A 57,671-nucleotide genomic window follows, 5' to 3' on the forward strand; every position below is an offset into this window, starting at 1 on the left:
CCTAGCTATAACGACCAGTTTGTTTATTTGCAGCCTTTTTTTCTTCTAATACCCTACTTGTATGCTTTCCTATCGGCTCCTTAGGTACTTCTTTATCTCCTCTAAATTTAGATTTTCCTAAATTAATGATGCTTTCTGCAATTACTCCTAAAACTTTTGGATCTGTTGATAACTTTAATACCGATCCTATCATGGAAATATATTTGCCCTTACTAAATTTATCGGTAATGTTAATTAAATCAGGGGTATGGCTAGCTGCTATTTTAATGAGCTTTTCCCCATCTAATTTCAATTTTTGCCCTATTGCAGTTTTCTTTAGAAACTCGTCTACTACAGGCCCTAAAGCTTCTGCATGTTTTGTTAGGAGATCGGGTAGTTCCTGTTGAATAACCTGCTTTATTTCCGGGTTATCATTCTGTAGTTGTATTATTGAACTAACTAATCCTTTCACTTCTTTTGATTTTTCTTCTTTGGGAAGTGATTTAATTAGCTGAGCTTTTTGTATTATATCAGCGACTTTATCACTGTCAGCAAGGCTGGAGTGAGCAAGCTTGGTGAGAGAGGGCAAAGCATCTTTTATGAAAGGTATTGAGGCATCTACCGCTTTATGTAGCAGGGCTGGTTCCATACCGGATGTTTTTATTTTTTCTGTTACCATAGGATTATCTAATATACCTAATATATGCTGTTTATTAGTATCGAGGTATTTAGGTAACTCCTCTTTTAACATGGGAGACAAATTATCTACAATTTTTTTAGTATTATTTATTAACTTTACTACTTCAGGTTTCTTGTCTTCTAGCAACTTCTTTTTATCCGCAGTGCTTAAGCCATCCGTGCCTAGATTCGTATTAGCCCAAAGTTGATTTTCCTTAAATTTGTTAAAAGCTTCTATAGCAAGTGGAGCGCTTTCCACTAATTTATCACTGGAATTTGCAATTAGCTCTATGGTATTTGTGATTAGTTCAGGTGCAACAAATTTTTGTACTTTGTTGTTTAGAATATTTTCTGTAACCTGACCTAATTCTTTTTGATTTTCAGGATTTTTTAAAAATTTTACTAAATTTTCCTTAAGAAGAGGATTTACTTTGTCTGCAGTGATAATATCATATACATTCTGTAATATAATAGCTTGAGATCCCGGGCCTTTTTGTTTTAAATTTTTATATATTTCCTGTATTTTTGGATTTAAATCGCCTGCTAATCCATTAGAGGCCAAGTCGACTGCCAGGGTAGTAAGTTCCCTAATAAATCTGGGGCTTAATCCTTCTAGTATATTTATTTTTTCTTTCGCAGGAATTTGCAATTTTGCTTTTACTTTACTAGCAAGCTTTTTATCTAGAAGGGGTGTAAAAACATACGGAGTAAAAACATACTGTAAGATGGTATCTTTTGAGGCATCAGATATCACTCCAGAATGCAAAATAGAAGAGAGATTTTGTACTATAGGCTCCAAACCTTTTATTGTCTTGAGAGCAAATTCAGTCGAGCCTGGTTTATCATCGGCTTTTTTAGCGGCTTTAAAAGCTTTTACGTCCTCAACCAATTTTTTTACTTCTGTTATGGCAGTTATACTACCTCCAAACGTATTTGTAACCGCACTTGTAATGTTGTCTATTATACCTAAATTATTAGTAAGCGTTAAATATTCTTTATTTAACCTGTCATATGTTTCACTACCGGTATCAACGCCAACAGCGGTAAGACCAGCCTGCCAGTAACTAAGTTTTTGATATTCTTCTTTAAGTTGCTGTGCAAGTTCCTGTTTTCTCTTATCTTTATCAACAGGCTCGTTTGGGCCTGTTGCTGAATCTTGATTTTTAGACATTGCTGATACCTTTATAATTTAATAATAAGCGTCCTAGATTCTAATTTTGATATTTTAGTTTATTCCTCCCCTTACCGTAATTCAATTAATTTCACCATAGCACTGTTAACAAAGTTTTTAATTGAGGGATTTTTAGCTTATTAGGAGGGATATTAATAGATTCGTATTTATGAATTGTTTAGGGGGTAACACACGATACAAAAATCACTTATTTTGTAATAAAATTTCCTATAGACTTTATTATATTATTCTCAAAGGCTTTAAAAACTCGTTTGCCTATTACTATTACTATAAACGTAATAATAATCCCGTAAACTATATCAGCCGGATAATGCATAGCCAGGCTTATGCGTGCTAACGATACTAAGCCGATAATACAAATTGCTATTATTTTAAACGGTAAATTAAGATAAGCGCAGGCAAAGTAAGTAACTAATAACGCAAGACCTGCATGGCTACTAGGAAAGCTGGATAAACAACGCTCAGTTTCAGTATTTATAATTGTTGTAAAGCTACCTAAAGGCAAACTACAGAAAGGTCTTGGCAAGTTAACCGAAAATTTAAAGGCGGTAAATGTTAGACCGAAAATTGCATACACAATCCCAATCTCTATTAATTTATTATATTTCTCCCAAAACATATTTTTCTGCAATTCATTTAAATTTTTAATTTTCTTTAATTGAATATATAAATATATACAGTATAAAATATATATTACGGCAAAATTTGTAATATTAAAACAAAAGGAAATAAACTCCAAAAAATATGGTAATATGCCAATATTTGTAACCTTATTAAGGAATAAAAATATTTCTTGATTTAAGCCGCCAAAATTGTAAAAGATATTATAAAAAACTTCAAACATTTATTTTAAATATTTTATGTTGCAAGTAACGATATTAGGATGCGGAGCATCTACCGGCGTACCGATGATAGGATGCGATTGCAGCGTCTGCTCGTCCGATTCAAATTATAACAAAAGAACCAGATCGGCAATATATATTAATGATGAACATAGTCAAATCCTTGTTGATTTTGGTTATGATATAAAATATCAATTAGTGCGAGAAAAAATAAAAACCTTGGATGCTGCAGTATTAACGCATAATCATTCAGATCATGTAAACGGTATTGAAGATTTACGAATATTTTATTTTATTCAGAAGAAGCCTTTGGGAATTTATACTGATCGTGCTACTGCTACAATATTACATGAACGATTTGACTATTTATTTTCTAGTAATTTTTTAGCCACTAAACCGTTTGATTTTTTTGACAAAGTTAAAATCAAGACTATTGAAATACAATTTTTTAAGCAGAATCACGGAGCAATCGATAGCTTAGGTTTGCGCATAGGGGATTTTGTTTATTCTCCGGATGTAAATGATTTTCCACCTGAGTCGGAAAAATTTTTAAAAGATATAAACATATGGATTATTGATTGTATGGATTATACATCAAATGCAAATCATGCAGGACTTGATAAGGTTCTAGAATGGAATGCAATATATAAACCCAAACAAATATTATTAACTAATATGCGCCACACAATTGATTATCATAAAATTACAGAAATATTGCCCCCTAACATTAAGCCGCTTTATGACGGCTATAAATTTACGGTTTAGCTGATGATAGCTCTTGATAAAGTTTGTAAGCGTTACGGTAAGGCTTATGCTCTTAAGAACATTACCGTAGATTTTAGTGAAAAAGAAACAACTGTCATAATCGGTCCTTCCGGTAGTGGCAAGTCAACCTTACTGCGTGTTTTAAATAATTTGGAAGAACCGAGTAACGGTTACTTATTGGTTGATGATAAAAAATTACTACCGAAAGATAGAAGAAAATTGCGGCTAAAAGTTGGAATGGTTTTTCAAAACTTTAATCTTTTTCCGCATTTAAATGTTAGAGATAATTTAATTTATGCACCGGTAAATGTTTTAAAAATGCCGAAAGACGAGGCTATAATTAAAGCAGAGGAGTTACTCGGGAAATTTGGTTTAAAACAAAAAATTGCTTATTTCCCGACTAGTCTATCCGGAGGACAAAAACAAAGAGTAGCAATCATAAGGGCTTTAATGATGAATCCCGAAATTATTTTATTTGACGAGCCTACTTCGGCGTTAGACCCAGAAAATATTAAAGATGTTATAGAAAATATCTCTTTATTAAAAAAACAAATAAAGATGATAGTCGTAACCCATCATCTTAAATTTGCTAAATCTATAGCCGATCGGATAATTTTCATGGATCAAGGGCAAATTTTAGCTAACCAACCGGTTAAAGAGTTTTTTACTAAACCAGCATCGCATCGAGCTAGGTTATTTTTAGAAAATATTGGCGATTTAATGTGAGACTCGATGAACTTCAAAAATTGGCTACGTCGTCTTATAAGTTCTGCGGTGCTCACGTATAAGTATACGCTGCGCTCCTCGACTTATAGACCGATTCCTCTTCTTGAAGTTGATCTTCGTCTACCACTCCTTCATTTCATATGAGCAATATATTTAGGAAAATGAGTAGTTACTATTATTCTTGTGGAAAATTGTTACGTGGGGAGTATTTTTTATATCATTCCTAGCTAAAGGCAGGAATAGCATAGAAGATTAAAATAACACCAAAATAAAAATTATGATAAGTAAAAACCTTATAAAATCAATTCTTATTTTCTGTATTGGTATATTTGCTATTTCAATTCTATATAAGTTTATAGATGAAAAATTTCCGAAGTTTTTTGATGATTCTCAAAATTTTGTAGCATTTTTTTCATCAGTAATAATATTGATTAGTTTTATATATAGCTTTTTTAGTCAAAATAACCTGCGAAAATTTTTCCTGCAATTATCAGGCTGGGGAATTATTTTTTTAGTAATAATAATCGGTTATGCTTTTAGATTTGAATTAACTTATGCAAGTCAGCGAGTATTATCGGTATTAATCCCTTCGTATAGCTGGGTTAACCGGCAAGGTGAAATCGTTATAGCCCGTAGTAGTGACGGACATTTTTATATCGATGCTTTTGTAAATAATATCAAAATCAAATTTATGATCGATACCGGCGCAAGCGATGTGGCTTTAACAGTGCAGGATGCTAAAAAATTAGGATTTGATTTATCAAAATTAAATTACAATAGAGTCTATCTTACCGCCAACGGCGAAAGTAAAGCTGCTCCTATAACATTAGATAGTGTAACAATCGGTAGAGTATTTAAAAATGTTGAGGGACACATAGGAGCAGGGGGGTTAGATATTTCATTACTCGGTATGTCGGTACTTCAGCGTTTTAAAAGTTTTGAAATAAATAAGGATATGCTAATCCTGAGTTATTAGCTTATATATCCAACAAATTGATTAACATCCAGGCTTTCGTTGCTCGCTCACTTTTGATTCGGCCCAAAGTACCAATAAACTGTTATTTACTCGTCTCTTACTACCAAAACAGAAATAGCAGAATGACGAACGATTTTGGAAGCATTAGGTCCAAGCATATAATCCCTTAATTGCGGTCTTACTGCCGAGATAATTATTAAATCTGCTTCTACCTTGCTAGAATATTGAATTATTTCGTCATAAACCGCCCCGCGTCCGATATAATAATCAGCTTCAATTTCATCTGGCACATATTTTTTTATTAGTTCCTGTACCTGTTTTCGATGTTTTTCTTTCTGCTCCTTAACCCAGTTTTTTGGCAAATAATCTTCCACCATCTTCATACCAAAATCAGAAATCACATATATAAAATGTAATTTGGCCTGAAAAGTAGTAACGAAAGTTAATGCTTTCGGTAATATTGCCTTAATAGATTTTTCATCTACTAAATCTATCGGTATAATAATATTTTTATACATAAATATTTTTTTATAATTTATTTTCTATTTCTAACTGCTTCGTGCTTTGGTAAAACAAAATTATTAGTATCAGCAAAATATTTAATATCCAAATTTTGTAACAGATAATTTGAATGTTTAAAACTTGCAACATTTCGATGAAATGCACCGATAAATTTATCTAGCAATTCGAATTCTATGTCTTCTCTTGTAACTAAAATTGCCGGCACGATAACCGTATTTTGATTTTCGGTAATCCCGGGATATAACTCTTTATGCAATACTCCCTTACGGAAAGCTCTATTAGTTTTTATTAACTCGGTTATCCTAGCATTTTCAATGGCAACAAAATCAACTTCACAGCTATTAGCAATAAGACTTATCAAAGGATTAGGATGTCCTACCATCATCATTATAACATCAATTTCCTTATTGCAAAATTTCTTAATGGAATCTTCGTAATTAATATCAACATCTATCGGTTCTTTTGTAAAATTGTATAATTTACGTACTGCATCATAGGTAATATTGCTACTAGAAAATGAAGGCCCATTAGATATTCTTTTACCTTCAATATCAGCAAAGACTTTTATTTTATCATCATCTTTAGCAATAACAGTAAAATATTCATCATATAAATTTAACACTTGCCGGAAATTTTGCATTTTTTCCTGTTTGTCATAATATCCTATCCCTTCAAAAGCTTCTACCGCAATATTCGCCTGTACTAAGGCCAAATCTATTTTCCCTTCTTTTAGTAATTTTAAATTTTCTACTCCTCCGCTTGTCGGAACTACCTCGCATTTAATATCTTTATTAGTAAGTTTAATAGTTTTACATAAATCAAGTCCTATCGAGTAATAACCTTTTAAAATAGAACCGGAGCCGATTCGTACTAATTTTTGTTCAGCCAAAACATTGCTATGAACGAAAAATATACTAACAACTACAAACCACAATCTTATATTTTTCATAATATTATACATTTATTAAACTAAATATCTTCCTTATTAGAGTAGCTTTACTATTCTCAATAATCAAGATAATTGTGGTACTGACCATAACATTAATTGTCCTCCGTAAACTTACTTTAAATTCTCATTACCAGTGCAGTATAAGCAATCGCGACCGCATCGGCTTCATCGGCATTAGTAATTAAAGAAGTACCGGGCAAAAGGAGTTTAATCATATGTAAAATCTGATGTTTTTCTGCATGCCCATAACCTGTTACCGTTTTTTTCACCGTATTAGGTTTAAATTCATGAAAATCAATATTATGCTTACCAATAAGTGCCATAATAGCACCTCGTGCATAACCAAGCTTTAAAGACGTTTTTTTATTCATATTAACAAAAATTTCTTCCAAACTTACCAGTTCTGGTTTGTATTCTAATATTACTTTTTCTAAACAAGAAGTAATAAAAGCAAGTCTCATATCAATAGTATCCTTACTATTAGTTTTTATGACACCGCTATTTATATATATTAATTTTGTAGCTTCTTTGCTAATTATCCCCCACCCGAGATTAGTAAGCGCTGGATCAATGCCAAGTACAATCATAAATTTTAGTTTTTAAGTTAAAAGGGTGTTTTTCATGGTATTAAACATCGTTTGCGGAGTTATTGCTGCATGGATACCTAAATCGTCAGCGACCGAAGGAAGCGCAGCAATCTAAAATACTTCGCGCGTCATTGCGAGGAGCGTAGAGACGTGGCAATCTAGGCTCTGTGCACCTAATTAAAATAATTCAATTAGGTGCACAGAGCCTAGAAAATAATAACATTATATAATATTTTTATTAGATTACCGCGTTGTTGCTATCGCCACTCCTCGCAATGACGGTTAAAGTATCCACACAAAAATACGCTTAATCGTGACTACTAATTTGTAGTATTTTAAATAATGTTCCCATTTGATCTGGAGAAATTAATCTATTTACTTGCCGCTCTATTATTTTTGCCTGAGCTGGAGCAATTTTATCCTGTAATATCTTACTACGTAATAAAATACCGTTTTGGGTAAGAAACTCTCGCTGCGATATTGTTTCGATTATATGTAAACCGGTATTTTTTGCTACAGATTTTAAAGCATAAAAATCAACATGTGCCGAAAGATCGGCCTTACCTAAATTTTCAAGAAGGGGATGATATTTATGATTTTTTATAGCCTGAATAGTTGAGTTATATTGATTTCTGGTTCTGTAATTTGGATTTATGTCATAACCGTAATCTATAACCAGACAACTTCCGCTTAAATTTTTTAGATGATCGCTAATAAATTGCATAATTTTTATGGAATCGTAAGATTCTTCCATAACTGCGCCGTCATTTGCCTCTACATGAGTTTGTAATAGATAATCCTGTAAATTTTTATTAATGGCTATTTTATCAAATTTGATTTGATTATCTAGCGGCTCTACAGTACATACCCTCTCATACCATAATTCTTTAACCTTAATATACTGCTTTATAGGTATTGCATCAAAAAATTCGTTAGCGATTATTATAGCAGGAGTTTTTGCTATATTTTCTACAAATAAATGATGATTAATCGGCAAATTTATATCTTGCAAATTTGTTTGCTGATTTGTAATAAAATTGGGGTTAATTTCAATTAATTCTATTGTTATGGCTTGATAAAATTCCGGTACTAACTTTGCAACACGAAGTAAATCACGCATTAATAGCCCTCTACCCGGGCCAAGTTCTATAATACTAATTCGTGAAGGACAACCGATTTTTTGCCATTCCTTTATACACCACAAACCAATAATTTCACCGAATAACTGAGAAATTTCAGGAGCGGTTAGAAAATCTCCATCTGTACCTAACATATCAGTATGTTGATAATAAGAAGACGGGCCTGAAGAAAGTACTTCACGCATTAATTGATCGCAACTAATATAACCGTTTTCTTTAATAAACTGTCTTATTCTCCACTCGATCGACATTGTGTTTAACTTAACAATAATTTCAATTTAGACAGTATCTCGTTTATAAGCGTTTTATCTAATATCAGAAATTTATTCGCTTTGCGTGCTTTCCAATCCATAGATCGAACTTGATCGCATAATACTGCTCCGTTTATCTGCTCAAAGCCTATTTTTACTTCAAATGGATAACCTTTAACCTGGCTAGTAATAGGGGCAAATAAGGCAAGACCACTTTTAAGATTATATTTGTAGGGGCTGAGAACTACAGCTGGTCGTGTCTTTTGAATCTCTTTGCCTTTTTGTGGTTCAAAATCAAGCCATACTACATCTCCCCTTTCAGGTATATATGTCACCATAATTCATTACCTTTAATATCATCGTCATTTAATACTGCATGATGGCGATTAGAATCAGTAATATTATTTAGTAATGTATCTAATTCTGATATTTCAGCACTAATAATTAAATGATTGCCAGTTATTTTTAAATTAACAAAGGTACCTTGTTTTAAATGTAGTTTTCCAGTTAAATATTTAGGAATTCTAATTCCTAAGCTATTTCCCCATTTTTGAATTTGAGTCTGCATAATATTATTTAATAGTTTATCGTATAAACAAGTATATACAGCAAACTTAAGTTTTGCAAGTTATTTTCAGTGTAATTAAGTATATACCCAACAATAGCATAGGAAATGACAAAATTTGTCCCATTGTTAGCGTATCAAAAATAAAGCCGATTTGTATATCCGGCTCTCTGAATATCTCAATAATTATCCGAAAAAGAGAGTAAACTACTAAATATATACCAAAAGTTAAACCCTGTTTTTTAATAGTTTTATATTTAAATACCGAATAAGCTAAAATTAGAAATAATATAAAACCTTCAAAAAATGCTTCATATAACTGACTGGGATGGCGAGGTTGTAAATCACTGTTTGGGAAAATCACTCCTAAAGAAGAGTTAGTTACTCGACCGTATAATTCCCCGTTGATAAAATTGGCTATTCTACCGAAAAATAACCCAATCGGTGCAATAGTTGCTATAATATCCGCAAGGCTTAGCAGGCTAATATTATATTTTTTGCAGAAAAAATAAGCAGCAATAACTAGCCCGATAGTACCGCCGTGGAAAGACATTCCTCCTTCATAAGTTTTTAAAATCTCAATCGGGTTTGCTAAATATTTATGCGGGTTATATAACAAAACATAACCAAGACGCCCCCCTATTATTATGCCGATAATGGCAAAGGTAACAAAATCATCTAAATTTTTTTTAGTAATTATAAGGTCAAATTTTCTTATAATTTTACCCGCGTACCACCATCCAAGTAAAATACCCATAACGTAAGAAAGCGAATACCAGGAAACAGCAAGCGGACCTATAGAAAAAAGAATTGGGTTAATATTCGGAAAAATCATAAAAAAAGAAATTTTAGTTGAAAAATATAAAATTTTAGTCAAGATATATATTTTACAAATATATTATTTCTAACCAAAGGCGGAAATAACATATTAATACTTCTAGTTAACCAATTATACAACCATAATAATAACGGTAATAATATGCAATATTTTATAGATTTATACGATAAACTCGGTGCTGAAATTATAATGTTAATTATTATGTTTCTTTCTCTCCTTCCTTTAATTTTTATTATTAAAAAATTGGTTTTTGCGCCTATCAGAAATTATATGGCCAAGCATCATCACGACGATTATGAAAAAATATTAGGAAAATATGCTATATTTCGCTATTTACTCCATAGTTTACTTGGAATTTATTTTATATTCTGGGGTAATATTTTCAAGCCGACTTCCTTTGGCTCTCATATATTAACAGGCGCCAAGGATACCGTAGTAATATTATATACTAGCGTATCCATCACAATGTTACTATTAGCCGTTACTGATGCTGCCACCGATCTTTATCAACGTAAAATAAAAACTACTTCGAGGACTGCGCCTTTTACTTTATACTTCCAGATATTAAAGATATTAGTAATATCTATCGCAATCATCGTAACTATTTCCTATCTTTTAAATATTTCACTCGGTACATTTTTAACAAGCTTAGGTGCAGCGGCAGCTTTATTAACCTTTGTCTTTAAAGACACTGTTCTAGGTTTACTTGCCAGTGTACAGCTTACTGTTCAAGGCCTAATTAATATTGGTGATTGGATACGTGTCGGCGATGTTGAAGGAACTGTTGAAAAAATTACTATTTCGGTAGTAAGCGTTAGAAATTTTGACCAGTCTATCTCGACTATTCCAACTTATAACATCATTAATACTAATGTAACTAATTACCGTGGAATTAGCGAAGCGGGAGCCAGAAGGATTCAGCGAGTTCTTAATATTAATATGTCAACTATTAATTTTTGTGATACTACTATTTTACAGGAATTAAAAAAATCGCCTTATCTCTCAAAAAATGTAATTGATAATATTAATCTTAATAGTGAAAATAAAGATTTGACCAATCTTAAAGTATTTAAACTATACATACACGAATATTTGAAAGCCAACCCTGCCATATACCAGGAAGGCTTTACTTTTTTAGTAAGGCAGCTTGCACCGACAATTAACGGCTTACCGATTGAGATATATATTTTTGTTAAAGAGGTCGGTACAGTCGGTTATGAAAATATACAGGGCAATATTTTTGAGCATTTGATTTCTGTATTACCAGAATTTAACTTAACAATATTTCAAAATGTAGGGATAAATAGAGTGGTTAAGGTATAATTTTTTGTGCAAATAAGTTAAAGCACATTTTATGTCATTATCTTTTTTCTTGAGAGTGATATCAAATGCAATTAATGGTAAATCCCTTGATTATTTTATATAAATAATATAAAACTCAAACTATAAATATTGAACAACTAAAGACTTTAGAATGAATCATAACATAATTAATTTAGTAGCGGCAGTTGTATTGTCGTTAAGCATTATTTTCGGTTGGCAGTATTTTTATGAAAAACCAAGATTAAAAAAGCTTCAGCAACAGGCAACATATACTAAAAAAATAGAAAATTTAAAAAAACAGCAGATACAGTTAGTAGAACCTGAGCTTAAGACTGAAGATGCAGCTTCTTCGAAACGTATTAAGATAGAATCCGGTTTGCTTACCGGCTCTATTTCATTAAAAGGACTTCGGTTTGATGATTTAATTTTACGTAAATATAAGCAGGATTTGTCAAAAGATAGTCCTGATGTAGTATTGTTTGCGCCTGCTACTTCAGAAAATGCCTATTTTGTTGAAACCGGTTGGGTAAGCAACGTGGGCGACGTGGATTTGCCGAATAGCGAAACTGTCTGGCATAGCGACGGTAATCTACTCACTCCGACCAGCCAGGTTAATTTATTTTGGGTAAATAAGGACGGTATTAAATTTCTAGCCACTATTAGTTTGGACGATAACTATTTATTTAATATAGAACACACTATAGTTAATAACGGCAACAACGATATTCCTGTTCAGTCTTATGGTTTAATTAACCGTAAATATATTTCATCTGAAAAAGCCGTCAATATACTACATCAAGGTCCAATTGGTTGTATTAATGAAAATCTTGAAGAATATTCCTACGATACTATTAAAGATAAGAAGAGTGAAAAATTTGCGCCCGGTATTGTAGATTGGATAGGAATTACTGATAAATACTGGCTTGCTTCCTTGATTCCTGACAAAGTAAGTCAATATAGTTCCAACTTTAATTATGCTGCCAGCCAGGGAATGGAGAAATTTCAGGTAGATTTTATCTCTCCTATACAAATTATAAAAGCAGGTCAAAATTTTACTATTTCTCATAAGCTTTTTGCCGGAGCAAAAAAAGTTGATTTGCTTGATAAATATGAAAAACAATATAACATTAAGTTATTTGATAGAGCTATTGATTTCGGTTGGTTTTATATTATAACTAAACCTGTTTTTTATGCGATGAATTTTTTCTATCGTTATGTCGGTAATTTCGGCATTAGTATATTAATTGTTACCGTTATTATTAAGCTATTAATGTTTACCTTAGCTAATAAATCATATCGTTCAATGAAAAAAATGAAGAATTTACAACCGGAAGTTGATCGTATAAAAGCTTTATATAGCGAGGATAAAGTACGCTTGAATCAGGAAATTATGGGGTTATATAAAAAAGAAAAAGTAAATCCGGTAGCGGGGTGTCTACCGATACTTGTACAAATTCCGGTGTTTTTCTCGATATATAAAGTGTTATATGTAACTATAGAAATGCGGCAAGCACCGTTTTACGGCTGGATTAAGGATTTATCGGCGCCCGACCCTACTACAATTTTTAATTTATTCGGGTTAATACCCTTCTCACCGCCTAGCTTCTTAATGATTGGAGCCTGGCCTATTTTAATGGCTCTAACCATGTTTTTGCAACAAAGAATGAGCCCGCAACCTGCTGACCCGGTACAGGCTCAGGTAATGAAGTTTATGCCGTTAATTTTCTTGGTAATGTTTAGCAGCTTCCCGGCGGGGCTGTTAATTTACTGGTCCTGGAATAATATTTTATCTATAATTCAGCAATATTATATTAATAGGTTAGATAAGTAGTTAATTGCAAGAACGATTGGGGCCGTAGTAAAGCATATTCTATGTCATTCCCGTGAAGGTCTTGCCCGTGAAGGTCTTGGTTCGTGGATCGAATTTTAGTCGTCCATTGCGAGGAGATTCGATAGCCACGACGCGGCAATTTAGTTTTTGTCATGCTGAACTTGTTTTAGCCTCTCTGGTAAAAATATCCTGAAATAAATTCAGGATGACTATTGTCCAGATTGCCACATCGCTACGCTCCTCGTAATGACGTTGAAAAATCTATACAGCATCGCCAAAGCCTTGCAAAAACAACATATCTTTATGACAAATAGAAATTATTAATTGATGAAAATTGATAAAAATTTACCGAATTACCTAACGATAGCTAGAATTACGGTTATTCCGATTATCGTAATGACTTTTTATCTGGATAATCCCTTTGCTCATAAGCTTGGGGCAATTTTATTTATTTTAGCCAGTATTACTGATTTTTTTGATGGATATATAGCCAGGAAATTTAATTTAATTTCAAATTTTGGCAGAATGTTTGATCCTATAGCAGATAAAATATTAGTCGGCTGTGTTATTATAATGTTATTAAAAAAAGATATGGTTGGGGAAGTTCCGTGCTTATTAATTTTAGCTAGAGAATTTTTAGTTAGTGGTTTGCGGGAATTTTTAGCATTAGTTAAAGTAAGCGTGCCGGTATCACGGCTTGCAAAAGTCAAAACATTTTTGCAAATGTTTGCTTTATCGATATTAACATTAGGTTCAAAAGGCTCCGGGATTGCTTACATGGATTTATTCGGAGAAATACTTTTATGGATTGCTGCTTTCTTAACGATTATAACAGGTTACTCTTATTTTAAAGCATGTAGTAAATATTTTTAAATAAAAGCATTTTGTGCTATATATATATAAAATATTTAATTTTAAGGTTAATTATGTTAACGAGTTTCAATCTTTGTGCCGATAATAAAAATGCTCTTTCCGATCAAAAGGTTTTAAAAGTAAAAGTAAGTAACGAGCATCTTAAGGTGCTTAATCAGGCTTCTACGCTTCTTATTTCCTGTGTGGATTTTCGTTTACGAGATGAAACTGTAGAGTTTATGAATAAATTAAACTTGCTAGATGATTATGATGAGGTGTCACTTCCCGGTTCATCACTTGCTTTAGTTAATGATCAATACCCTTACTGGGGCAAAACAATTGAAGATGTTATTGAGCTTTTACAAAAACTACATAATATTAAACAGGTTATTTTTCTTGATCATCGTGAATGTGGAGCTTATAAGCTTTTAATTGGCGAGGAGTATCTAAAAACTGAGGAAGAAGAAACGGCTGCTCATGCAGAAATTCTAAATAAGGCGCGAAAAATAATTAATGAAAAATTTTCTAACCTTAAAGTTTATACATTTTTAATGGGGCTTGACGGGGTAGTAGAGCAAATTTACGAAGAGGATGAGAAATAAATCGTATATCATTTTCACGAAAGCGCGGCATTGTTGCGTGGCTTAAATTTTCTTTGTATTGCTGCGTCGAAACTGCGTTTCTCCTCGCAATGACGGGGTTTTTTGTAAGGATGCCAGTCCACGCAATGTCATTCCCGCGCAGGCGGGAATCCAGAAAAACACTTAAAATAAACAAAAATTATATAAAATTTACTATATAATTTGCTTAAATACTTTCTGGATTCCTGTTTTCACGGGAATGACATAAGGAGCAGCAGGAATGACATCAAAATCATAACACTATACTTAACTCGTTATTTTGTATTGTTACTTTAACATTCATACCGCTAGTTACTTCACCTGCTAAAATCATCTTAGCTAAGTTATTTTGTATTTCTCGCTGGATGAGGCGTTTTAAAGGTCTTGCTCCAAAACTCGGGTCGTAACCTTTTTCGGCTAAATAATTCAAAGCTGGCTCGTCGAATTCTAACGTTATATTTTGCTGTAATAAAATTTTCTTTAAATTTTCTAGCTGGATTTTAACTATATCGTGAATATTATCACGGTTTAAGCGATGGAATAATATAATCTCGTCTAACCTGTTTAAGAATTCTGGTTTAAATACGGTTCGCACATATTCCATAACTTGATCTTTTACTTTATATGTATCTTCGCCCTCTTTCTGATTTACTAATATCTCTGCACCGAGATTAGAAGTTAGAACAATAATAGTGTTTTTAAAATCAACCGTGATGCCTTGGCTATCAGTTAGCCTGCCCTCATCTAATATTTGTAGCATGATATTAAAAATATCCGGATGAGCTTTTTCAACTTCATCAAATAATATTACCTGATAAGGACGGCGACGTACCGCTTCGGTTAATACGCCTCCCTGATCATAACCGATATAACCAGGAGGTGCACCGATTAACCTTGAAATAGCATGCTTCTCCATATATTCCGACATATCAATACGTAAAATTGCATTACGATCATCAAAAAGAAAATACGCAAGTGCTTTAGTTAATTCGGTTTTACCGACACCGGTCGGACCTAAAAATAAGAATGAGCCAAGTGGACGGTTAATATCCTGAATCCCTGCGCGTGATCTACGAACTGCATCACTCACGCCTTTTATCGCTTCATCCTGTCCGATTACCGACTCTCTTAACTTTTGTTCCATAACAAGTAACCGCTCACGTTCACTAGATAACATCGTGTCGATAGGAATACCGGTAATCTTGGAAATAATATTTGCTATATCGCTCTCTAATACTACTTCTTTTAAAACATTTTTTCCGCCGTTTAACTCTATTTCTTTAATCTTTTTTATTAATTCCGGAATAACGCCATATTTTAATTCGCTTGCTTTAGTTAAATTTGCGCTTCTCTCGGCACGCTCTAACTCCCCTTTTACTTTTTCCAACTCCTCTTTTAATTTTTGTTCAAGCTGCATTTTTGACTTTTCCGCTTGCCATTTTGCCGTCATATCATACGAAGCTGCTTCAAGCTTATTTAGCTCTTCTGTTAAATGAGTAATTTTCTTTTTCGAATGCTCATCATTTTCCTTACTTAAGGCAGCTAGTTCCATTTTTATCTGAATAATACGACGGTCAAGCTCGTCTAACTCCTCTGGTTTACTTGATAATTCAATCTTTAATCTACTGCAAGCTTCATCAATTAAATCAATTGCTTTATCAGGCAAATGACGATCGGTAATATAACGATTTGATAAAGTAGCTGCTGCAACTATTGCACTATCGGAAATTCTAACTGCATGATGTAGCTCATATTTCTCTTTAATACCTCGAAGTATGGAAATAGTATCCTCAACTGTCGGCTCGCTAATATAAACAGGCTGAAATCTTCTAGCTAATGCTGCATCTTTCTCGATATATTTGCGATATTCATCTAAAGTAGTTGCACCTATACAATGTAATTCACCTCTCGCCAACATCGGCTTTAAGAGATTAGAGGCGTCCATTGCCCCATCCGTTTTACCGGTACCGATTAGCAAATGTAGTTCATCGATAAATAAAATAATCTCACCGCCGGCTTCCTTAATCTCCCCAAGTACCGCTTTAAGCCGTTCCTCAAACTCACCTCGATATTTAGCGCCAGCAATAAGTGCCCCCATATCCAGCTCGATAATACGGCAATTAACCAAAGTTTCCGGCACGTCTTTACTAAAAATTCTTTGTGCAAGCCCCTCAATGATAGCGGTCTTACCGACACCGGGTTCACCTATAAGCACAGGGTTATTTTTCATCCTGCGTGATAATACTTGCACCGTTCTTCTGATTTCTTCATCTCTACCGATTATTGGGTCTAATTTGCCGTTTTCTGCAAGCTCAGTAACATCTCTGCCATATTTTTTAAGAGCGTCATAACTATTTTCTGCCGATTCGGTATCAGCTTTTTTACCCTTTCTAAGTTGTAAAATCGCAGCGGCAATTTTTTTATTAGTTATTAAGGCATTCGCAAGGAGCTTGCCGGCTACACCGTTATCATAGGTTAATGCTTCAAGAATACGCTCAATCGTTATAAAGCTGTCACCATTATCTTTTGCAAGGCTCGCGGCTTTTTCCAGACATTTCAGGCTTTCGGTGGCAAAATAAATCTGTCCGCCACCTTCTATCTGTATTTTTGGTACTTTATTTAGCTCTAATTGTAAATTATCATTAAGGTTATGCAAGTTACCGCCAGTTATATTAATAAGGCTTGCGATAACTCCAGTTTCTTCACTTAAAAGACTAGCTAATATATGTAATGGTAATATTTGTTGATGATCGTTTTTAGCGGCAATAGATTGGCTACTTGTTATCACTGATTTAGCATGTGCAGTAAATTTATCAATATTCATATAAATAATATATTTTAATTAATAAGATTAAATATTTTCATTAGATTATCTTTATATAATTATCTTAAACTAAGAATACAAGGATTTATAAACTTACAAAAGAGTTTAAATTATGGCGCAGTCTTTAAAAGAGCAAGCGGATAAAAATAAAGAAGTTCTTTTAGTACAAACTCAAGAATATCTAAAAAATCCTGATAATGTCAAACCTTTAGAAACTAATAGAGAAAAAATTAAAGAAGCTATTGAAAAAGGTAATTTTAGCGAAGCATTACAAGGTTTAGAAATTTTACGAGAAGAAAAAACCGGTATAACGCTTACTAAAATTGAGGGTAAAGACGGCAGTACTCCTATATTGATACGTGACGGTCGTAATAATCCAAACGAATCACGTGTCTTAGGTACTGAAGCCTTTGAGATGCAATATTTAAATGCTATCAGAGGAGCGATAGATATAGCAGAGGGTGAAAATAAACCTGAACTTGTGTCGCAATTAAATAAAGAAGCAGTAAAATTTATCAATAGTTTTAATGCCCTGAATATGAAAGAATCTCAAGCTAGCATTTCCAAAAATATGCAAGATGAGATTGACGGGGTTGCCAAATTACTAAGTGAAAACGGTATTAAAGACGCACATAAAAAATTAAATGTTGCTAAGGATTTTCAAAATTTTAACGATGAGCATTGTAACATTGTAACACTTTCAAAAGTAACCGATAAGCAAGGTAAAAATCATACGGTAATTGAAGCAGAAGTAGCATTAAAAGGACTAACGGAAGAGCAAAAGCAAGAATATCAAAACAGAGCTGATAAGAAATGGTTTACAAAAATGCCAGTTTGGGAAAGAAAGCTGGTCAATAAATATGCTGAAACAATAAACGCCGGCAACCATGTTATTCCTACCCAATTGCGGCAAATTGTCGGTATGAAAAACGCTTTTGAGAAAATTACCGCAATAGCTGATGAAGACGGTAAAAATTTTGAACCATTACTTACATCTAAACATGCAGGTACATTAGCTTCGCTTTCGTATGATGAAGATTCTAGGCAAGAAATTGCCAACCAAAATGCTAGACAAGCTAAAGAATTCATAGGAAATAAACGACTTCATGCAAATACTTTAAATTCCGGACCTGTAGGATGGGGAGATGACCCAGAGATTGTTAAGCAAACTCAACAAGCAATGGCTCAAACAGAGAGTAAAATTACTAATACTGCTTTTAATAGTTTTAGATTATCGTCCTATGCTAACGATTTTAGCGGTGTTAAAAGCACGCTTAGTACAATAGCTAGCACACTAGAAGGACAAGAGTTTGATGACATTAAAACTCATCTTAAACCACAAGGAACATTGAGTAAAATTTTGGGTCTTAATAAGCCTAAAGGTAACGCAAAAGAGTTAGTAACTAAGCTATGGAACTCGCAAAAAATAGATGAGAAAACCGCTAAAATATTATTAGAAGCAGTAAACTTAAAAAATGATGTTGAAAAAGCTGATGTGCCTGTACGTATATTTGGTGATAAGGAAAATATTAACCTTAAAATATCAACTGCACTTAATGCTCTAACAGAAAAAATAACTAATATTAAAGACGGACCTTTAAGTAAGATACCTAAAGAAGAAATATTAACCATGTGTGCTAGCGGTAAGGATAGAACCGCTCTTAAGACGCATAATCAAACAGCTCAAGCGATTACCAAAAGATTAAACATACCGATAGACGAGGTAGATAAACACGTACTCAACAACGGTCATGCTGCCGAGCAGGCAGGTAGTATTTATGCCGGCGGCGCTACTATCGGGTGTTACGGAACAAAAGGAGAAAATAAAGCAGGTATTCCAAAAAGCAGAAAAGAATTGCTCACTCTTATAAAGGAAATAACAGCTAAAACAAATAAAATTAGAGATAAAAAGGGAGTAGATAAAAAACACGATAAGGAGTATGAAAAAAATCATCCTCAAGAATCAGTTACAACTCCGATTAAAAATATAGCAGTGCAAAAAAAGAAAATTATACAGTCTTCACCACCGCCGTTTAAGCCTTCAATAAGCCCGGTATCTGCCGTAAAAAATACAAAAGAAAGACAAATAAGATAAATAATTTTATATTTATTATTACACAAAAGTTAAGAATCATTTATATTTACTGAAATTTAATTTAAGGAGAAAGAATGTCAAGAGTTGCAGTAATAACAGGCGGTACAAGAGGAATAGGCAAAGCTACTGCTATTGCATTAAAAAATAAAGGTTTTACAGTGGTAGCCAATTTTTTTAGTAATCATAATGCCGCTAAAGAAATGCTTGAAAAACATGCAATAATATCTAAACAGTGGAATGTGGCAGATTATGATGAATGCCAACAAGCAATCAAAGAAATTGAAGAGGAATACGGAAAGCCGGTAAGTATTTTGGTTAATAATGCAGGTATTACCAAAGATGGAATGCTACATAAAATGACTCAAAAAGACTGGCATGACGTTATTAACGTTAATCTTAATTCCTGTTTTAATATGTCGAGTAGCGTGATTGCGCAAATGCGTAACCAAAATTACGGTCGCATCGTTAATATCAGCTCTATCAATGCTCAAGCCGGTCAAGTGGGGCAAACTAATTACTGCGCCGCCAAAGCTGCACTTATCGGCTTTACCAAAGCGCTAGCTAAAGAATCAGTTTCTAAAAATATCACCGTTAATTGTATTGCTCCGGGTTATGTCAGAACGGAAATGGTCGGGCTAATACCTGAGGACGTATTAGCAAAAATAGTTTCTACAATTCCGATGAAAAGACTTGGGGAACCGGAAGAAATAGCCAGAGCCGTAGAGTTTTTAACCGATGAAAATGCGGGGTTTATCACAGGGGAAACTCTATCAATCAACGGCGGTCATAATATGATATAATACGAGCCATATTTTAACCTTCTGATTGTGGGTATCTCTAGTCAATATTGTTGCGTGAATTGGAATCGGGACAAAAAATACCGTCATTGCAAGGAGATGCTAGCTATTTCCGTGGCAATCTAAAAATAATAATAACTTCGTCATTGAGAGCGAAGCGAAGCAATCTAATTTCTCATAAGGTTGCCGCGCTCCTTTTAGTCGTGAGCCATGACGGTTGGGGTATCCACGCAATAATACCGACTTACAATGACGCAGTAAAATCTATCTACGCAATAATGTCGCCTCTAGCCTGCGAGCGGAACTACATAGAATCCCTCAGAAGAATCATCGCTAGAAGAATCATTACCATTTTCCAACTGTAGTTGCTGAGCGTTAAAACTCTGGTCACTTAATAACAGTTGATTATTTTCAATAAATTTTTTAGCTATTTCATGTTTGGGAAAAAGAACTAGCATATCCTTAATTATATGAGGATAATGTTTATTTACTTCTATTAAACATTCGAGATTTTGGCTATTAGCTAAAACTTCAAACATTTTGTTCAATATTGCTAGTCTTGCTAAATCACCCTTCCAAGATAAAATATTATTTTTGCAAATTTTTTTAATATAATCTTCTTTGAAATAGTCACTTACTCCCAGTGTTGTACTGAAATAGCCTTTTTCAGTAGCCCATTTTCCTCGTAGAGTTTGAACTTCTATTTCTAATAAATCACTCTTAGGAATAATATTTTCTATTAATTTTATAGGTTCAAAACTTTCTAAAGCCTCTTTGTATGTATCTGTTAATAAATTAGTTGAACTCTTTAAAATAGTTTGTATTTGCTTACAAAAAAATACCTTCTTATTTTCCAATATTGATTCATGATTCTTGAATAAATACGTTAAAAAAAGACTGACATCCTCAGCAGCTAATTTGACAGGTGCCTCTTCTTTATTCGAAGAAAGAACACCAAATATTTTTTGCTTTAGATAAGATAGAGGAGCTAGTTGCTTTTTATCTTTTATAAGTGGATTTAAAATTCTATCTCTGTTTGTGTCAGTTATTGCTAAAGCAAGCTCTCCTAACTCTATATACATTTTATTCGTGAATTCAAATTTCTCTGCTCTAATTTTATTTATACATTCTGTACGATTTTCAACTTTTCTGCCTATCGTATATTCATATACAGTAGCACTAAATTCATGAGCTGAACATATAAAAGGGCCAAGAGCCGGAAGAAAAAAGGTAGTAGCCATTTCTGCACCATTAGCTAGATAGCACGCCCATATCTTTACGGCTTTACACTGCATTCCTTCAAATTTATTAAGTTCTGCAGCTACTATGTTAGTACCTAAAATCTTATAGGCTTCAAATAAATTTACTATAGTATAATGAAATGTTTGGCAATATTTGTATAATTCTAGATTCTCATTTTTAAGTCTCGTAATAGCTTTAATTACGGCAGCTTCTCGAGTTCCTCCAATTATGTCTAATATTTCTTGTTGATTATCTACTGTTCTTATTACCTCCCCTAAAGCTTGGTTTATCGCCTCTATAGCTTGGTCATTATCCGCAAATTTATTTGCTACTTTGTACATTACTCCTGCAAACTCTGCACGTGTTACAAAATCTGAAGAACTCTTTACAGAACTAGTTAGTGCAAAATTTTCATTTCTTACTAATTGAAAATCTGAAGAGTTTGTTTCCTCCATCCCTAAATCTTCTTTAACTCTTTGAAAGTATCTTTTGATCTGTTTATCGTTAGGATCTAATTCAAGGGCTTCCTTAAAATGGCAATATGCACGCCGTAGACTCTTTGATTCATAAAAAACTAATCCTTCTTCATACAACTTAGCAGCTTCTTCGATCTTTTTATCTTTCATATATTAAGATATATTTATGTTTATAAAATTTTATCCAAAATTATTGTCTCATATAATAGAGTTGCTTGCGTCTATACTTCAACCGTCATTGCGAGGAGATGCGTAGCATCGACGCGGCAATCTTATGAAGTTAGCTAGATTGCTTCGCTTTGCTCGCAATGACGAAGTTGTTATTATTTCTGGATTGCCGCACAGCTCAGCCCCTTGCAATGACGGAGTTTGTTACAAGGATTTCGATTCATATAATAACACTCAACATAACTAAAAATTACTATAAAGAACGACACACTACATTATTTACCTAACTATCAGGAAATCCATTACCTGCTCCCGTTATAGGCGTGTTATCGGGCGATGAGTAGCTATTAATTATTTCACTAAGTATGTGTAATCCTTCTGAAGTTTTACTGAATGCTTCTGCCTTACTATGATAACCTTCAGCTTCATCTTTGTACTTGTTAAACGCTTCTTCCAGGTATTTTACAGTTTTTAAATGTATAGTAGCTATCTCCTCACAAATTTTGGTAATTCTTAAATAGTCTTGAGTCAAATTTAAACCCTTTAAAATACTTTTAGCTTGTATTAAAGCTTTTACTTCATCATTCGGTAAAGGTAAATGTTGTTTTTGAAAATATTTAGCTTGCTTACACCATAACACCACTTGGGCATGCTTATCATAATTTTCATCATTTTGTTCTTTTGCTTCTTCACATTTTAACACTTTTTTAAAGGATGTTTCTTCTGCTTTGAGGTCATCAGTATAATAATAATGCTCTAGCGCCTCCTTATAATTTCCTTTCTTGAATTCTATTTGCCCTAATTTCTTATGAGCTTGTTCATTATCTTTATGAAACTCTATAGCTTTTTCATAAAAACTTTTTGCTTTTTGAGGATTTGGCTCTACACTACCCCTTTCACAGTAAATTTCAGCCATTTTTTTCTTATATTCTAGATTTAATTTATCTTTTCTACCAAAATATTCTAGTAACACTTCCAGTTGATTATAGAACCTCATATCCAAATTAGGTGTTATTGTTGCCGTAAGTAGCTTGTCATATATGATTTTATCAATATTTGTAACCGATACTAATCCGGTGAAGCCTTGCCATATTTCAGTTAATATTTCAGGGGTTGGATCTATAATTACATCATTTAAAACTTTTATGTTATATTTTATAAAATCGTTTAATCTGTCATTATCGTTAAGAAATAAAATTTTCCACGCTTCCAGTAATTTAGTCTCCATTAATATAAAACTTTTTGTCCATTCTTGCGTTGCAAAAATCGATTTTATGTTTTTTAAATCATAAATGCTATTTAAGGTGTCAGGGGCTAATTTTTTTATATTTTTTATAGAGCTACAAAAATTTTTTACAGCTAGTCCCAATTTTGCATAAAAGGAAGCTTCACCTGCTTTTATGTTATTTTTGAAAATTTTTACTAATTGCTCATTTACATTTTCCCCAACAGGTGCAATTCTATCAGTTAACATTTTAAACCAATTATCTTCGCCTGGAGAAACGTAATCCTTATTTATACTATTTACATTACTTAAATTTTCTTCTTTAAAATATCTTAGATAATCTATGTAATTGCTTACTTTATTTCTTAATGGTTCATTATTTAAAGCACAATATATTTTATCATTTAATATTAACAATTTTGTATTATTATCTGCAATCTTATCCAAAGAATTATCGGATAATTTTTTAAAAAGTTCTATTAGCGACTTTAATCCTTTAATACTAGGCGGAATTAGAATGTTATTAAAATATGATCCTCTTGACGCATTAAATACTATGGTCTTTTCATTTTGCCACTTTTTGCTTATTGCATTACTTATCTCATTTATGCTTTCTTGTAGTCCGTTCTTAATGAAGGATTGCAGACTTAAAAATTCCACTATGTTCATAGAACTTATCGTTATTTTATCATCTTTATTAGCTATGTTAGATTTACTTAAAATAGTTTGTAACTCTTTCCCTAAGATTAATTCTCCATGAGAAAAAGCAGGAATAATATAAATTGAATACCGCAGAATAGACATAATCTTCAGTTCTATCCTTACTATATTCTTTTCCGCTTCAGCCGTACAGCTCTTTAATTTAGGGGCGTAATCATTGTAAATACTCTCAATAGACTCAATTATATCTTTCTTTTCTCTATAGCTAAGAGGACTCGTAACAATAAAAGAAAAGTTATTTTTGGTTAACTCAATTTTTTCTAGTAAAATAGCAAGTTTTTGTACTTGACTTAGAAACTCCTTTTCATAATCGCTACCTCTCACATTAGTAAATTTATCTTTACTATCTTCTACGGTAAAAACAAATTTAGTATCTTCTCTTAAAATTTTTTGTAGATATAAGGCATTAACAGTTGCTTCTGATCTAGAAAGATTATTGTTAGGATAATTACTATCGCAAACTATTAAACCATCAGCCCCTTTTATTATATTGATCACAGGTTTGTTAGGCGACACAACATCTTGAGCAAATGAAGGCTTAGAAGGAGCCATTATTAATTTCCCTCCACTCTTCTCTATTTCAAGAGTTTTACGAGCCAATAAATTAGTTAAAATATTTTTATCATTAGTTGAATTTCCTAAAATAATTAAGGCTTTAGGAGTTTTCTCTAATGCAGAATTAGATTCCGTACTTTGCCTATTCAAACTGTTATTATCTTCTTTCAATAACGAATAAAACTTTTTATTATACTCATCCAACAATGATAATGTTTCCTGATTGAATTTATTTTCAACTATTACTTCCTGCTTTGGTTTATTTTCCTGAGGTTTTACTCCTGGTCTCTCTGTTTTTTTATAATTATTAATAGTACTTGTTGACGAAGAAAAGATTTTCTTTACAATCGCTGCTTTTCCGGATGTTTGCTCCGGTCCTGCCGAGGGTTTTAGCGTAGGAATTAATGGGAAAGAGGGTAAAGGCTTTAATATCGTTTCCGGTTCCGGTGTTTTTTGTATTTGTTCGAAATGTACTATGATTTCTTTCGGAATCGGAGTTTGTTGTTGTTCCGGCTCAAGCGTTGAAAGTGGGATTGATTGTACGCTCTCTGACTCTATTGTTAAGTTTTCCTTAGATATTACCGGCGATTTCAACTCCCACTTCTCAAGCGTTGGAAGCGGGGTTGATTGTACGCTCTCTAACTCTGTTATTGAGCTTTCTTTAGGTATTAACTCCCATTTAGGAGGTACTTTAGGGCTTACCTCCTCCCATATATCTAATTCGTCCGAGGACAATTTTGTAATAAGTGAAAAAGATAGGCTAATTTTTTTTTCACTTATTTCCTTATTCTTAATTAATAAGCTTTTAATTTTTGGCGAAAATATCATCTTCTTAACGCCAATAGTAAAAGTAAAATCTTCAATGTTAACATTAGGTAAGAGAGTTGCCAGCTTCTGCAACCCTTCATCGGATATATATATTTTATTATTATGGAAGTTACATTCCTTTAAAATGCCATTTTTTTGAGCCGCTAACCAATATTCAAACCCTTTATCACTTATATTATTGTCGCTAAAATCAATATTCTTAATAAGAGAATTCTCAGCTATATCAGCAAAAGCTTTCAATCCGTTATCCCCTATTTTATTTTTACTAAGAGAAAGAGTTTTAATATTTTTATTATCCCTAAAAGCATTAGCTAGAATTTTAATACTATCACTTGTAAGCTGATTATTAGAAAGGTCCACCTTTTCCAAGTATTTATGTTTTTCAATTACTTTCACTAACTTTTCTACTTCTGAGGCAGTAAAATTAATATTATTCAGCGTTAATATTTTAATTTCACGCGTGGTAGCCTCTAGTGTCTCGAGAAGTGTGTCTGTATTGTCCCATCTTTCTGTAACCATTATTTCATTAATATTTTCATTAGGTCTAAATAATTTCCTGAGAATTCCTTCTTCAATTTGTTTCATAATTCACACTACTAACCAGGTTTAAATTTTTTACTAAAAATTAACTTTAAAGGTATCCTGATAGCTTTAATTAGTTTAGTTAATATAAGATTATTCAATTAATTAAGAAGTTTATTGTGATAAAATTACTACAAGAAATTGCCTAATCATTGCGAGGAGTGATTTTACCCCGTCATTGCTAGGAGAGGCGTTAGCATCGACGCGACAATCTAAAATATCATTCCCTACTCCTTATGTCATTTCTATTGTCCTCTATGTCATTCTCGGCTCTCTATGTCATTCCCGCGTAGGCGGGAATCCAGGCTTTTCTTTGTCATGCTGAACTTGTTTCAGCATCTTTTTGTAATTAGATCCTGAAATAAATTCAGAATGACTATTTTTCCTGGATTCCCGTTTTCACGGGAATGACATAAAGCTATTTCTTTCAATCCACGCAACAATGCCTCCTCACAATGACGGATATAAAATCACACCGAGTGTGAATTACCTTTATTTTATTCAATCCTTTTCTTATTATTATATCTAAGATAACAAGTCGGTAATAAAAATATGAGCCGCCGTAAACAGTCATCCTGTATTATTAAGCTTTTCATCTCCGGCGGTATAATTGCAGGAATAATAACTTTATATCTGTTACATTCTACTAACTATCAATTTAAACCTGAGATTATTCCAGAGGTTGCTAATAAAGATAGTACACCTAACATGAATTTTACACTTATTGATCAAAACGGTAGGAAGTTTAAAAGTAGTTATTTAGAAGGAGAACTGAGTTTGATTTATTTCGGGGTCACCTATTCTCCGGAAGATTATGAATCCATGAATAAATTATCAGAAATTATTAAAGTTTTGCAAAAAGAAGGTATAACGGTTAATTCGGTCTTTATTACCTTAGACGCCGAACACGATGATAGCTGGACTCTAAAAAAATATTTAGAAAATTTTAATACTAAATTTATAGCTTTGACCGGTTCCAGTGAAGATATAGAAGACGTTGCTAGTAAATTTAAGGTTTTTTATAAACCGAAGCAATTTGATAAAGAGACAAATAGTTATAAGCTTGAACACTCTAATTTTATTTATCTAATGAGCAGCAAGGGTAAAATTCTTCAAATATTACTGCCTAGAGGGTAAGCCCCTCTCCTTTCCTGAACCTATTATTTTGCAGATTGCCGCGTCGGGACGTTGTCCCTCCTCGCAATGACGGGGTAGTTTACGCTCCTCGCAATGACGGTTGAGTTATCCACGCAACAACATTTTGTAAGGGGCATAGTCCCAACTCAGCAATCCAGAATCCAGCTCGTCATTGCGAGGAGCGTAGCGACGCGACAATCTAAAATGTCATTCCCTGCTCCCTATGTCATTTCTATTGTCCTCTATGTCATTCTCGGCTCTCTATGTCATTCCCGCGTAGGCGGGAATCCAGGCTTTACTTTGTCATGCTGAACTTGTTTCAGCGTCTTTTTGTAATTAGATCCTGAAATAAATTCAGGATGACTATTTTTCCTGGATTCCCGTTTTCACGGGAATGACATAAAGCGCGCTTTAATTATTCACGCGTCATTGCAACTACAAGAGCGCAGCATACCGACCTCCGTCATTGCGAGCACGCCCACGGCTGTCACTGCGAGCGTGCCCCTTCCTCGTCATTGCGAGCGAAGCGAAGCAATCTAAAAAATGGTATTGTTGCGTAAATCGAATTTGTTGGTGTCATACCAGCGAAAGCTGGTATCTAACTTACTAATTTTGTTATATTGTTTAATTAGATTCCCTCTTTCGAGGGAATGACACTATTGCGAGCGCGGCAATCTAAAAAATAATATTTTTTAATTACCACATCAATTCTTCAAATTTCCTTAACCTAAACGTTGAATGACATAAAACCATATTGTCACTATCTTTCGATTTTCTTCCATTAACATATACTTTATTTTTTAATATTTATAGACACAAAAAATCGAACATGGTACAATATCGTTATTTTTAAGTAAACTAATTAACATTCATAAAGAATTCAATAATATAAGGTATATAATAATGACCGACAATTCTTCAAAATTTTTTCGTAAAATATTAAAAAATAGCTTCTTAGTGACAGCTTCCGGAGCCACAATAATGCTTAGCAGCGGCGGAGCCTTGGCTGCTGCTATAGATGTTAATGGTACTGCTGCATTATTGCAAGGTGATAATAGTAAAGGCGCACTATCAGCTAATTTTTCAACTGGGGCTAACTTAACATTAACAGGACCTTATGATCTTAGTACAGCTGGAAAAGTAACTGTTGGTTCTGTTACTATTGGCGCTAATAATGGGCAAACTTTTACTTTCAATAGGCAAGCAAGTGTCGGTGGAGATCTTGACATGAATGTAATCGTAAATACTGGCGGGGCTGTAACTCTTGGAAATGTTATTGCTGCTGGCGGAGGACCGTCCAATATTACTGTAAACGATGGAACACTTACATTGGGGAATGCCGCCCAAAATATGACAATCACTGGCGGTAAGGTAACTCAAACAGGCATTATTAGCGGGGACTTGAACGTGAGTGGTAATGGTAACTTAACTGGTGCAGCTACTGATGTAACTGGTACGGTAACCTTAGCAGATAATGCCGCTGTTACTATTCATGATGCTTTAAACGCAACTCCAGTGAGTATTGCGGGTGGCACCCTAACTATAAATAATGCAAATAATGGAATTAAATTTACCGGCGCTGCAACAGCTGCAACTACAGTAAATATACTAGATGGAGGAAATGCAGGAGTTGTTTCTAGTGATACTGCTAATCCCGGCAAAGGAAAATTAGTATTTCAAGGAGATGGTGCTGTAGCTAGCATATCAGCAGGCGTAGGAGATCAAGCAATAGCAGAAGTAGATTTTAACGGTATAAACACTAAAACAGTAGCAATTGCCGGTGCAGCCAATGCTGAAACTTTTAAAATTGATGCCGGCAAGGTTACAGCTGGTGGAGCTGTAAACGGCACTACCATACAATATACTGCGGCAGGTACTTGGGAAGCAAATGCTGGCACAACTGCTAATATAGATTTTAACGGACAAGATGGTATTTTCCAAGTGGCCGACGGACAGAATATTACCGGAACAGTTGATAGTAGCACAGGCGCTGGTAATTTAGGTAACTTGATACTTCAAGGAGTAAATACTGTAACTGGAGCTGTTGGAGCAACAAAAGCTCCTAAAACAGTTCAAGTTGGTGCTGGAAATGGTCAAACAGCTACTTTCAACTCAAGTGTTACTACACAAACTTTACAATTCAATCAAGCCGCAGCAAATGTAGCGGGTACCGTAGCAATAACCGGTAATTTTACAGGAGCTGTATCATTTACAGCAAATGCTAAAGGAGGTATTTTACAATTAGATGGCGGTGGTACTATTGGAGCCATTACAGCAAATGGGGGAAATGGTAAGATAGCGGTTAATTCTGCTGTAACAGCAACGGACGCATCTATTGGCACGATTGGCAACGTGACTATAGCTAATAATCAAGCTTTTACAGTGGATGCAAATAAAGCAGACGTTGCTAATTTATTAAGTGTGGCAGATCAATTTACTTTTTCTGGCGCTAATTCTCAGTTAGTTTTAACAAACTCAAGTACTACAGATGATAGAACCATTACTCTTAATAATAATTTAGATCCAGCAGGAAATGTAGGTATAGTAACTCTAAAAGCTAACACTGTTGGGGGTGGAGGGGATATAAAGAGTTTAACAGTATCAGGTACCGGCGCTACTACTCTTGGAACTGCGGGGAATAAATTAAAGCAATTAAATGTAACAGGGCTAATTACAGTTACCGGTGTAAATGCTGGGGTATTTGGGGATGATAAGCTAGATGTCAGCAATGCAGATGTATTGAATGTAAATGCTGGAGCAAAATTCTTGGATGAAAGCGGTACTTCAGGATCGATAGCTACAATAAATGTTGGGAACGGCGCTACCCATACTCTTGATATAAGCACCGCAGGAGCAGGACCAATTAATCTTTTAGATGCTGGTGGTGGAAATGTTTTAACCTTAGGAAAGGCTAATTCAACATTTACACTTCAAACCGCCGGAGCTGGGGCTCAACAAGTTGTCTTTAAAAACCATGTAGTAGGTAATGCTGCCGGTAGTATAGTCAATTTACGCGGTGGTGCAGCTGATATCTTAACAGTAAGTGGTTTGGGAGGAGCAAAGATAGGTAATGCTGCTAACTTAACAGCGCTTAATATTGCTGGAAAGGTTACAATAGATGGCGATTATGCCGGTGGTAGCGTACTTGATGTTAGCGGCTCTAATTTATTAAATGTATACAAGGCGGCAGAGGTTATAGATAACAGTGGTACCTCGGGAACAATAAAAAAGATAAATATTGGTACAGCTGATCCTACTATTTTAGGTGGCGTTGCAGGAGCAGCAAAATATACACTCGATGTGAGCACTTTTGCAACTGCAAATGCAGGTGCTGCGAAATCAATTAATCTTTTAGATGCAGCAGCAGGCAATGTATTAAGCTTTTTAGACCCTGCTTCAGAAGTTACTATTAAAAATACTGCTGCCGCTAATCAAACTGTAGTCTTCAAAAACCATGTAAAAGGTATTGCTGGCGCTGGAGGTGCTGGTGGAGGTATATTTAATATAACAGGACCGGGCGGTGCTGCTAACACTTTAACAGTAAGTGGTGAAAATGCCGGACAGGCGCAGCTCGGTAATGCCAATAATTTAGCACAGCTTAATATTACCGGAAATGTTAAATTTACTGGTAATTATACTGCAGACGCTACTTATAACGCAATTAAAGTTGTTGGAACGGATTTATTAACTATTGCAAACGGCGCAGTATTTACTGACGAAAGCGGTACCTCAGGCGTTGCAAAAGCAATAAATGTTGGTGAAGTAGGGGGACTAGGTAAATATATTCTTGATGTAAGCTCATTTGCTACTGCAAATGCAGGAGGGCCAATACCAATTAATCTTTTAGATGCAACTGATGCTGCAAATGTTTTAACCTTTACTAATGCTGGTTCAGTCTTTACCATTAAAAATACTGCTGCTGCAGATCAAACTGTGGTATTCAAAAACCATGTTAAAGGTGTTAATCCAGGGAATGGGGGTATATTTAATATCACAGGACCTGGTGGCGCTAATACCTTAACAGTAAGTGGTGAAAATGCCGGGAGGGCACAACTTGGTAATACTAATACTTTAACAGCACTTAATATCGCTGGAAATGTTACAATCACCGGTAATCCTACTGCAGGAGCAGCTACTTATAATAAACTAGACATTAGCGGAACTCCTATATTAAATGTCTATAATGGTGCATTATCTATCGATGAAAGTGCAACATCTGCAACAATAGCAGAAATAAATATCGGCGCTGATCCTTTAGGTGGTGCTGCTACCGGGCCGGCAACTCATGCGATTGATGTAAGCTGGGCCGGCGGTGCAAAAGACTTGGCTACAGTAGTTGATTCATATAAATTTAAAGATGCTGGGTCAATATTTGAAATAAGAAATTTAGCAAATGCTCAAGATACTGTAGTAACATTAAAGAACTCAATTAATGGTGGTGTTGGAGGAGTAGGTGACGGTGGTATAATAAGACTTCGCAGTAGAGCTGATGTTGCAGGTCCACCAATAGTACCTGGAAATACATTAACACTTCAAGGTGATGGACCACAAACTCTAGGTACTGGAGGTAATAAACTATCAGGTTTAGGTGTCAGTGGTAATGTGAAAATAGTAGGCGGAGCGAATGGCGTAGATATAAGTAATACTCCAGTATTAGATGTTTATAATGGCGCAAGGTTTATTGATGAAAGCGGAACATCTGCAACAATAGCAGCGATAAATATCGGTGCGGCAGACCCCACTATTAAAGGAGCGATTGTAGGAGCAGCAAGTCATACAATTGATGCAGTAAATGCTGGTGCTAATCTAAATATTTTACAAGCTGGAAAAACCATTAACTTCTTACACAAGGATTCAGTATTAGTATTACAAAATAGTGCTAATGATAGTAAGATGATTACCTTAAACCAAGCTATTGATCCAGGAGCTAATGATAAAGGTATAGTTACTATAAATTCTGTAGTAGCAACTAAAACATTAACCATTGCAAAAGCAGGAGGAGCTGCAAATATTACTCTTGGTACTGCTGTAAATAAGTTGAACGCTTTAGCATTTACAGGGGCAGGAAAATTTGCTATTCAACCGGAGATATTTACTACTGATTTTATTTTAGGTGTACCAGAAGCTACGTTAGGTACTATAAATGGTGATCTAACATTTGCCTCTAACACTAAATTAACTGAAAATGGTAACATTACAGGAAATGTGAATTTTGCTAATCAAGCTGCAGTAATTACTCTAGGAAACGGTAATTTTGTTGGTGGTAGTGTTACCAGTATTGATCCTGTAAGCAAAGCTGTTGCAGCTAACGGTACTATCGTATTAAACGGTGGTTACGTCGGTGGTAATATTAACGGTTTAGCCTTGCTACAAGTCGGTGCCGGCGGTGGTGAGCTTAAAACTGGTGGTCCTATCGCGATTACTAACATTCAAGGAACGGGTACTGATACGTTAATTTTACCTGCAAACTTTATATTAACAGGTGATATTAACAACGGAGCCGGTACTGCGTTCAAACCGAACTTTACTAACGGTGGTAGTGTTACTGGAACGATGGGTACACAGGCAAATCCAATTGGCGGATTGACTACCAACGGCGTGACAAATTTTGCAAGTGCTGTTTTCAGTAATGGCGCAAGTTCAATAAACGATACCACCACTTTTGCAAATAGCTTTAATAATACTGGTGATGTCTCTATAAACGGTATGAACACTTTTACCGGCGCTTATACTAATACTGGCGGGAATACAACAATTGGTGGTACAACAAATTTTTTAAGTACTTTCAATAATACCGGCGGCGCTACTGCAACAAGTGGTACAACCACATATACAGGAGCATTTAACAATACCGGTGTAACAACGTTGGCTGACACGACAAGTTTTGCAGATACATTTACCAATCAAGGTGCAGTTACTTTGGTGCCACAGTCGATAAATAACTTTGCTAAAGACGTAACAGCAACAAGCTTTAAAGCTGATGACGCTACCATGAATTTTGGTAACAGTTTAGCATTTAAGAGTGATATAACAGGTAGCGGAACAACAATCACCTTAGGTTCAGGACAGATATCCTATACCGGCGAAGCTAGCTTCACTAACGAATTAACTTTAAATACTAATTTTGACGGAGCAGCAAATACTGGCGGTAATATCTTAATTACAGGCGCCGGCAGTAAAATGGACTTATCAGGAGTAACAAAATTAAAAGTTGTTATCTCTACTACCAATTTTGACCTTAATAATATTAATCCAAATACTCAATATACTTTAATGTCCACTGCAGATGGAGGGGTTTTAAAACAATTATTATCAGCTAATGCTATCGAAACTGATATTGGGGCGCAGGAAAACCTATTCCTGAAATGGAATCTTAATCCGACATCTTTAGTGTTATCACCTTCTATTGTGGAGGACATAAATAATAGAATAGAAGAAGAAATAACCACAGGAGACTTGCGAACAGCACCGCAAGGAGTAAAAACAGATCTTAAAGCTTTAGAAACTGCTACTGATCCTAATTCAGAAGGTTTCAAGTTTAAAGTAACGATGGGATTCATTCTAGATAATGAAGAGTTAACAACCAAGGTATCGAAAGCTGTAGGCGATAGCCAAGACCAAGTTCCATCTAGTGATGTAGCTAATAATACAACAGTTGCAATTACTAATACAGTTTTAAACAATGCAGTAGGTTCCTCATTAAACTCCAGGATGAATAGTTTGCAAGCTACTAGCCAACCTATAGCAGTTTCTTCCGGTGAAGAAGATGAAGCTAAATTCGGTGTATGGGCTACACCTTTTGTTGGTAATAGTACACAGAAAATGCGTAATAATATAAATGGTAACAAAGCTAACTTTAGCGGTGCTACAGTCGGTTTTGACGGTATGCTAAGAGATGATTTAGTCCTTGGAGTTGCTTATACTAAAGCAGATGCCAAAATTAAGCAAAAGAATGATAAAATAGGGGATAGCAGTAAAGTAAAAAGTAATATTTACTCCATTTATGGATTATATAATTTACCTACAAGCAATTTATTTTTCCAAGCTATAGGTTCATATAGTGATAGTAAAATAAAGAACTATTCTCAGCGTTATCAACCCGTAGCACGTAATACAATTGTTAGAGAAATAGCAAATGGTAATTATAAGTCACGCGGCTTTACTGGTCAGATTATGGCAGGGTATGATTATGTAGCACCGCAAGCGTTTAAGTTAACGCCGATGATAGGGCTTAGATATTCTAAAATTAAGGATAGCGGTTACACCGAAACAGGTACAGCGCTGCAAAATCTAACTGTTAAAGGTAAAAATTATAATCTTGTAAACGGTCTTGCAGGAGTAAAAGTATCAAAAGATATTAATACCGGGCACATGATATTAATCCCTGAAATCTATGGGATGTTAGATTACGGCTTTAAAAATAAGCTACCAACTCCTGATGCAAGATTACAAGGGATGACTGTACCATATGAAGCTAAAAGGTATAAGCCCGTTAAAACTAACTTTAATATTGGTGCTGGTATAACTGCCAAGTATAAAATGATGGAATACGGCATCAATTACGATACGAATATTGCAAGTAAATATTTCGCTCAACAAGGTAGTTTAAAAATTAGAGTAAATTTCTAAGATACGCTCTATTGTCTATCCCGCGACTTGATAAACCTTGTTGCGTGAACCGTTTTATGTCATTCCCGCGGAAGCGGGAATCCAGACTTTTCTTTGTCAGGCCGTGACTTGAGCAAGGTATCCAGATAAAGTCATGCTGAGCTCGTTTCAGCATGACTTTGTAATATATCCTGAAATAAATTATGGATGACTATTTTTTTCTGGATTCCCGCCTCCGCAGGAATGACATCAGGAATACGGGAATGGTATAAAAAAACCGAGTCACCCAACAACACTACTACTTTTACAAATTAATCAATTAAAAAGTCATGTTAAGTACCACCCTTAGCATGACTTTTTTTATGTTATATTAATTATAAATTTGATTTTTTATAGCTTAACCTATATTTTAAATCTTATTACTATTTAAGGATAAATATGGATAAAGATAAAGCCATTGCGGCAGCGCTTGCGCAAATTGAAAAAAGCTACGGTAAGGGTTCAGTAATGAAACTTGGAGAACGTCCGGATGTAGATATCGAAGCCATTCCTACCGGCTCATTGGGTCTCGACATTGCTCTTGGCATAGGAGGTGTACCCAAAGGGAGAATTATTGAGATTTTTGGTCCTGAGAGCTCTGGTAAAACTACGTTAACATTGCACATAATTGCTGAGGCACAAAAAAAAGGAGGGGTATGTGCTTTTATTGATGCTGAGCATGCTCTAGATCCTGCATATGCTAAAAAACTGGGTGTGAACATCGATGATCTCTATATTTCTCAACCAGATACAGGTGAGCAAGCCCTTGAGATTGCTGATACATTAATACGCTCTGGTGGTATCGACATGATAGTTATAGATAGTGTGGCAGCTTTAGTTCCAAAAGCCGAGATAGAGGGCGAAATGGGTGATTCTCATATGGGACTTCAGGCAAGATTGATGAGTCAGGCCCTCCGAAAACTGACTGCCTCAATATCACGAACAAATTGTATCGTTATTTTTATTAACCAAATCAGGATGAAGATCGGTGTTATGTTTGGTAGCCCTGAAACTACAACCGGTGGCAATGCTTTAAAATTTTATGCGTCTGTACGTCTTGATATAAGAAGAATTGGCGCAATTAAGGATAAGGAAGAAGTAGTCGGTAGCCAGACTAAAGTAAAAGTTGTAAAAAATAAAGTATCTCCGCCATTTAGAACAGCAGAGTTTGATATAATGTATGGCTCTGGTATTTCAAAAGAAGGAGAAATGATTGATCTTGGCGTTAAGCTTGAAATAATAGAAAAATCCGGTTCATGGTTTTCTTATAAAGATACAAGAATTGGACAGGGACGGGAAAATGTCAAACAATATCTAAAAGAACATCCAGAAATGTTTGCAGAAATTGAGAAGATAATAAGAGAAAAATCTTCACATATCAGCAGTGTAAGCTTGGATAGTGAAGAATAGTCTTAAAAAAGACAAAAGACTGGGTGAACCGGTGCCAGGGACGCCTCACCCAAATTAGCTATCCCCGTGTGGACAAGTACCTCCTCATAATAACAATAATATTTATAAATATTTTCCCAAATTCCTTTTTCTGCGGAAATGACATCAAAAATTATAAGGAATTAACAAATGATAGATTTAACAAATAAAACAGCGTTAATTACCGGTGCGACGGGCGCAATAGGCGATGCTATCACTAAATTAATGCATAAACTGGGATGCCATGTAATTATTAGCGGCAGTAATAAAGAAAAATTACAAAATCTAGGAAATTCTTTAGGAAATAACTATACTGCAATAGTATGCGATTTAGCAAATTCCATAGAATGTACTAATTTAATAGCAAGTATCCAAGCGCTGGATATCTTAGTGTGTAACGCGGGTATTACTAAAGATATGCTAGCTATAAGAATGAAAGATGAAGAATTTGAGAAAGTTATTGATATAAATTTAAAAGCCAATTTTATTTTAAATCGTGAAGCTATAAAAAAAATGATGCAGAATAAATATGGTCGGATAATTAATATAGCCTCGGTAGTTGCCGTTTCCGGTAATCCCGGGCAAGCGAATTACTGCGCTTCGAAAGCCGGACTTATCGGTATGACTAAATCACTTGCATATGAAACTGCAACTCGTGGAATAACGATTAATGCAGTAGCACCAGGTTTTATCGAATCGAATATGACCGATAAATTGAATGAAGCACAAAAAGAAGCTATATTGCAAAAAATTCCTAGTAAAGCTTACGGTAAGCCTGAAGACGTAGCAAATGCAGTGGCTTTTTTAGCAAGCAACAAGGCGGGTTACATTACAGGGCAAACTATTCATGTAAATGGTGGCATGCTGATGGTATAGCTTCACTTATTAAGATATGTAGCCTATAACGCTTTTGTTATATCGAAAAAATAAGAGAGTTTACGATATTCATTGACGATCAGGATTAATATGATTATTTTATGCTAGCATAAAATAATTTTCTATGCTAAAAGTTTTTAAGTTCAAAGAAATACTATTTTTGTTTTTAAAAATATATTTCTAAAAGCCATTTAATATAAACAATATTTAGTTTAAACGATTTACGGAGTTCAATTATGAGTACAATAAATAGTGTCGAACAAGATGTTATTGAGATTGTTTCTAATAAGTTAGGAGTAAAAAAAGAAAATATAACTGCAGAATCACGATTTAAAGAAGATCTAAAAGCCGATAGTTTAGATACGGTTGAATTAATGATGGAAATTGAAGGTAAATATAAAATTGAAATTTCTGATGATAATGCAAGTAAAATACTAACCGTAGCTGACGTTGTGGAATACATTCAAAATCCTCCTCCATCTGCAGTTAAATAAACTAATTTTCTGATTTAAAACATAAGAAGATGTCAACTAAAAGAGTAGTTATCACTGGACTTGGACTTGTTACTCCTCTAGGACTTGATGTAAAATCATCTTGGGCAGGAATTAAAGAAGGGCGTAGTGGAATTAAAACTATTACCGAATTTGATACAACAAATCTTACCTGTAAAATTGCCGGTCTTCTTGATCATTCAGAGGAGCACGGTTTTAAGCTTGAGAATTTTACTGCTCCTGAAGAATTAAATAAGTTAAGTAAAATGGATAGATTTATCCATTACGGAGTAGCTGCGGCGACCGAGGCGATAGAAAATAGCGGTTGGCTACCCGAAGATGAAATATCTCGTGATAGAACCGGCTTGATACTCGGCTCCGGTATCGGAGGCCTTAAGATGATAGAGGATACCTCCGTAAAATTACACCAGGCTAATAACGGCAAAGTGAGTCCGTTTTTTATACCTGCCTCCTTAATTAATCTTTTATCCGGCCTTGTTTCTATAAAATACGGCTTTAGCGGTCCGAATCAAGCAGCAGTAACGGCTTGTTCTACTGGAGCTCATGCTATAGGCGATTCTATGCGCCTTATAAAATACGGCTATGCGGATGTCATGATTGCTGGAGGCGCAGAAGCGCCCGTAACACCAGTAGGAGTAGCAGGGTTTGCTGCAGCAAAAGCCTTGTGTACAAAATATAACGATACTCCTGAAATTGCTTCAAGACCATGGGATCAAAGTCGCAGCGGCTTTGTTATGGGTGAAGGAGCCGGAGTTGTAGTATTAGAAGAATATGAGCATGCAGTAAATCGAGGAGCCAAAATTTATGCAGAAATTATAGGATACGGCTCAACAGGCGATGCATATCATATTACTGCTCCACATCCGGAAGGAAAAGGAGCATATAAAGCGATGCATAATGCTTTATATGACGCCAAAATTACTGCCGAGAAGATTAATTATATTAATGCTCACGGAACTTCTACTTTAATCGGTGACGCAATTGAATTATCAGTCGTACAAAAATTATTTTTAGAAGCTAATCCAAAAATTTTAATGTCTTCTACTAAATCATCGATAGGTCACTTACTTGGAGCAGCAGGAAGCGTCGAGTTAATATTCTCAACTCTGGCAATGCAAGATCAAATTGCACCACCGACGCTGAATTTAGAAAATCCTATGGAAGAAGTTAAAATAAACTTAGTAGCGCTAAAAGCTCAAGAAGCAAAAATCGATTATGTATTATCTAATTCTTTCGGTTTTGGTGGAACTAATGCAAGTTTAGTATTAAAGAAAATTTAGTCTATACTCATTCCTGCACTTATATCAATTCCTACGAGAGCAGAAATCTAATAAAGCATATAAAAATAAGTTTTTATATGCTTGTTTTGTCAAATACATAGTTTTTATATCAGTAATAAAGTTATTATATTTTGGATTCCTGCTTTCTCAGGAATGACATAAAAACTATTCAATAATAAACTATGACTCCCATTTATTATATTAAAAACGGTAATCTAAGTTTTGCTGATAAGATTATTTTATTAAACCTAGAACTTTACCTTTATAAGGGTGATAAAATTTGTCTTGTCGGTCGCAACGGCTGCGGCAAATCTAGCTTGATGAAAGTAATATCAGGAGCTTATGAATTAGATCAGGGAGAAGTATTTAAAGATCCCGCAGCTAATATAGGCTATTTAACCCAAGATGTTACTAATAATCTAAATATTAGCATATATGATTTTATCACCAAAAAAACTTTGGATAAGAAAATAGATAACTATAAAATTGATATGGTTTTAGAAAAACTGGAAATCAACGGTAGCGATAATTTATCTACTTATTCAGGGGGGCAGATTAGAAGAGCGTGCCTTGCCAAAGCTTTAATATCAGAACCGGAAATATTATTGCTTGATGAGCCGACTAATCACCTTGATATCGGTACGATTGAATGGTTGGAAGAATTTGTTAAATCTTATAACGGCGCTATAATTTGCGTTAGTCATGATAGAACTTTTTTATCAAATGTTACTAATAAAATTTGGTGGCTTGATCGCTCGGTTTTGCGTAAATCCGATAAAGGTTTTAAATATTTTGACGAATGGCAAGCAGTTATCGTAGAACAGGAAGAAGCTCGGTTGCGAAAGCTAAATAAAAAATTAGAGCAGGAAAATGATTGGCTAAATGCAGGGGTTACTGCCAGACGAAAACGAAATCAAAAAAGACTTGCCGAGCTTAGAGCTTTAAGGGAAATAGCTAGAGAGCATGCCGAAAAATTATATAGCTCCAGGCAAAAAATTCAGGCAGAGCTAGCGGAAAATATTGCTAAAAGTAAATTTATTATAGAAGTAGATAGTGTTTCCTTTGGTTATAACGGTAATAAAATTATTGATAACTTTAGTTTTCGAGTGAAAAAAGGTGAGAAGATAGGGGTAATCGGTGCAAACGGCTCAGGAAAATCGACATTTATCAAACTACTAACTAAACAATTATCGCCGAATGTCGGTAAAGTAATATATGGCGGTAATTTAGATATCTCCTATTTTGATCAACATCGAGAAAAATTAAATCCTAACCATACTTTGCAACAAACTTTATGCCCTACCGGCGGTGATCAGGTATTTTTACCCGGTAAAACTATGCATGTAGCTGGCTATTTAAAACAATTTATGTTTGACCCAAAGTTGCTTAAGGCTAAAACCTCCATTTTATCCGGTGGCGAAGCAAATAGATTGTTACTTGCAAGAATTTTAATTAATCCCGGAAATTTACTTATATTAGACGAACCTACGAACGACCTTGATATGGATAGTTTGGAAATTTTACTAGACATACTTGCAGATTATTCAGGAACATTAATAGTCGTCAGTCATGACCGTGATTTTTTAGATAAATTGGCCACTAGAACTTTAGTTTTCGCTCAAGGAAAAATTATTGATTTAACTGGTGGTTATGAAGATTATAAACAATATTTTTCTGCCCCGCCTCTGATAAAAAAGCCTACTAAACTTCCTTCCCAAGCGCCCCTCCTTAAAGAATCTCCAAATAAAAAATTATCCTATAAATATCAACGTTTACTTGAAACTTTACCGTTAGAAATAGAAAAACTGGAACTACAAATCAAAAATTTAGAGACTGAACTCTATGATAGTAATTTATATTTAGCTAATCCCACTAAATATAGCTTGATAACTAATAAATTAAGTCTATACAAACAGCAAAGAGATAAATTATTAAATGAGTGGCTAGAAATTCAAGAATAATTACTTATTAGGATTGAGTAATATTTTCTTGACTACTATATTAAGATTTGTTAGCGTACTTGGCAATTAAAAGATAGTAGGTCGCTATGGCTGAGATTAAAAATAATATACCAAAAAGATTAGCTGATTTAAAAGCAAGGCTAGATCAAGTAAATTCTCGTATGCAAGCTGATTCTCTTCTAAGCGATATAAGTAGCTTGGCAACTGAAGCCGCAAACTTAGGGTTAATAATTGATGTATCAGGATTTGAAAAATCAGTAGAAGCTAAAGTTAAAAATTTTGAAGTAAAAGAAGATATTAAGTTAGAAAAAGAGCGAGAAGAGGAGCGCTTAAAAGGAAAACAAGCGCAAGAATTTATCGAAAGGGAAGAGAAAATAGCAAGAAAAAAAGCAGAGCTAAATACGTTACGTTCTAGCTGGGAAGAAAGTAAAAATAATTTTAAAAAATCTTCTAAAGAAGTACAAAGTACATTAGAAAAAAAAGGTAAAAAACTAGATTCAGCAATAAATGAAGAATCTCTTGAATTGTTAAGTGATAAACTAGATAACCTAATTCTGCCCCTTGAAGAAATAGAAAAAGAACATAAAGCATCTAAAAAAGTAGAAGACAATTATAAAGAAGTAGTAGAGAGGCATAAACAACTTCATCAAGAAGCAAAAGACATAGAACAAGCAATTGAAAAATTAGAAAAGCAACTTGAGAGCAAAGGTTTAACAGTAGAAGAAACTGAAAAACTGAAAAGTAATATAGCAGAATATAAAACAGTATTAAAAGATTATACTTCATTTATAAAGGAAGTATATCAAGACCAGAAAGAAATGGCTGAAGAATTTAAAGGAATTAAATCTTCTAAAGAAGCTAATCAGCAAAAAATGAGAAATTTAAAGAAAAAAATAGAAGCAATAAAAGACCCTGACAAAAGAACAGAATTAAAAAAGAAATATAAAGTTTTTGAAGATCAAGAAGAAGCAATTACAAATAATGGGAAAATTAAAAATATTGAGGCTTATAATGAAATATCTTCTCAAATTAGAAGCAAAGAATCGGTACGAATAGCAAGTAAAATAAAAAGTCAAATAAAGGTAGAAGTTCCTGAAGAGAAGTATAAAAGTAATCTTTCTCCTACTCCTACCCCTAACAATAATTCTAAAAATACCGAAAAAAGTAGATAAGCAAGTACAGTATAACTAAATATTAAGAGGTAATGTATGGGCAAAAACATAGACATAGAAGAAATGAGAAAAAGACTTACCGAGCAGAAGAGTAAGCACTCCTCTAACAAGCAAGAGTTTTCTGAAAATGCTAATGATGTTAAAGAGAGACAAGAGAAAAAAGGAACTAACCTAGATAAAGCAACCGGTAAGAAAAAAACCTCAAAAGGTTGCTCTATATTATAACAAAATAACTAATAAGGATAAATATGACAAAACAAATACCGACACCAGAAGAATTACGAGAAAAACTTAAAAAACATCAGGAAGAACACAAAGTTAATATTGGAGAATTTCGTGAAAGTGCTCCCGTTGCTATAAAACATCAAGAGTTAGTAGGAAGTACCCTGGGCAACAATCATGATGAACTCGCCGGTAAAGATGCTTCTAGTACAGGCTGGTGGTGTTGTTCTTGATACTAGATTTCTGTTTTCGTGTGAACTCTCATAGAATGTCCTAATCTATCAACACAACAATACTGCGCTAGGACTGATATTTTCTTATCATATACACTGATAAATAAAATAGCGGTATAGTTACGATTACAAAAAGTAATTTGAATGAATAACTATTAAATATCAAACTCATCATTTGCGAGTAAGGTATTACGCCGAATATTGTTACGAACATTACGACAATTGCCGTATCTATAAATAACGATACGGCAGAGCTTAAATTTCTTAAAAAAAGATATTTATTATTGGTAAGTTTACGGATTAACGTATAAAGATTTATATCGACAATTTGTGCAGTATAATTTGCTATTAACGACCCTATAAGCGAAATATTATATACCCCAAATACCAAATTAAATATATCATTATCGATTCTCGACCAGGAAGTTGCGTCTAGCTTATTCATCATCATTAAAATCAAAGATACCAAAATATTCATTATTAGAGCAAGGCGAATACAAAATTTTGCTTTTAATTTACCGTAAAATTCAGTGATTAAATTAGTTATTAAGAATGTCAACGGATAAAAAATTGCCCCGACCGATAACTCAAATGTATGAAAAGGTAAAATCGGTAAATAAACAAATTTTTGATAAATGAGATTGCTAGTTACGACTAGTACTGCAAATAAAGTGCATAATATGGTATATATTTCATTTTGCTGCATTAGTTATTATTTTTTTATAAGTAGAGTTAAATAATACTACCATAAAATAAGCCAGGATAGCAAAAACACAAAGATATAAAATGGGGAACAAATTAAAATTAAATTTCTGCATCGAGCGCAAACAGACATAATTGGCAGTACCAGACATTAACATCGAGCCGATAGTATGACCAAAACTTATTAAGCGGTAACGCTCTTTAACCTGAAAAGCCTGAATAACGATACTGTGAGCAAGAGCATTAAACGGTGCAACGGAAGCGGCTAACATTAGGCTGGCTGCAAGCCCTAAATTAGTCATTTGGTAATAAACTGCAATAATAAAGAAACTGCTTGCTATAAGTGTTCCTATAAGAGCTAATTTTACCACTATCATAGCACCGAATCGATCGGCTACAAAACCGGCAACCGGCATAAACAATGCAAAGCACATTACTATTAACACCGAAAAACTACTAATAATAAAAGTAGTTTGAGGTAGCACCATCGGCAAATATTGTTTCATGAAAATAATAGATACCTGATATGTTACGCCGAAACCGCCTGCTAAAAATATTAGCGTCAAAATAACTTGCCATTGTTTTTTTATTAAGAAACTAAATTTTTCGGTAACTAGCGGCCGGTGTTTACTTGCTTTAAATTCAGGTGTTTCATCAAATTTCTGTCGATAATAAATAGCGATCAAAGCCAGCGGTAGGCTTAATAAAAATGGGATACGCCATCCCCAGTCGGGGAAAATATGAGCATTAAAAAAATTAGTCGCACCGATCCCAAGAAGTAAGCCAATGACACCAGTACATCTAGTTATAGCCGAAGCAGTAAAGCGGAATTTAGGACCTAAATGCTCTATAACGTAAATTGCTGCTCCATCATACTCACCGGCTATAAAGATCCCTTGCAACAGGCGACATAAAATTAAAGTTATTGTACTCCAAATACCGATTGAAGAATATTCTGGTAGTAAACCGATTATTACAGTCGGAATTACGATACCGATAATAGTAATGCTTAATGCTGTTTTACGACCGTGTATGTCTCCTATTCGTCCAAAAATGTAAGCTCCGATAGGTTTTGATAAATAGGCAACAGCATAAACAGCAAAAACATTTATTAAGCTTGTCAAATGATCGGTAGCTTTGAAAAATTTATCCGCAATGATGGCGGCAGAAAAGCCATATAAGCTATAATCATAATATTCAATGATAGTGCCTAAAAAAGCCCCAATAACTTTATTGAGTGATGTTTTAGAAGAGTGGTTTGTTTTCATAGGATTAGGCTTGTTGTTTGAGTATTGATTGTAACAATATTATTCTAGTTTAAACTGAGCGTTGTTGTATGGCTCAAATTTACCTCGTCATTGCGAGAAGATACGTTACCCACGTGGATAACCTCCACCGTCATTGCGAGCGACCACAGGGAGCGTGGCAATCCAGAAAAACAATAAAAAAAATGCTATAAATTAGCATTTTTTACTGGATTGCTTCGTCAATTGCTATGCAATTTCCTCGCAATGACGGGGGTTTTGTAAAGATTTCAATCCACGCAACAACGCCTACGTGGAAATGACATTCGAACCATGCAACACCCCTTGTCAAGCCACGGTATGACAAGATTATCTTATACTGCTACTCAGCATCCATTTATTTTTTTCGTGGACTTTAAGCCTGTTTATTAACATATCAGCAGTTCCCTCATCACCTTCTTCTTGAGAAATTTTAATGCCTTTATAAAGCGTAGCGATAATAATTTCCTGTCCCTTTACCAGATCCTCAAGCATATATATTGAATCTGCATTTAGATTTGGTTCATTTATCGAAGCAAGTTTTATAAGCTCGGATAAAGGAGAGACTTTAGAGCCTAACGTCCGGATTCTTTCGGCAAGTTCATCTATACCTTCTGCCAAATCTTTATACTGTTCTTCAAATAACAAATGCAAACTTCTAAATTCCGGTCCTTCCACATTCCAATGATAATTTTGAGTTTTGAAATATAGAGCGTGACTATCGGCTAAAATTACTTCCAAAGCTTTTACTGTGTTCATGCTAATACCTATTATTTAATGATAATTTTTAATAAGTTTATAATATTTTTCTCAATATTACCATTAATACTTAAACAAAAATTTGCTTGTATACAAATCGTCATTGCGAGCGACCATAGGGAGCGCGGCAATCCAGAAAAACAATAAAAAATGCTATAAATTAGCATTTTTACTGGATTGCTTCGTCAATTGCTATGCAATTTCCTCGCAATGACGGGTAAAAATGATCCACATAGCAACTTAATGCCAATCGCATAAAGGAATCTATTGAACAAGCAAAACAAACAAAATTTGTTAAAGTTGATTTAAATGATTATATTTTCTTGAAAACTGCAAGTGCTCTTACTCGCGATAATTTATAATCAACTATCGGCTTTGTATAGTCAGGATAAATTTTTGTAAAATTTATATTGTGAATAATATTTGCCGGTACATCTTCAAGTTCCGGTAGGTATTTTTTTACATATTCTGCATTAGGATTAAAATTTTTACCTTGCGTGTACGGATTAAAAATACGAAAATAAGGTTGCGCATCAGTACCGCAAGATGCCGCCCACTGCCACCCTCCAACATTTGAAGCAAGCTCGTAATCCATCAAATACTGGGCAAAAAACTCTTCCCCCATTCGCCAATCAATAAGTAAATTCTTCGTTAAAAAGCTTGCAACTATCATACGTGCACGATTATGCATCCAACCGTCTTGCAGTAATTGGCGCACTGCTGCGTCGATTATAGGGTAACCAGTTTTGCCTTCCGTAAATTTATAAAAAATTTCAGCATCTTTATTCCATGGAATTTTACGACGATATTTTTCTAAAAATTCATCTTTAACGCTATAAGGAAAGTGGTAAAGGATATTTGCATAAAACTCCCGCCATATTAATTCATTAATCCAAGTAATAACACCAAGGTTTGAGGTTAATTCAAAAGCCTTACGGTAACATTGCCTTATCGATATTAAACCAAATCTTAAATACGGTGAGATAGTGCTGGTGCCGTCAAGATGCAGGAAATCACGATTAGTTTTATAGTTATTTATTTTTGTACGAATAAATTTATTTAAGACATTTTCGGCATTTTCTGCTCGCCAAAGATCATCTTTTTTATAATTATAGCCGATTTGATTTAATATTCCCTTTGGGCCTTGCGTTAGATTAAGCCTTGGTAAATCAATATCTGCAAATGAAGCTAATTTATCATCTAAATTATAATTATATGCGGTTAGTAGCTTATTATGAGTATTACCGGGAAAAGCATTATGATCGGCTAAATACTTCCGGAAAGATTGCATATAAGGAGTATATACTTTATAAGGCTGATTATCTTTTGTTAAAATACGATCCGGTTTAATTAGTAAATGATCGCAAAACAGTTCTAATTTTCGATTTTCTCCTAACTGTTTTTTAATTTCCTCATCACGCTTAATATTATCGGGCTCATAATCCTCATCGGCATAAATAGCCTTAACATCTAACGCCTCTGCAAGCTTTGGAATTATTAGCAGCGGATCGCCGTAAAATACTAGTAACTCACCTTTTAATTCTTGTAATTTATTATGTAGTTGATAAAGAGTACTTGCTAAGAAAGAAAGACGACGATCCCCAGAATTTATAAATCTTTTCAGAATAGTAGTATCAAATATAAAAATCGGTAAGATTTTTTCGGAATTACGAAGTGCTGCCGCAAATGATTTATTATCCTGAAGCCGTAAATTACGGCGTAGCCATATAATGGATAATTTACTCATACATTTACGAAAATTTATTATTTTTTGGAAAGCCGCTTGGTGGAATTTTACCGATAGCGCCACGTTTAGTTAAAAATTCCGTAATATTTTTCTCAAGCCTGATTTTACCTCCTATATTCCAGCTTAAGCCGTCGGCTTTATTGAATATTTTAATATCAGTAAGTTTAGCATTTTTAAATTTCTGAAATATTACCCCCTGCCCTTTTTTCATTTCTGGTATTTCATCTATATTAAACACCAATAATTTTCGGCTTTCACCGATGCACGCAACACTGTCTCCCTTAACTTCTAAACAAGCAATGCAAGAATAACTTGCAGGTAGCTGCATGACCTGTTTACCGCCTTTAGTTTGCGCTATTACTTCATTTGAGTTAACTATAAAACCTTTACCGCTATCGCTAGCTAATAATAAAAGCTGATCAGGATGATAAACAAGTATGTTAGTGATATCGTTATTACCTATATCTACCAATAATTTAATAGATTCGCCGTTACCCTTACCTTTAAAAATATTATCAGCCAGAATAGTAAAAAATTTGCCTTCCGAGCTGATTATCAGAATTTTATCAGTCGTATAAGCTTCTAAAATAAATTTTTCTTCGTCCCCTTCCTTGTATTTAATATTTGACAGGTCATTATTATGACCTCTTAAAGAGCGTACCCAGCCCATTTTTGAACATAAAATCGTAATAGGTTCTTTGGTCACGAAAGCTGATATATCAACTATTTTGGCAGCTATGTTCACTTCTTCAAAACTAGTGCGCCTGCTACCGATCAAGGTATTTAAACCGAATTTAGTTTGTACCGTTTTTACTTCTCTTTTAACGATCTTCCATAATTCTTTTGGATTATTAAGTACTTCTTCTAATATTGCTTGTTCTTTCTGTAACTTACTATATTCATTAATAATTTCCTGCTCTTCAAGTTTTCGTAAGGAACGAAGTCTAGTATTTAATATTGCTTCTACTTGAATTTCGGTTAATTTAAACCGCTCTCTCATAATTTCTTTTGGCTCGTCTTCTTCTCGAATAATTTTGATAATTTCATCAAGATTTAAATAAGCTATTCGTAGCCCCTCTAATATCTCTAAACGATGCTTTATCCTGTTTAAAAGGTAAGTTGACTTGCGGGTGACAATATTTTGTCGATGGCTTAGGAATTCTTGCAGTATCTCCAGAATATTCATAACTTTCGGCACGTTATTACTACCGATTACATTCATATTAAACTGGATTCTGTTTTCTAAAGTTGTTAATTTAAAAAGTGACTCCATAACTATTTGCGGATCGCAATTGCGATCACGTGGTTCGATAACTAGTCTTATAACGTCTGTTGATTCATCACGAATATTGCCGACTAATGGAATTCTTTTATCCTTTAACAGTAAAGCTATCTGTTCGATAAGCCTTGATTTCTGGATTTGATAAGGTATTTCCGTAACTACTATTTGATACGCACCGTAAGATAGCTCTTCCTTTTCCCATCTGGCTCTGACTCTTAAACTACCTCGTCCAGTCATGTAAGCCTGATTAATTACCTCGGTTTTGTCGATAATTATCCCGCCCGTCGGAAAATCCGGCCCTTTTACAAAATTCGTTATATTAGAAACGCTAGCTTCGGGGTGATCGATTAAATAGAGCAAAGCATCACATAGCTCATGTAGATTGTGGGGAGGAATGCTGGTTGCCATACCTACCGCTATGCCTTCCGAGCCGTTAGCTAACAAATTCGGGAAGCTGGCCGGCATTATTACCGGCTCATAATCAGAATCATCGTAAGTAAGGCGGAAATCAACTGTTTCCTTATCAATATCTTCCATTAACAGCGTACAGATCTCTGTCATACGTGATTCGGTATAACGCATTGCAGCCGCATTATCGCCGTCCACAGAACCGAAATTCCCCTGCCCGTCTATTAATGGGTAGCGAAGAGAAAAATGTTGCGCGAGGCGTACTAAGGTATCATATACCGCTACGTCACCGTGCGGATGATATTTACCGATTACGTCACCTACCACCCTTGCGCATTTTTTATAAGCAGAGTTCGGCTCTAACTTTAGTTGTAGCATGGCATATAATAGCCGGCGATGCACCGGCTTTAATCCATCACGCACGTCCGGTAATGATCTTGACATAATAGTCGATAAGGCATATGCAAGATAACGCTCCGATAAAGCGTCAGCGAAATCGATATTTTCAATTTTAGAATCAGTCATATTGGTACTATCAATTTACTATAGCTAGTCTTTTATTATAACAATCTTTGCGGTGGCCAATTACTAAAATTTTGACGGTCAAATCTAATAATTGATAAATTACTCTATAATCTCCAATTCTTAGAGAACGACAATTTTTAAAACTATATCTTAAAGGTTTACCGAATTTTATTGGATCAGACAATAGTTTTTCATTGATTGTCAATTTTATTAGTGACTTAACAGAGGGAGAAAGTTTAGAAATATCTTTAGAGATGACATAATCTGAATAAATAATATTATACATTTATTTCCAGGCATCCTCGTGATTTACCCAGTGCTTGGTTTCTGTTAGCCTTTTATCCGCAAGCTTTGAAAATACTTCATCTTCTTCAAGTTCTAAACTAGCCATGATAAGATTTTTTGCTATTTTAGAAGAAGAAGAGTTATTAATTTTTGCAAGATTTATAATTTCATTATAAGTCTTTTCATTCAAAGAGACTAATAACCTTTTAGCTGCCATAAAATTACCGAATTTACTTATTTATAATAAATGTATCATGTTTGATACGTGATATCAATTAGCAAAATAAAGATTATTCATCAAAGCCGGGTTTACCGGGCAGTCTCGAGTTAATATAATCTATTAACTTATAGGGTAATAAATTTAGCAATTTTAGTACAAAATAGGTTAATTTTGGAAATATTATTAAACCTTTTCGTGCATTAATACCGTTTATTATAATTTGTGCGGCACTGCTTGCCGAGATTTTGAAAGGCATTGGGAATTTATTAACTTGCGTCATTGGAGTATCGATATAGCCGGGTATTACTACACAAACTTGTACATTAAATTGTGCAAGATATCCTCTTAAAGCATCGCCAAATATTTTAATAGCCGCTTTGCTAGCTGAATATGACGGAGCGCTTGATAACCCCAGCATCCCTGCCATTGAACTTATTATAGCTATCGTGCCGCTTTTATTTTTTATCATTTGCTGCATACAAGGTAAGATAAAATTTAAGCTGCCGTTTAAATTGGTAGAAAATATTTCTTCTACTTGCTTTGAAGATTCAGGCGCGCCTAATGTGCCAGCTGATACACCTGCAGAATTAATTAAAATATCGATTTTATAGTTTTTAATAATTTCTTCTAACTGAATATTTACTTGCTCTTTATCTCTCACATCACAAATAATTGATATTACTTCGGCTTGATAGCTTCTACAAATAGTGGCTACTTCTTCAAGCCGCTCTTTATTCCTACCGAATAAAAAAAGCTTGGTATCTTTAGAAGCATATTTAGTGGCTAAAGCCTTGCCAAGCCCGCTGGAAGCGCCAGTAATTATTATTGTTTTTTTGTCTGAAATCATTATAGTTATAGTTAATTTTATATCAAAATAACATATATAGAATTATATTCAAGTAAACTAAAATGAAAAAACAATTCTTGAAAGACCAGCAGTATAAGGGACTTATAATAATTTTATCCTCTCCCTCAGGGGCTGGTAAGTCTAGTTTAACAAGAGCATTATTACAAATTGACGATAATTTGCGATTATCCGTTTCTGCAACTACTAGATCCATAAGATCCAAAGAGGTTGAAGGTGTAAGTTATTATTTCAAAAATAAAGAGGAGTTTAAAGAGTTAATAAAGCAAAATATGTTTTTAGAATATGCTGAAATTTATGGTAATTATTATGGCACAATAAAAAAAGATGTTGATGACTTACTAAATCAAGGTCTAGATGTTCTATTTGATATTGACTGGCAAGGTGCAAGAAGTATAAAACAAGCGACTAGCAACGTTTTAACTATTTTTGTTTTACCTCCTAGCCTTGAAGTTCTAGAGCAACGTTTGAGACATAGAGCCGCAGATAGTGAAGAAGTCATAAAATTACGCATGCAATCAGCAGCAAGCGAAATAACACATTCAAGCGAATATGATTATATAGTAACTAACGATGACTTTGATGTTACTGTGAAAAAGATACATTCGATTATTGTAGCGGAGAGAGCAAAAAGACAGTACAAATAAAAACAGCGGCATAAAAGTAAATTCTACTTATATGCCGCTGTCTAACAGTTTAGATTATTCTCAATAATATATTATTGAGAAATACCTAATTTTGTTTTTTGATCAGGAGTAGTATTGTTCATAACCCATTGTTGAACATCTGAACTTAACATATTGTATTGATCCATAGTTAAGCTATCAACCCAGCTTTGTTGATCCGCAGCGCTCATTCCCATTACTATATCTGTGGTAACGGTATTAGGTGCAGGCCAATCCATTCCAGCAAAAGCTGTTGTTGAGAAAGCAAGAACTAGTAGAATTTTTAGTAAATTTTTCATTTTTATGAACCTATTATTGTTGTTTGTATAGACAATTATAACTTAACTAAGAGAGCTTTCAAGATAAATTATATAACAATTTAATTTTTTTATTGGAAATGAATTTTTATTGCAACAAATATACTACTCATTCTTTACAGCCCTTAACTGTTCCAAGCAAATTAGCCTGTAGATTTCTGAAGTTAATAGTAAATTATCATGAGTACCTTCGGCGATTAATCCACCTTTATCTATTACTAAAATATTATCGGCATGTTCAATCCCGCTAATACGGTGGGCGATCGATAATATGATTCTCCCTTTCATTAGCTGTTTTATTGAATGTAGCAATTTCTGTTCACTCATCGTATCTAAGGCGCTCATTGCTTCATCAAGAAGTAAAATTTGAGGGTTACGAAGCAAAGCACGTGCAAGCGCTATTCTTTGCTTCTGACCCCCTGACAACCTTAACCCTCTTTCACCGATTTTTGTGTCAGCACCGTCAGAAAGCTCTGCGGTAAATTCCGTTATACCGGTTATTTCTGTCACTTTCCTTATCTCTTCTTCAGTAGCATCAGGCTTAGCAAAAATAATATTTGATCTAATTGTACCCGAAAAAATACTAGCCTCTTGGGGAACATAGGCAATTAAATCTCTAACTGCACTAGAATTTATCATTGAGATATCTTGATTAGCGACATTAATTAAACCGCTATCGGGAAAATAAAATTTTAACAATAACTGCATTAAGGTAGTTTTTCCTGAGCCTGACCTACCAACTATACCGATGAATTTACCTGAAGATATTTTAAAAGAAATATCATTGATAATTTTTAAATTTGGTCTTGAAGGATAAGCAAAGTTTATATTTTTAAACTCTAGAGCAACTTGTACCCCCTTCTTGTCTTCCTTATTAACAGCTGGATTCCCGCCTTCGCGGGAATGACATAGAGCACGAGTATTAGTTTTATCATCTAAATTCGTAAAAGTTAATACTCTCTCAAGCGCCGTAAGTGGTAGATGCATCTCGCCTAAAAGTTCAAAAATTCCGCCACTACTAACGCCGGCAACGATAGCGTAATAAATAAATGACACCATAGAGCCGGCGGATAATTTCCCTGCGACTATATCCATACTACCCACCCACATAACGCCAGTAATAGCAGCAAGTATAACCGCTATCGATACGGCAAAAAATAATGCACGGATTTTTAAGCGGCTAGCGGAATGTTTTAAATAAGAAAATGTTTGTGTATCAAAATCGGCAATCTTATTTGTTTGGCGATTAAAAGCATGGATAGCACGAATATTAGTAAAGCTCTCCTCTATATTAGAGACTATTTCAACTTGAGCGTTTAAAGCCTTTTTTGAAAGAGCTTTAACGTGCTTGCCGAATTTAATTAAAGGAATTAATAATAAAGGAATAGTAATAATTACGATTGCTGCAAGTTTAGAACTTTCAAAGAACATTAAGGCAATACCGCCGATTAACATAACAGAATTACGAATGAAAAAAGAGAGAAAATTAACAATCAGTTTAGCTATTAAATCTATATCACCGGTAAGGCGTGAAATAATCTCACCGATTTTTAATTCTTCAAACTCGGCAATTTCGTAATTAATTAAGTTGCTATATGCCTCTTTTCTAATTTGAGTTACTACTTTTTCAGCAACGTTATTAATATAATAAGAGCGAAAAAAACTACTTATACTTAAAATAACAATTAATAAGCAAATACATAAAATAGATTTATTAATTGATGTTTGATAATTTTCAGTTAAACCGTTGTCAACGAGCCCTCTAAAAACGCTACCTATCAATAATAAGGAAATTGATACGCACAATAAAGACACCGCAACAACAACCAGGTCTTTTTTATAGCATCCTAAATATTTGATTAATCTATATAAAAGCTTAATATCCATGATATTATTGGTTTAGGCAAAAGGAGTGGGAGAGGTAAGTGTAGTATCACTTATTTTTTGTATATATACAATATTAATTAACTGTTTCGCTAAAGGAATTCTCTTTATAAAGACACCATTCATCCCAACACCTTTCAGGGTTAATATCTTTATAACCTCTAGCAATTTCAAGCTTCTTAGCTCTTTCTTTACTAACGGTTATGTCAATTGCATTATCTCTTATATTTAAAACTTCTTCCTGTGTTAAGAGTGATCCTTTGTTGTTTTCTGATAAAATTAGTAATTGTAATAATGGTGGCATGAAAACAATTTCTAGCTTTGAGTCTGCCATAATTATGATGTATATATGGGGCGAATGACGGGGCTCGAACCCGCGACCCTCAGAATCACAATCTGATGCTCTAACCAACTGAGCTACACCCGCCGTAAATTAACACCGTAAATTTAGATTATTAGGAGAATTTAGTCAAGAATATTTATGGGTAACAGGATTTATTTTATGACCTGGTTAGTTTCATTTTACTTATCGATATTATATAATCGTAATTTGACTTGCATATTATAACTATATATAGTTACAATATGAATCAGCATATAAAACTTATAAATAAAGCTAGACGGAATCCTAAAGGATTAAGTTTTTCTGAATTTCATACTTTAATGATACAATGTGGATGGATTAAAGATAGACAAAAAGGTAGCCATCAAATTTGGTACTCACCTAAAGGTGATAGGTTGTCTATTCAAATTTTTGGAAATATGGCAAAAGAATATCAAGTTCGACAATTTTTAAACTTTGAAAAAGAAAATGAAAATGAAAATCAATAATGAATTTGACGGTTTTACTATAGAGCTTTTTAAAGATGAAGACAGAGATTGGTTAGCAAGATTTGAAGAATTGCCAAATGTATCAGCTTTTGGAAATTCACCTGAAAGAGCATTACAAGAATTAAAAGAAGCTTGGGTATTAATGAAAGAGAGTTATGTAAGTCATAATCATTCTATCCCTTTAGCTCCCGCAAAGAGAGAATACAGTGGACAATTTAATATTCGAGTAGATAAACGTATTCATCGAGCTTTGGTACTCGAAGCACTTAAAGCAAAAATTAGTTTAAATGCTTTGGTAGCTCAAAAATTAACCTTATCGGTAAACAATGAAAAAAGCAGTTAATTTAGTTAGCGGTGGGGCCGATTCGTCGACTGTTCTGGCGATGGTTAAAAAGATGAATTACGAAATTCATGCTATAAGTTTTAATTATCATCAGCGTAATAAAGTAGAACTGCAAAAAATAAAAGAATTAATTAAAAAATATGACGTAAAACAGCATAAAATTATTGATATTGATTTAAGAGCCTTCGGCGGTTCTGCTCTGACTGATGATCAAATAGATGTTCCTCATTATCATGATTCTAATGAACTTGCTGATGATATACCTGTTACTTACGTACCAGCCCGTAACACTATATTTTTAAGTTTTGCCTTAGGGTTTGCTGAAATAATAGGAGCGCGGGATATTTTTATCGGCGTACATGCTACTGATTATGCCAACTATCCGGACTGTCGCCCCGAATATATAAAATCTTTTGAAACGATGGCAAATTTAGCTACTGCTGCAGGAGTGCAAGGACAACGCATTCAAATTCATGCCCCCTTGCTTCATATGACAAAAGCAGAAATTATTAAAACTGGCATAGAACTTGGGGTAGATTACTCTAAAACAATATCATGTTATGATCCAACGCTAGAAGCATTATCTTGCGGCACATGCCACGCTTGCCTTACAAGATTAGACGCTTTTAAAAAAAATAAAGTACAAGATCCTATTAAATATATATGACAATTAGAGAATATTTACAGCGTTCGTTTCCCGTATTAGACTTAAACGACATAGTTTTAAGAGAGTTAGCCGACACAGATGCAGAAGATTATTTTAACTATATGAATAAACCGGAAATCGCATTATATTTAACGGATAGTAATAGACCGTCCAATCTTGAAGAAGCACTTAGCGAAGTTCGGTATTGGGGTAATTTACATAAAAATCAGAGAAGCTTTTATTGGGGGATAGCTTTAAAAAATAATAACAAGCTTATCGGTACTGCCGGCTTTAATGTGATAACGACCTCTCATCTTAAAGCAGAAATAAGCTATGATCTCGATCCTGAGTTTTGGGGGCAGGGAATAATGCTGAAATCCATAAAAAATATTTTAAAATTAGCCGACTATATGGGATTGATGAGAATACAGGCAACGGTGATAACTGATAATTATCGCTCTATTACTCTGCTGGAAAGATGCGGTTTTGTCCAGGAAGGCGTTTTAAAGAAATATGAAATTGTTGCAGGCGAACATAAGGATTATTATATGTACGCTAGGGTTTTATAAATTTAGTTGAGGTCCGAAAGATTCATAATGAATTTGTGATTCGGCTACATCCCAATTTGTTAGTATAGAACGTATATTTTTCATAAAAGCTTCTGGGCCACAAAAATAATAGTTACAATCTTTATGCGGCAATATTTTTGTTAATAAGCTTTTCGTTATAAAACCAACATTATTACATTTATTGCTTTCAAAATCATTTTTAAGAGGAGCGCTGTAAGATACAGATGTATGAAGGTTGGAATATTGTTTATTAAGCTCTTCTACATGCTCGGAAAATGCATGCGTTTCGCTATTAATAGCGGCATGAACGTAATATACCGGTAATACGTTTTTATTATTAACCACTAAACTATTGAGCATGCTAATCATTGGAGTAAGGCCTACGCCAGCGCTTAATAAAACTACAGGCTTAGAATAATCGGCTCTAAGTTGGAAGCATCCAGCAGGCGGACGCAATGCAAATTCCATATCTTTCTCATAATGATCATGTAAGTAAGTTGAAGCTATTCCAGCTGGTGTAGATAATAATCCAGTAGGCGCCTCCTCACGTTTTACGCTAATTCTATAAAGCTTACCGTTCGGAGCATTAGAAAGAGTATAATGACGGTATATTATATTGCCGTTTGGCAGATTCATCTTAAGGGTAATATATTGCCCCGGTATAAAATCTGCTATTGCTTTTCCATCTTTTGGCTTTAAGTAAAAAGAGGTAATAACATTACTTTCTTTTTTCTTCTCTACTAAAACAAAAGTTCTAAAATCTTCCCAGCCGCCACTTTTATTAGCAGAATTTTTATATAATTCATCTTCCATTTTTATAAATATGTCTGTTAAAACACCATAAGCTAATGACCAGGCTCTAATCTGTTCTTCCGTTATATGTAATACATCCTTTAAAGCTTGTAATAAATTTTTACCGACGATAGGGTAATACTCAGCTTTAATACCAAGTGCAAAATGCTTATTCGCAATCGATTTTAATTTTTCAGATAATATTTGAGGATTATCTATATGCGCCGCATAAGAATAAACAGCTTGGGCAAGTGCCAACGGTTGTTTACCTTTCATTTGGTTGGTAGAATTAAATAAAGGTGTCAGTTCAGGATTGCTAGTAAAAAGCAAATGATAGAAATGTTTTATCACTTCTATAACTTTAAGACGTAATAAAGGTGCAGTTTCTTTTATAGTTTGAATAACTTCATCCTTCAGCATAATTAAATTAACCCATATATTTTATCGTGTATTACCGTTATAAAAAAGTTAGACTTCCATTTATAACTAATTTATATTATATTAAATATAATAACCTCTCTTAATTCATAATATCAAGAAGAAATTTAATGGTAACGGAAAATAATAAAAAAGAATTGATTTGTACTTTCTGCAGTAAAAAACAGCATGAGGTCAAAAAGTTAATAGCGGGGCCGGGTGTTTTCATTTGTAATGAATGTATTGACCTTTGTACCGATATTATGAAGGAAGAAAATAAAGTTGCACTTAAGCAAGTTACTTCCTCGATTCCGACACCGCAAAAAATTTGTGCGGTATTAAATGATTATGTAATTGGTCAGGATCAGGCTAAAAAAGTTTTAGCCGTTGCAGTTTATAATCATTATAAAAGACTTGAATATCTGGAAACCGGCAATAACGACGTTGAGCTTAACAAATCCAATATCTTGCTTATCGGTCCTACCGGTTCAGGAAAAACATTGCTTGCTCAAACTC

48 protein-coding genes, 1 tRNA gene and 2 pseudogenes (1 of these 51 running past the window's edge) are annotated in these 57,671 nt (G+C 34.2%); 25 read left to right on the forward strand and 26 right to left on the reverse strand.

From position 1 onward, the window contains the following. Position 1: 1 nt before the first annotated feature. Together OTR29_RS00005 and OTR29_RS00010 are read right to left on the reverse strand one after the other, a co-directional pair. A complete protein-coding gene (locus OTR29_RS00005) occupies positions 2-1,828 on the reverse strand; it encodes a hypothetical protein (protein ID WP_422228624.1) in 1,827 nt (608 codons plus the stop codon). A 208-nt stretch (positions 1,829-2,036) separates the two neighbouring features. Further along, positions 2,037-2,693 (reverse strand): phosphatase PAP2 family protein, encoded by a 657-nt coding sequence (locus OTR29_RS00010; protein ID WP_422228625.1) that lies wholly within the window; start codon positions 2,691-2,693, stop codon positions 2,037-2,039. Between the two features lie 16 nt (positions 2,694-2,709). Here OTR29_RS00010 and OTR29_RS00015 point away from each other — a divergent pair, with 16 nt between their 5' ends. The 3 genes from OTR29_RS00015 (at position 2,710) to OTR29_RS00025 (ending at position 5,158) form a co-directional block, all read left to right on the forward strand. Continuing rightward, positions 2,710-3,456, forward strand: coding sequence for an MBL fold metallo-hydrolase (locus OTR29_RS00015; protein ID WP_422228626.1), 747 nt, complete (start codon positions 2,710-2,712; stop codon positions 3,454-3,456). Between the two features lie 3 nt (positions 3,457-3,459). Next, entirely contained in the window at positions 3,460-4,182 is a 723-nt protein-coding gene (locus tag OTR29_RS00020) for an amino acid ABC transporter ATP-binding protein (RefSeq protein ID WP_422228627.1), read from the forward strand. A 280-nt stretch (positions 4,183-4,462) separates the two neighbouring features. Further along, positions 4,463-5,158, forward strand: a complete 696-nt coding sequence (locus OTR29_RS00025; RefSeq protein WP_422229046.1) for a TIGR02281 family clan AA aspartic protease — start codon at positions 4,463-4,465, stop codon at positions 5,156-5,158. Positions 5,159-5,244: 86 nt separating this feature from the next. On the opposite strand, the gene OTR29_RS00030 is transcribed toward OTR29_RS00025, so the two are convergent. From OTR29_RS00030 to lgt, 7 genes are all read right to left on the reverse strand, one after another. Continuing rightward, positions 5,245-5,676, reverse strand: a complete 432-nt coding sequence (locus OTR29_RS00030) for a universal stress protein (RefSeq protein ID WP_422228628.1) — start codon at positions 5,674-5,676, stop codon at positions 5,245-5,247. A 17-nt stretch (positions 5,677-5,693) separates the two neighbouring features. Beyond that, positions 5,694-6,629 carry a TAXI family TRAP transporter solute-binding subunit gene (locus tag OTR29_RS00035; RefSeq protein WP_422228629.1) on the reverse strand — a complete coding sequence of 312 codons (936 nt, stop codon included), beginning with the start codon at positions 6,627-6,629 and terminating at the stop codon, positions 5,694-5,696. 116 nt (positions 6,630-6,745) lie between these two features. Beyond that, positions 6,746-7,216 carry a crossover junction endodeoxyribonuclease RuvC gene (ruvC, locus tag OTR29_RS00040; RefSeq protein WP_422228630.1) on the reverse strand — a complete coding sequence of 157 codons (471 nt, stop codon included), beginning with the start codon at positions 7,214-7,216 and terminating at the stop codon, positions 6,746-6,748. 307 nt (positions 7,217-7,523) lie between these two features. Further along, complete coding sequence (locus tag OTR29_RS00045; protein ID WP_422228631.1) at positions 7,524-8,606, reverse strand: class I SAM-dependent methyltransferase; 1,083 nt, start codon at positions 8,604-8,606, stop codon at positions 7,524-7,526. A gap of 5 nt (positions 8,607-8,611) precedes the next feature. Continuing rightward, a complete protein-coding gene (gene mazF, locus OTR29_RS00050) occupies positions 8,612-8,944 on the reverse strand; it encodes an endoribonuclease MazF (protein WP_422228632.1) in 333 nt (110 codons plus the stop codon). After that, positions 8,938-9,174, reverse strand: coding sequence for an AbrB/MazE/SpoVT family DNA-binding domain-containing protein (locus OTR29_RS00055; RefSeq protein ID WP_422228633.1), 237 nt, complete (start codon positions 9,172-9,174; stop codon positions 8,938-8,940). Before OTR29_RS00055 ends, mazF begins: the two co-directional genes overlap by 7 nt. Positions 9,175-9,220: 46 nt before the next feature. Further along, positions 9,221-10,006 (reverse strand): prolipoprotein diacylglyceryl transferase, encoded by a 786-nt coding sequence (lgt, locus tag OTR29_RS00060; protein ID WP_422229047.1) that lies wholly within the window; start codon positions 10,004-10,006, stop codon positions 9,221-9,223. A 144-nt stretch (positions 10,007-10,150) separates the two neighbouring features. Between lgt and OTR29_RS00065 the strand changes: the two genes are divergently transcribed. From OTR29_RS00065 to OTR29_RS00080, 4 genes are all read left to right on the forward strand, one after another. Beyond that, complete coding sequence (locus tag OTR29_RS00065; protein WP_422228634.1) at positions 10,151-11,332, forward strand: mechanosensitive ion channel family protein; 1,182 nt, start codon at positions 10,151-10,153, stop codon at positions 11,330-11,332. 151 nt (positions 11,333-11,483) lie between these two features. Next, positions 11,484-13,163, forward strand: a complete 1,680-nt coding sequence (gene yidC / locus OTR29_RS00070; RefSeq protein WP_422228635.1) for a membrane protein insertase YidC — start codon at positions 11,484-11,486, stop codon at positions 13,161-13,163. Positions 13,164-13,490: 327 nt separating this feature from the next. Continuing rightward, complete coding sequence (pgsA, locus tag OTR29_RS00075; RefSeq protein WP_422228636.1) at positions 13,491-14,036, forward strand: CDP-diacylglycerol--glycerol-3-phosphate 3-phosphatidyltransferase; 546 nt, start codon at positions 13,491-13,493, stop codon at positions 14,034-14,036. A 53-nt stretch (positions 14,037-14,089) separates the two neighbouring features. Further along, positions 14,090-14,617, forward strand: coding sequence for a carbonic anhydrase (locus OTR29_RS00080; protein WP_422228637.1), 528 nt, complete (start codon positions 14,090-14,092; stop codon positions 14,615-14,617). A 271-nt stretch (positions 14,618-14,888) separates the two neighbouring features. On the opposite strand, the gene clpB is transcribed toward OTR29_RS00080, so the two are convergent. Next, a complete protein-coding gene (clpB, locus tag OTR29_RS00085; protein WP_422228638.1) occupies positions 14,889-17,459 on the reverse strand; it encodes an ATP-dependent chaperone ClpB in 2,571 nt (856 codons plus the stop codon). A gap of 112 nt (positions 17,460-17,571) precedes the next feature. On the opposite strand from clpB, the gene OTR29_RS00090 reads away from it, so the two are divergent. Beyond that, entirely contained in the window at positions 17,572-19,554 is a 1,983-nt protein-coding gene (locus OTR29_RS00090; RefSeq protein WP_422228639.1) for a hypothetical protein, read from the forward strand. 74 nt (positions 19,555-19,628) lie between these two features. Continuing rightward, positions 19,629-20,354: an SDR family oxidoreductase gene (locus OTR29_RS00095; RefSeq protein WP_422228640.1), complete on the forward strand. Its 726-nt coding sequence runs from the start codon at positions 19,629-19,631 to the stop codon at positions 20,352-20,354. 284 nt (positions 20,355-20,638) lie between these two features. Here OTR29_RS00095 and OTR29_RS00100 read toward each other — a convergent pair whose 3' ends face one another. Together OTR29_RS00100 and OTR29_RS00105 are read right to left on the reverse strand one after the other, a co-directional pair. Further along, positions 20,639-22,219, reverse strand: a complete 1,581-nt coding sequence (locus tag OTR29_RS00100; RefSeq protein ID WP_422228641.1) for a hypothetical protein — start codon at positions 22,217-22,219, stop codon at positions 20,639-20,641. 301 nt (positions 22,220-22,520) lie between these two features. Then, positions 22,521-26,150, reverse strand: coding sequence for a hypothetical protein (locus OTR29_RS00105; RefSeq protein WP_422228642.1), 3,630 nt, complete (start codon positions 26,148-26,150; stop codon positions 22,521-22,523). A 549-nt stretch (positions 26,151-26,699) separates the two neighbouring features. On the opposite strand from OTR29_RS00105, the gene OTR29_RS00110 reads away from it, so the two are divergent. From OTR29_RS00110 to OTR29_RS00155, 10 genes are all read left to right on the forward strand, one after another. Beyond that, the gene (locus OTR29_RS00110; RefSeq protein WP_422228643.1) at positions 26,700-27,284 is read left to right on the forward strand and encodes an SCO family protein; all 585 of its coding nucleotides are present in this window, start codon (positions 26,700-26,702) and stop codon (positions 27,282-27,284) included. A 903-nt stretch (positions 27,285-28,187) separates the two neighbouring features. Then, positions 28,188-34,913 (forward strand): autotransporter outer membrane beta-barrel domain-containing protein, encoded by a 6,726-nt coding sequence (locus OTR29_RS00115; RefSeq protein ID WP_422228644.1) that lies wholly within the window; start codon positions 28,188-28,190, stop codon positions 34,911-34,913. A gap of 417 nt (positions 34,914-35,330) precedes the next feature. Next, complete coding sequence (recA, locus tag OTR29_RS00120) at positions 35,331-36,341, forward strand: recombinase RecA (protein WP_422228645.1); 1,011 nt, start codon at positions 35,331-35,333, stop codon at positions 36,339-36,341. Positions 36,342-36,509: 168 nt separating this feature from the next. Continuing rightward, entirely contained in the window at positions 36,510-37,235 is a 726-nt protein-coding gene (gene fabG, locus OTR29_RS00125) for a 3-oxoacyl-ACP reductase FabG (protein WP_422228646.1), read from the forward strand. Positions 37,236-37,471: 236 nt separating this feature from the next. Then, entirely contained in the window at positions 37,472-37,729 is a 258-nt protein-coding gene (acpP, locus tag OTR29_RS00130; protein ID WP_422228647.1) for an acyl carrier protein, read from the forward strand. Positions 37,730-37,758: 29 nt separating this feature from the next. After that, entirely contained in the window at positions 37,759-39,027 is a 1,269-nt protein-coding gene (fabF, locus tag OTR29_RS00135) for a beta-ketoacyl-ACP synthase II (protein ID WP_422228648.1), read from the forward strand. 182 nt (positions 39,028-39,209) lie between these two features. Beyond that, positions 39,210-40,988 carry an ABC-F family ATP-binding cassette domain-containing protein gene (locus OTR29_RS00140; protein WP_422228649.1) on the forward strand — a complete coding sequence of 593 codons (1,779 nt, stop codon included), beginning with the start codon at positions 39,210-39,212 and terminating at the stop codon, positions 40,986-40,988. Between the two features lie 86 nt (positions 40,989-41,074). After that, complete coding sequence (locus tag OTR29_RS00145) at positions 41,075-42,160, forward strand: hypothetical protein (RefSeq protein WP_422228650.1); 1,086 nt, start codon at positions 41,075-41,077, stop codon at positions 42,158-42,160. Between the two features lie 36 nt (positions 42,161-42,196). Beyond that, positions 42,197-42,385 (forward strand): hypothetical protein, encoded by a 189-nt coding sequence (locus OTR29_RS00150; RefSeq protein WP_422228651.1) that lies wholly within the window; start codon positions 42,197-42,199, stop codon positions 42,383-42,385. Positions 42,386-42,408: 23 nt separating this feature from the next. Beyond that, complete coding sequence (locus tag OTR29_RS00155; RefSeq protein ID WP_422228652.1) at positions 42,409-42,615, forward strand: hypothetical protein; 207 nt, start codon at positions 42,409-42,411, stop codon at positions 42,613-42,615. A 67-nt stretch (positions 42,616-42,682) separates the two neighbouring features. On the opposite strand, the gene OTR29_RS00160 is transcribed toward OTR29_RS00155, so the two are convergent. The 8 genes from OTR29_RS00160 to OTR29_RS00195 all read right to left on the reverse strand — a co-directional run bounded on the left by OTR29_RS00160 (position 42,683) and on the right by OTR29_RS00195 (position 50,673). Further along, on the reverse strand, positions 42,683-43,321 hold the full coding sequence (locus OTR29_RS00160; protein ID WP_422228653.1) for a queuosine precursor transporter: 639 nt from the start codon (positions 43,319-43,321) through the stop codon (positions 42,683-42,685). Next, positions 43,308-44,585 carry an MFS transporter gene (locus OTR29_RS00165; RefSeq protein WP_422228654.1) on the reverse strand — a complete coding sequence of 426 codons (1,278 nt, stop codon included), beginning with the start codon at positions 44,583-44,585 and terminating at the stop codon, positions 43,308-43,310. The genes OTR29_RS00160 and OTR29_RS00165 overlap by 14 nt, the downstream gene beginning before the upstream one ends. 345 nt (positions 44,586-44,930) lie before the next feature. Beyond that, positions 44,931-45,359, reverse strand: coding sequence for a Dps family protein (locus OTR29_RS00170; protein ID WP_422228655.1), 429 nt, complete (start codon positions 45,357-45,359; stop codon positions 44,931-44,933). Between the two features lie 313 nt (positions 45,360-45,672). Beyond that, positions 45,673-47,106 (reverse strand): cryptochrome/photolyase family protein, encoded by a 1,434-nt coding sequence (locus tag OTR29_RS00175; RefSeq protein ID WP_422228656.1) that lies wholly within the window; start codon positions 47,104-47,106, stop codon positions 45,673-45,675. A 4-nt stretch (positions 47,107-47,110) separates the two neighbouring features. Continuing rightward, entirely contained in the window at positions 47,111-49,321 is a 2,211-nt protein-coding gene (parC, locus tag OTR29_RS00180) for a DNA topoisomerase IV subunit A (RefSeq protein WP_422228657.1), read from the reverse strand. 10 nt (positions 49,322-49,331) lie between these two features. Continuing rightward, entirely contained in the window at positions 49,332-49,607 is a 276-nt protein-coding gene (locus OTR29_RS00185) for a type II toxin-antitoxin system RelE family toxin (protein ID WP_422228658.1), read from the reverse strand. Next, positions 49,608-49,823, reverse strand: a complete 216-nt coding sequence (locus OTR29_RS00190) for a hypothetical protein (RefSeq protein WP_422228659.1) — start codon at positions 49,821-49,823, stop codon at positions 49,608-49,610. It lies immediately after the preceding gene. 73 nt (positions 49,824-49,896) lie between these two features. Next, positions 49,897-50,673, reverse strand: a complete 777-nt coding sequence (locus OTR29_RS00195) for an SDR family NAD(P)-dependent oxidoreductase (protein WP_422228660.1) — start codon at positions 50,671-50,673, stop codon at positions 49,897-49,899. A gap of 62 nt (positions 50,674-50,735) precedes the next feature. Between OTR29_RS00195 and gmk the strand changes: the two genes are divergently transcribed. Further along, positions 50,736-51,338 carry a guanylate kinase gene (gene gmk, locus OTR29_RS00200; RefSeq protein ID WP_422228661.1) on the forward strand — a complete coding sequence of 201 codons (603 nt, stop codon included), beginning with the start codon at positions 50,736-50,738 and terminating at the stop codon, positions 51,336-51,338. A 71-nt stretch (positions 51,339-51,409) separates the two neighbouring features. On the opposite strand, the gene OTR29_RS00205 is transcribed toward gmk, so the two are convergent. From OTR29_RS00205 to OTR29_RS00225, 5 genes and pseudogenes are all read right to left on the reverse strand, one after another. Further along, positions 51,410-51,655, reverse strand: a complete 246-nt coding sequence (locus OTR29_RS00205) for a DUF2673 domain-containing protein (protein WP_422228662.1) — start codon at positions 51,653-51,655, stop codon at positions 51,410-51,412. 123 nt (positions 51,656-51,778) lie between these two features. Next, positions 51,779-52,516 (reverse strand): annotated as a pseudogene (locus tag OTR29_RS00210) (ABC transporter ATP-binding protein); the annotation flags it as partial. Between the two features lie 105 nt (positions 52,517-52,621). Further along, positions 52,622-53,560: pseudogene (locus OTR29_RS00215) on the reverse strand (ABC transporter transmembrane domain-containing protein); the annotation flags it as partial. A gap of 73 nt (positions 53,561-53,633) precedes the next feature. Next, the gene (locus OTR29_RS00220; RefSeq protein WP_422228663.1) at positions 53,634-53,891 is read right to left on the reverse strand and encodes a hypothetical protein; all 258 of its coding nucleotides are present in this window, start codon (positions 53,889-53,891) and stop codon (positions 53,634-53,636) included. 16 nt (positions 53,892-53,907) lie between these two features. Continuing rightward, positions 53,908-53,984 (reverse strand) — tRNA-His (locus OTR29_RS00225). A gap of 158 nt (positions 53,985-54,142) precedes the next feature. Here OTR29_RS00225 and OTR29_RS00230 point away from each other — a divergent pair. Genes OTR29_RS00230 through OTR29_RS00245 form a run of 4 tightly spaced genes read left to right on the forward strand, consistent with a single transcriptional unit; the run spans position 54,143 to position 55,946 of the window. Further along, on the forward strand, positions 54,143-54,388 hold the full coding sequence (locus OTR29_RS00230) for a type II toxin-antitoxin system HicA family toxin (protein ID WP_422228664.1): 246 nt from the start codon (positions 54,143-54,145) through the stop codon (positions 54,386-54,388). Then, on the forward strand, positions 54,375-54,731 hold the full coding sequence (locus OTR29_RS00235) for a toxin-antitoxin system HicB family antitoxin (RefSeq protein ID WP_422228665.1): 357 nt from the start codon (positions 54,375-54,377) through the stop codon (positions 54,729-54,731). The genes OTR29_RS00230 and OTR29_RS00235 overlap by 14 nt, the downstream gene beginning before the upstream one ends. After that, positions 54,715-55,398, forward strand: a complete 684-nt coding sequence (gene queC, locus OTR29_RS00240; protein WP_422228666.1) for a 7-cyano-7-deazaguanine synthase QueC — start codon at positions 54,715-54,717, stop codon at positions 55,396-55,398. Before OTR29_RS00235 ends, queC begins: the two co-directional genes overlap by 17 nt. Next, on the forward strand, positions 55,395-55,946 hold the full coding sequence (locus OTR29_RS00245) for a GNAT family N-acetyltransferase (RefSeq protein ID WP_422228667.1): 552 nt from the start codon (positions 55,395-55,397) through the stop codon (positions 55,944-55,946). The genes queC and OTR29_RS00245 overlap by 4 nt, the downstream gene beginning before the upstream one ends. Here the strand turns inward: OTR29_RS00245 and hmpA are convergent. Then, complete coding sequence (hmpA, locus tag OTR29_RS00250) at positions 55,941-57,158, reverse strand: NO-inducible flavohemoprotein (RefSeq protein ID WP_422228668.1); 1,218 nt, start codon at positions 57,156-57,158, stop codon at positions 55,941-55,943. The two genes, OTR29_RS00245 and hmpA, sit on opposite strands and share 6 nt — an antisense overlap. Positions 57,159-57,286: 128 nt before the next feature. Between hmpA and clpX the strand changes: the two genes are divergently transcribed. After that, positions 57,287-57,671: the 5' portion of an ATP-dependent Clp protease ATP-binding subunit ClpX gene (clpX, locus tag OTR29_RS00255; protein ID WP_422228669.1), read on the forward strand. Its footprint extends 890 nt past the window's final position; only the first 385 of its 1,275 coding nucleotides appear in the window; it begins with the start codon at positions 57,287-57,289; its stop codon lies beyond the right edge, outside the window.

The organism is Rickettsia endosymbiont of Halotydeus destructor, from assembly GCF_049278075.1.
Lineage (GTDB): Bacteria > Pseudomonadota > Alphaproteobacteria > Rickettsiales > Rickettsiaceae > Rickettsia.

Bases quoted from the DNA above. Each gene is read 5' to 3' on its own strand.
- OTR29_RS00005 (WP_422228624.1), bottom strand. From the start codon at position 1,828: ATGTCTAAAAATCAAGATTCAGCAACAGGCCCAAACGAGCCTGTTGAT.
- OTR29_RS00010 (WP_422228625.1), bottom strand. From the start codon at position 2,693: ATGTTTGAAGTTTTTTATAATATCTTTTACAATTTTGGCGGCTTAAAT.
- OTR29_RS00015 (WP_422228626.1), top strand. From the start codon at position 2,710: ATGTTGCAAGTAACGATATTAGGATGCGGAGCATCTACCGGCGTACCG.
- OTR29_RS00020 (WP_422228627.1), top strand. From the start codon at position 3,460: ATGATAGCTCTTGATAAAGTTTGTAAGCGTTACGGTAAGGCTTATGCT.
- OTR29_RS00030 (WP_422228628.1), bottom strand. From the start codon at position 5,676: ATGTATAAAAATATTATTATACCGATAGATTTAGTAGATGAAAAATCT.
- OTR29_RS00035 (WP_422228629.1), bottom strand. From the start codon at position 6,629: ATGAAAAATATAAGATTGTGGTTTGTAGTTGTTAGTATATTTTTCGTT.
- ruvC (WP_422228630.1), bottom strand. From the start codon at position 7,216: ATGATTGTACTTGGCATTGATCCAGCGCTTACTAATCTCGGGTGGGGG.
- OTR29_RS00045 (WP_422228631.1), bottom strand. From the start codon at position 8,606: ATGTCGATCGAGTGGAGAATAAGACAGTTTATTAAAGAAAACGGTTAT.
- mazF (WP_422228632.1), bottom strand. From the start codon at position 8,944: ATGGTGACATATATACCTGAAAGGGGAGATGTAGTATGGCTTGATTTT.
- OTR29_RS00055 (WP_422228633.1), bottom strand. From the start codon at position 9,174: ATGCAGACTCAAATTCAAAAATGGGGAAATAGCTTAGGAATTAGAATT.
- lgt (WP_422229047.1), bottom strand. From the start codon at position 10,006: ATGATTTTTCCGAATATTAACCCAATTCTTTTTTCTATAGGTCCGCTT.
- OTR29_RS00065 (WP_422228634.1), top strand. From the start codon at position 10,151: ATGCAATATTTTATAGATTTATACGATAAACTCGGTGCTGAAATTATA.
- yidC (WP_422228635.1), top strand. From the start codon at position 11,484: ATGAATCATAACATAATTAATTTAGTAGCGGCAGTTGTATTGTCGTTA.
- pgsA (WP_422228636.1), top strand. From the start codon at position 13,491: ATGAAAATTGATAAAAATTTACCGAATTACCTAACGATAGCTAGAATT.
- OTR29_RS00080 (WP_422228637.1), top strand. From the start codon at position 14,090: ATGTTAACGAGTTTCAATCTTTGTGCCGATAATAAAAATGCTCTTTCC.
- clpB (WP_422228638.1), bottom strand. From the start codon at position 17,459: ATGAATATTGATAAATTTACTGCACATGCTAAATCAGTGATAACAAGT.
- OTR29_RS00090 (WP_422228639.1), top strand. From the start codon at position 17,572: ATGGCGCAGTCTTTAAAAGAGCAAGCGGATAAAAATAAAGAAGTTCTT.
- OTR29_RS00095 (WP_422228640.1), top strand. From the start codon at position 19,629: ATGTCAAGAGTTGCAGTAATAACAGGCGGTACAAGAGGAATAGGCAAA.
- OTR29_RS00100 (WP_422228641.1), bottom strand. From the start codon at position 22,219: ATGAAAGATAAAAAGATCGAAGAAGCTGCTAAGTTGTATGAAGAAGGA.
- OTR29_RS00105 (WP_422228642.1), bottom strand. From the start codon at position 26,150: ATGAAACAAATTGAAGAAGGAATTCTCAGGAAATTATTTAGACCTAAT.
- OTR29_RS00110 (WP_422228643.1), top strand. From the start codon at position 26,700: ATGAGCCGCCGTAAACAGTCATCCTGTATTATTAAGCTTTTCATCTCC.
- OTR29_RS00115 (WP_422228644.1), top strand. From the start codon at position 28,188: ATGACCGACAATTCTTCAAAATTTTTTCGTAAAATATTAAAAAATAGC.
- recA (WP_422228645.1), top strand. From the start codon at position 35,331: ATGGATAAAGATAAAGCCATTGCGGCAGCGCTTGCGCAAATTGAAAAA.
- fabG (WP_422228646.1), top strand. From the start codon at position 36,510: ATGATAGATTTAACAAATAAAACAGCGTTAATTACCGGTGCGACGGGC.
- acpP (WP_422228647.1), top strand. From the start codon at position 37,472: ATGAGTACAATAAATAGTGTCGAACAAGATGTTATTGAGATTGTTTCT.
- fabF (WP_422228648.1), top strand. From the start codon at position 37,759: ATGTCAACTAAAAGAGTAGTTATCACTGGACTTGGACTTGTTACTCCT.
- OTR29_RS00140 (WP_422228649.1), top strand. From the start codon at position 39,210: ATGACTCCCATTTATTATATTAAAAACGGTAATCTAAGTTTTGCTGAT.
- OTR29_RS00145 (WP_422228650.1), top strand. From the start codon at position 41,075: ATGGCTGAGATTAAAAATAATATACCAAAAAGATTAGCTGATTTAAAA.
- OTR29_RS00150 (WP_422228651.1), top strand. From the start codon at position 42,197: ATGGGCAAAAACATAGACATAGAAGAAATGAGAAAAAGACTTACCGAG.
- OTR29_RS00155 (WP_422228652.1), top strand. From the start codon at position 42,409: ATGACAAAACAAATACCGACACCAGAAGAATTACGAGAAAAACTTAAA.
- OTR29_RS00160 (WP_422228653.1), bottom strand. From the start codon at position 43,321: ATGCAGCAAAATGAAATATATACCATATTATGCACTTTATTTGCAGTA.
- OTR29_RS00165 (WP_422228654.1), bottom strand. From the start codon at position 44,585: ATGAAAACAAACCACTCTTCTAAAACATCACTCAATAAAGTTATTGGG.
- OTR29_RS00170 (WP_422228655.1), bottom strand. From the start codon at position 45,359: ATGAACACAGTAAAAGCTTTGGAAGTAATTTTAGCCGATAGTCACGCT.
- OTR29_RS00175 (WP_422228656.1), bottom strand. From the start codon at position 47,106: ATGAGTAAATTATCCATTATATGGCTACGCCGTAATTTACGGCTTCAG.
- parC (WP_422228657.1), bottom strand. From the start codon at position 49,321: ATGACTGATTCTAAAATTGAAAATATCGATTTCGCTGACGCTTTATCG.
- OTR29_RS00185 (WP_422228658.1), bottom strand. From the start codon at position 49,607: ATGTATAATATTATTTATTCAGATTATGTCATCTCTAAAGATATTTCT.
- OTR29_RS00190 (WP_422228659.1), bottom strand. From the start codon at position 49,823: ATGGCAGCTAAAAGGTTATTAGTCTCTTTGAATGAAAAGACTTATAAT.
- OTR29_RS00195 (WP_422228660.1), bottom strand. From the start codon at position 50,673: ATGATTTCAGACAAAAAAACAATAATAATTACTGGCGCTTCCAGCGGG.
- gmk (WP_422228661.1), top strand. From the start codon at position 50,736: ATGAAAAAACAATTCTTGAAAGACCAGCAGTATAAGGGACTTATAATA.
- OTR29_RS00205 (WP_422228662.1), bottom strand. From the start codon at position 51,655: ATGAAAAATTTACTAAAAATTCTACTAGTTCTTGCTTTCTCAACAACA.
- OTR29_RS00220 (WP_422228663.1), bottom strand. From the start codon at position 53,891: ATGGCAGACTCAAAGCTAGAAATTGTTTTCATGCCACCATTATTACAA.
- OTR29_RS00230 (WP_422228664.1), top strand. From the start codon at position 54,143: ATGAATCAGCATATAAAACTTATAAATAAAGCTAGACGGAATCCTAAA.
- OTR29_RS00235 (WP_422228665.1), top strand. From the start codon at position 54,375: ATGAAAATCAATAATGAATTTGACGGTTTTACTATAGAGCTTTTTAAA.
- queC (WP_422228666.1), top strand. From the start codon at position 54,715: ATGAAAAAAGCAGTTAATTTAGTTAGCGGTGGGGCCGATTCGTCGACT.
- OTR29_RS00245 (WP_422228667.1), top strand. From the start codon at position 55,395: ATGACAATTAGAGAATATTTACAGCGTTCGTTTCCCGTATTAGACTTA.
- hmpA (WP_422228668.1), bottom strand. From the start codon at position 57,158: ATGCTGAAGGATGAAGTTATTCAAACTATAAAAGAAACTGCACCTTTA.